Source organism: Kitasatospora sp. NPDC101235 (assembly GCF_044767505.1).
Taxonomy (GTDB): domain Bacteria; phylum Actinomycetota; class Actinomycetes; order Streptomycetales; family Streptomycetaceae; genus Kitasatospora.
The window spans coordinates 115344-164337 of record NZ_JBIWNZ010000011.1 but is presented as its reverse complement, the minus strand read 5'-3'; the positions used below and the strand labels follow the sequence as shown (position 1 = coordinate 164337).

Genomic DNA, 48994 nt, shown 5'->3' with positions numbered 1-48994 from the left:
GGCCCGGGCCGGCCCCCTCCCGGCCGGGCCGGGGGCGCGGGGGGCCCCCCGGCGGGGGGGGGGGGGGGCGGGGGGGGGGCGGGCGGGGGGGGGGGGGGGCCCCCCCCCCCCCGCCCCCCCCGCCGTGTGACGCCTGACGATACGTCAAATTCCCGCCTCTTGCAGCTTCCGTTCCGATCCGTGGCGCAGGGGTCGGCGGTCGGCGGGGCGCGGGGAGCGGAGTAGCACGTCCGGTCGGCCTCCGTACACCCAGAAAACTCGACCATCGGGTGGTAGTCGACAACTCCATTGACCGGCAGTGCACTTGGTTCCAGGGCGAACATCCTGGTCCGTAGCGTCCTCGGCATGACGCTACTGACGCAAACCCCGCCGAGCGCCGTCCGGCGGCGCGGCCTGCTGGCCTACCTGGTGCTCGCCTACGCCGGGATGTGGGCGGCCATGGCGCCGCTGCTCGCCGACGGCTACCGGCGTGCCGACGCCCGGGAGGAGGTCGGCGCCCTGGAGCAGCTCTGCATCGGGGCCGCCATGCTGGCCCCGGCGCTGGCGGCGCTGCTCGTGGTCCGTGTCGTCGAGCGCGGCGGCGGAGTGCGGGAGACGCTCGCGCTGTGCCGGCCCCGGCCCCGCGCGGTTCGCGCCTGTCTGCTGCCGCTCGGGGTGCTCGGCGGACTGACGGCCGTGACGCTGGCGCTCGGTGCGCTGATGGGCAGCTACCCGTTCGCCGGCTTCGGCTCGCTGGACCCGGGGCGGGTCGGATCGTGGGCGGTTCAGGGGTTGATCGGGATGATGCTCTCGCTGCCACTGTTCTTCGGTGAGGAGATCGGCTGGCAGGGCTTCCTCTTTCCCCGGCTGCTACAGCTCGGCGGGGGCTCCGGCGGCGCGGCCGGCGGCACGGCGGCGCTCGTCCGGGCGTACCTGCTCACGGGGACGGCCTTCGCGCTCTGGCACCTGCCGACGCTGCTGATGGGCGGCCAGTACCCGGGGCGGCCCTGGTACCTGTCGGTGCCCGCGCTGACGGTGAGCTGTGTGCTCGTCCTGCCGGTCTTCACCTGGCTGAGGCTGCGCTCGGGGTCGGTGGTCCCGGCGGTGCTGGCGCACGCCTTCACGAGCAGCATGAGCGTGTCGATGGTCCGGGAGTTCGCCGACCCGAATGCCGACCTGGACCCGCTCACCATGTCGCTGGCCGGCTGGCCCGGTTGGATCGTCCTCGGCGGGTTCGTGGCCTTCCTCGCGTTCACCGGGCGCCTGCGGCCGGGCCGGTACGGGCGGGGGTGACGGGAGGGGCGACGGACGGCGGATGACAGGTGACGGATTTCAGATGACAGATTTCATCATCTGTCATCTGAAATCTGTCGCCTGTCGCCTGTCGCCTGTCGCCTGTCGCCTGTCGCCTGTCGCCTGTCCGCCGTCACCCGCCTGTCGGCGCCAGGTCCTTGCGGATCTCGTCCAGGATCAGCCCGGCTCCCGTGTAGCCGATGCCGAGCATCCACAGGTTGTCGTCCACCCGGAACACCCGCCCGCTGCGGACGGCATCCAGGTTCTTCCAGAGTGCCCCCTCGGTGATCTTCCCCTGGTCGGACTTGCCCGCGTCCCCGTACGCCGAGTAGAAGATGACGTCGGCCGCCGCCTGGTCCACCTGCTCGGGGCTGATCTCCACCGAGAAGCCGGGCTTGTCCTGGTTGGCGGGCCGGCCGAGTCCGAGGTCCTTGAACAGCGAGCCGACGAAGGTGTCGTTCAGGTAGAGCCGGGTCGACGCACCCGCCAGGAAGCGGGCCATCTCGACCCGGGTGGCCGCAGCCCTGGCCGGACCGCCGAGCGCGGTGACCAGGTCCCGCAGCTCGGCCCGGTACGCCGCGTCCGCCGCATCGGCCTCGGCCTGGCGGCCGAGCGCCTCGGCGTGCAGCCGGACGTTCTCCTTCCAGGCAGGCCCGGTGGTCTTGGAGAGCACCGTCGGCGCGATCTTCGACAGCTCGTCGTACCGCTTGTCGTCGCGGACCTGATTGCTCAGGATGAGGTCCGGCCGCAGTGCCGCGATCGTCTCCAGACTGGGCTGGCCGATGGCCCCGACGGGCTTCGTCCCGGCCAGCCGTTCGGCGGGCAGGTACGCGGGGAAGGCGGCACCCGCGGTGACGGTCGTGGCGCCGACCGGGCTGAGGCCGAGCGTGACCACCGAGTCCAGTGCGTCGGTGTCCAGGGCCACCACCCGGCTCGCCCGCGCCGGCACGGTGGTCTCGCCGCGCGCGTGCCGGACCGTGCGGGCGCCGCCGGAGCCGGACGAGCCGAAGCCGGACGGACCGGGGCCGGACGCCGAGGAGCCCGACCCGCACGCGGCGAGCGCGAGGCCCGGGGCGAGTCCGACGGCGAGACCGAGAGCGGCACGGCGGCTGAACGGTCGGGTCATCGGTGCTACCTCCAACGTCCGGGCAGGGCGCGGGAATCCCTGCCCGCACAGCGGCCCGGCTACGCCTCGGAACCGTTCTCCCGTCGCTGGCGCAGGAGTTCGACGTACTCGACGTGCACCCGGCGGTCCATCGCGAGGGTGAACTGGGCGTCCGCGACCGTGCGCGCCAGCGGCCGCACCCGCAGGATGCGCTCGGTGAGCCGGGCCGCCTCGCCGGGCGGCAGTGGGGTGTCGGTGGTCAGCGCGCTGAGCAGGTGCTCGCTGACCACCTCGATGAAGATCTCGGCGATGGCGTCCACGTGTTCCTGGGTGCGCCGGCTGGCCTCCAGCACCGCCGAGAGCGGCACCCCCTCCGCCACCAGCTCCGTGGTGGCGTCCATCAGCCGACGGCTGACGTGGGTGATGCCGTCCTCCTCGACGGTGATGTAGCCCTGGGCGATCGACTCGGCGGTGTTCTCCTCGGTGAGCTGGTCGCCGAAGGCGGTCTTCAGCTCGTCCCAGTCCAGGCGCACCGGTGTCTCGTCGGACCACGGCGCGACGATCGCCGCCTCCAGCCCGATCAGCTCGGCGACGTCCCTCCCGCTCTCGCCGGCGCCGATCAGCTCGGCGATGCCGCCCAGGGTGTGGCCGCGTTCGAGGAGTTCGCCGATCATCCGCAGCCGGGCGAGGTGCTCCTCGCCGTACCAGGCGATGCGGCCCTCCTTGCGGGGCGGCTGAAGCAGTTTGCGCTCGCGGTAGAAGCGCAGGGTGCGGGTGGTGATGCCGGCGGCCTCGGCCAGTTCCTCCACCCGGTACTCGCGTTTTCTGTCGCCCGCAGCAGCTCTGACCTTGTCCACGGCGATCAGCATAGGACCGCAGGCCCGGAAGGTTCCCCGAACCGGAGCCGTCGTGCTTCTTCCATCCGGTGTCAGCAAGGGCTACCCTGCCAATCATGCCAGTGATTACTGGCGCGATTGGCAGGGTCCCAGAGGTGAGCCCCCGGGAGGTTCCGGGGCGCAGGCCCCCGGGAGAGCGCGACGAGCACCGTCCCACCCCCCAGGAGGTTGCCGCATGGCATCCAGCAGCAAGCGCCCCCGCTCCGGCGCGTCCGCAGCGACCGACACCACCGCTGCGCAGGAGCCCGTCCCGCACGTCCGGGTGGCGGTGATCGGCTCCGGCTTCGGCGGCCTCGGCGCCGCGGTCCGGCTGCGTCGTGCCGGGATCACCGACTTCGTGGTCCTGGAGCGGGCGGACTCCGTCGGCGGCACCTGGCGCGACAACAGCTACCCCGGCTGCGCCTGCGACGTGCCCTCGCACCTCTACTCCTTCTCCTTCGCGCCCAACCCCGACTGGCCGCGCAGCTTCTCCGGCCAGCCGGACATCCGGGCCTACCTGGAGAAGGTCGCCACCGTCTTCGGCCTTCGTCCCCACCTGCGCTTCAACACCGAAGTGCTGGAAGCCCGGTGGGAGAGCGAGCAGACCCGCTGGCGGATCACCACCTCGGCCGGCCAGTGGACCGCCGACGCCATCGTCTCCGCCGCCGGACCGCTCGCCGACCCGCAGATCCCCGACCTGCCCGGACTGAGCGACTTCCCCGGCAAGGTGTTCCACTCCTCCCGCTGGGACCACGACTTCGACCTGACCGGCAAGCGCGTCGCGATGGTCGGCACCGGAGCCTCCGCTGCCCAGATCATCCCGTCGATCCAGCCCGAGGTCGGCAAGCTGACGGTCTTCCAGCGCACCCCGGCCTGGGTGCTGCCGCGCCGCGATCGCGAGATCACCCAGCTGGAGAAGTGGCTGCACGGCCGCCTGCCGGTCACCGCGAAGATCCGCCGTGGCGCCCTGTTCGCTCTCCGGGAGATCCAGGTGGACGCGTTCGTTCGCCGCCCCGGCCTGCTGCGCCTGGTCCAGCAGCTCGCCGAACGTCACATCGCGCAGGGCGTCCCCGACCCGGCGCTGCGAGCCAGGCTCACCCCGGACTACCGGATCGGCTGCAAGCGCATCCTGCTCAGCAACACCTACTACCCGGCGCTCGCGGCGGCCAACACCGAGGTCGTCTCCTCCGGTCTGCGCGAACTGCGCGGCTCCACGCTGGTCGCGTCCGACGGCAGCGAGCACGAGGTGGACGCCATCGTCTTCGGCACCGGCTTCCACGTCACCGACATGCCCATCGGCGCCAGGGTGTTCGGCGTCAACGGCACCAGCCTGGCGGAGGAGTGGAAGGACGGCATGGAGGCGCTGCGCGGCTCGACCGTGCACGGCTTCCCGAACCTCTTCTTCGTCATCGGGCCCAACACCGGCCTCGGCAACAGCTCGATGATCCTGATGATCGAGTCCCAACTGAACTACATGATCGACGCGCTGACCACCCTCGGCTCGATCGGTGCCACCGCGATGCAGCCCACCGTGCGCGCCCAGCGGCAGTGGAACCTCGAACTTCAGCACCGGATGGACCGCACCGTCTGGACCACCGGCGGCTGCCTCAGTTGGTACCTCGACCCGAACGGCAAGAACACCGTGCTCTGGCCCGGTTCCACCACCTCGTTCCGCCGGGCCACCCGCAAGGTGGACCTCGGCGAGTACGAGCTGATCATGCGGGCCGCACCGGCTGCCGCCCGCACCGTCCAGGAGGTCTCCGCGTGAATGGCGTTCACCTGCCCGAGGAGTACGAACCTCTCGTTCCGGTGGAGGAGTTGGCCGTCCGGTCGGCGGACGGCATCCGGCTGCACGTCGAGGTGCACGGCCAGCCCGGAGCGCCCACCGTGGTGCTCGCGCACGGCTGGACCTGCTCGACCGCCTTCTGGGCGCCGGTGATCCGCAGGCTCGCCGACCGCTACCGGGTGGTGGCCTACGACCAGCGCGGCCACGGGCACAGCGAGGTCCCGCCGAGCCGGGCCCGCTACTCGACCCGGGCGCTGGCCGAGGACCTGTCCGCCGTGCTCGCGCGCACCGTTCCGGCGGGCGAGCGGGCCGTGCTGGCCGGGCACAGCATGGGCGGGATGACCATCATGGCCGCCGGTGGCCGACCGGAGGTCGCCGAGCGCACCGCCGCGGCCGTCCTGATCTCCACCGGGCCCGGCGACCTGGTGGCCGAACTCACCGTCCTGCCGCCGGCCGTGCGGTCCCGGGGCCTGCGGCGCTTCCTGCACCGGCAGCTGCTGCGCTCCCGGATGCCGCTCGGGCCGGTCTCCCCGTTCAGTCGGATGGCGCTCAAGTACGCGACCATGGGGCCGAGTTCGCCCGCCGGACAGGTCGAGGCGACGGCCCGGATCGTGCACGCCTGCCCGACGGCCGTCCGCGCCAACTGGGCCGCGGTGCTGGAGCGGCTGGACGTCCATGCCGGGCTCGCCCGGCTGGCCGCGCCCACGGCGGTGGTGGTCGGCACCGACGACCGGCTGACGCCGCCGGTGCACGCCCACCGGATCGTCGCCGAACTCCAGGACTCACAGGGGTTGTTGCTGCTGCCCGGGGTCGGCCACATGTCTCCGCTGGAGCGTCCGGCGGAGGTCGCCGCCGAGATCCACCGGATGGCCTCCGCGCACCTGACGGCCGCGCCCGCGGCCTCTCCCGCGCCCGCCAGCGCCGTTCCCGCTTCCGTCGATGAGAGGACCGCCGTCGTATGAACGCCATCCCGCCGTTGTCCGCGCAGGTCGTCGTCGTCACCGGGGCCGCGCGCGGCGTCGGCGCGTCGCTGGCCCGCAAGCTCGCCCGGTGCGGGGCCGAGGTGGCCCTGCTGGGGCTGGAGCCGGAGGAGCTGAAGGCCGTTGCCGCGCAGTGCGGCCCGTCCGCGACCAGCTGGGAAGTGGACGTCACCGACCTCGACGCGCTCGAGGACACCGCCCGGCGGATCAAGGAGCACTACGGGCGGATCGACACCGTTGTCGCCAATGCCGGGATCGCCATCGGCGGGCCGCTGACCGACAGCGACCACAAGGCGTTCAGTCGGGTCATCGAGGTCAACCTGCTCGGCAGCGTGGCCACCGCGCGGGCCTTCCTGCCGGCGCTCGCCGAGAGCCGCGGGTACCTGCTCCAGATCGCCTCGCTCGCCGCGCTGACCCCCGCGCCGCTGATGAGCGCGTACTGTGCCAGCAAGTCCGGGGTGGAGGCCTTCGCCCACTCGATCCGCGCCGAGGTCGCCTACCAGGGGATCAAGGTCGGTGTCGGGTACCTGAGTTGGACCGACACGGACATGGTGCGCGGGGCCGACCAGGACGCCGTGCTGAAGCAGATGCGTTCCAGGCTGCCGTGGCCGGCGAACAAGACGTATCCACTGGAGCCCGCGGTGAACCGGATCGTCGCGGGGATCGCCCGCCGGTCCGCCCACGTCTACGCGCAGGCCTGGCTGCGCGGGATGCAGCCGGTCCGCTGGCTGCTGCCGAGCCTGATCGCGGTGGTCGGCTCCCGGGACGTGGCCCGGGTCGCCCCTCAGCTCGCCGCCACCGCCGCGAGCCGCCTGCGCGCCGTCGGCGCCGGGGGTGCGGCGGACACGGCGGTCCGGGGGAGCCGGAACGGGGCGGGTGGCTGACGGCCGGCGGCTGACGGTTGACGGGTGACGGTCGACGGATGACGGCGAACGGACGACAGATGACAGCTGACAGATTTCGAAATCTGTCAGTTGTCATCTGTTCGCCGTCCGTCGCCACCCACCCCCTGCGCGATCCCCACCAGCGTCCCCAGCGCCCGCGCCAGCACCGGCAGCGGCGGCGACGCGAGCCCGACCCGGACGGCGGAGGGCGAGCGCCGGGGATCGACGGCGAAGGCCGCCGCAGGCGTGACCGAGATCCCGGCACGCTCCGCCTCCGCGACGAAGCTCTCCGCCCGTCGGCCCGCCGGCAGCTCCCACCACAGGTAGTACGAGCACGGGTCGGACCGCAGTCGTTGTCCCGCCAGCACCTCACGCGCCAGCAGCTGCCGGGCCGTCGCATCGGCCCGCTTCGCCGCCTCCACCGCGGCCAGCGTGCCGTCCCCGATCCAGCGCACCGCCGCCTCCAGTGCGAAGCCGCTCGGCGCCCACCCGCCCGAGCGCAACGCGCCCGCCACCCGCTCGCGCAGCGCCGCCGGGGCGACCGCGAACCCGGTGGTCAGCCCCGGGGCGAGCCGCTTGGAGAGGCTGTCCACGAGTACCGTGCGCTCCGGCGCGAGCGCGGCCAGCGGCGCCGACTCGGGCCGCAGGAAGGACCAGATGGCGTCCTCGACCACCGGCAGGTCGAGTTGCCGCAGCACCGCCACGAGCCCCGCGGCCCGATCCCCCGGCAGGCTCGCACCGAGCGGGTTCTGCAGGCGCGGCTGGACGTACACCGCGCGCAGCGGTGCGGCCCGGTGGGCAGCCGCCACGGCATCCGGCAGCAGCCCGTGCTCGTCCATGGCCAGCGGTACCAGCACGATGCCCAGCCGCTCCGCCACCGCCTTGACCACCGGATAGGTCAGCTCCTCCACGCCCAGCCGCTGGCCGGTCGGCACCAGTGCCGACAGAGCCCCGGCGATGGCCTGCCGCCCGTTGCCGGCGAACAGCAGTTCGTCCGCCCCGACCTCCCAGGAGCCGGCCGACACCAGGCCCGCGAACGCCCGCCGGGCCGCGCCCGTCCCGGCCGCGCCGACCGGCCGCAGCGCGTCGCCCAGCGCGTCCGGTCGCAGCAGCGGCGCCAGTCCGCCCGCCAGCAGCTCGGCCTGCCCGGGGACGGAGGGGTAGTTGAGTTCCAGGTCGATGAGGGCGGTGGCCGGCTCCGCGAGTGCCACCCGGGCGCCGTCCGGTGCGCGCCCGGCCCGGACGAAGGTCCCGCGTCCGACCTCCCCGACGGTCAGCCCGCGCCGGGCCAGTTCCCGGTAGACCCGTCCCGCCGTCGAGTTGGCGATTCCCCGGCTGCGGGCGAACGCGCGCTGGGTGGGCAGCTGCCGGCCGGGCCGCAGCCGCCCGTCTGCGATCTCGGCAGCGACCTGGTCGGCGATCAGTCGGTAGTCGTCCATCGGCGGTCGGCCCTCCAGAGGTCCCGCACAGCGGCCCGCGCACATTGCACCGAGTGCAAAGTCATCATTGCATCGACCTGATTGCCCGCCCTAGCCTCCTCGCATGGACGCGTTGACCTCCGCCGTGGACGGCCAGGCCGTGCTCGGGATCGCCGCCGTGGCCCTGGGTATGGTGCTGTCGCCCGGGCCCAACATGATCTACCTGGTTTCGCGTTCGATCGCGCAGGGCCGCCGCGCCGGGCTGGTCTCGCTGGTCGGGGTCGCGGCCGGCTTCCTGGTCTACCTGGTCGCGGTGACGGCGGGGGTGGCCGCTGTGTTCTCGGTGGTGCCCGCCCTCTACACCGCGATCAAGCTGGCCGGCGCCGGATACCTGCTCTGGCTGGCCTGGAAGGCGGTCAAGCCGGGCGGAACGGCGGTCTTCGCCCCGCAGCAGCTGCCGCCGGACCCGCCGCGCCGACTGTTCGCGATGGGCTTCCTGACCTGCCTGCTCAACCCCAAGATCGCCATCATGTACATCTCGCTGCTGCCCCAGTTCGTGGCTCCGGAACGCGGTCACGTCGCCGTGCAGAGCCTGTTGCTGGGCCTGATCCAGATCGTGATCGCGATCACCGTCAACGGCCTGATCGCGGTGAGCGCGGGCAGCATCGCGGCCTTCCTCAACCGTCGCCCCGGCTGGCTGCGGATCCAGCGCTACGTGATGGGCACCGTCCTCGCCGGCCTCGCGGTGCACATCGCCGCCGATCGCGCCAAGGCCGTCGCCGTCTAGGCCGTACGCCTGGCCACCCGCGGCAGGTCGTATGCGCCGCCGTCCTGAGCTGGGGCGTTCCCGTGGGTGTGGGCTCGGCTGCGGGGAGTCGGTACGGTCGGGGGCATGACCACAGCCTTGATCACCGGCGCGACCGCCGGCATCGGAGCCGCCTTCGCCCGCCGGCTCGCCCGCAGCGGCTACCAGCTCGTCCTGGTGGCCCGGGACACCGAGCGCCTGGAGCGCGCCGCCGCCGACCTGCACGGCAGGTACGGCATCGAGGCGGAGGTGCTGGCCGCCGACCTCGCGACCGACGAGGGCATCGGGGCCGTGGAGGCGCGGCTCGCCGACTCCGCCCGACCGGTGGACCTGCTGGTCAACAACGCCGGCTTCGGCAACAAGGGCGCCTTCGGGGCCGTCCCGCTCCAGGACGAGCTCGCCATGCTGAAGGTGCACATCGAGGCGATCCTGCGGCTGACCACGGCCGCCCTGCCCGGAATGCGGGAGCGTGGCCGCGGCGCGATCGTCAACGTGGCCTCGGTGGCGGCCTTCCTGCCGCGCGGCACGTACGGTGCGAGCAAGGCCTGGGTGGTCAGCTTCACGCAGGGTGTGCTGCGCGACCTCGGCGGTACGGGCGTTCGGATGATGGCGCTGTGCCCGGGCTTCACCCGGACGGAGTTCCACCAGCGGGCCGGCATGGGCACCGGCAACATCCCGTCCTGGTCCTGGCTCTCCGCGGAGCGGGTGGTGGACGAGGCGATGCGCGACCTGGCCCGCGGCCGGTCCGTGTCCGTGCCGGGCAAGCGGTACAAGGCTGCCGTGGCCATCGCCCGGGTGCTGCCCTCGGGCAAGCTGGGCGGGCTCTCCTCGAAGGCGGCGCGCACCTACCGGGCCAACTGACGGTCGGGCGGTCGGGCGGTCGGGCGGTCGGGCGCCGGGCGTCCGGCCCGGCCCGGCGCGGGGGCGGATCGGCTCCGGTGCGGACGCCGAGGAATAGAGCAACCCTCACTATTAGCTTGTCTAACTATGAGCTATCCTCGCTATGCTGAGTCGCGCTTGACCGTCCGCCCGACCGTCCCATCCAGGGAGGCCCGTCCTTGAGGCCCACCGCCATCGACTGGACCCCGCCCGAACGCGCCGAGGGCGAACCCCTCCCGCCGGCCGAGTGGCGCCGCATCCTCGGGCTCTTCCGCCCGTACCGGGGCCGCCTGACCGTTGTCGGGTTGCTGGTCGCCGCCTCCGCCGTGGTCTCGGTCGTCTCGCCGTTCCTGCTCAAGGCCGTCCTGGACACCGCCATCCCGCAGGGCCGCACCGGGCTGCTCAGCCTGCTCGCGCTCGGGATGATCCTGACCGCCGTGGTGAACAGCATCTTCAACGTCCTCCAGACGCTGATCTCCACCACCGTCGGCCAGCGCGTGATGCACGACCTGCGCACCGCCGTCTACGGCCACCTCCAGCGGCAGTCGCTGGCCTTCTTCACCCGCACCCGCACCGGTGAGGTGCAGTCCCGGATCGCCAACGACATCGGCGGCATGCAGTCCACGGTGACCTCCACCGCGACCAGCCTGGTCTCCAACCTGACCGCGGTGGTCGCCTCCGTCGTCGCCATGGCCGCCCTCGACTGGCGGCTGACCATCGTCTCGCTGCTGCTGCTCCCGCTGTTCGTCTGGATCAGCCGCCGGGTCGGCCGGGAGCGCAAGAAGATCACCACCGAGCGGCAGAAGCAGCTGGCCGCGATGAGCGCGGCGGTCCAGGAGTCGCTCTCGGTCAGCGGCATTCTGCTCGGCCGCACCATGGGCCGCTCCGGCTCGCTCGCCCGCGAGTTCACCGAGCAGTCCGACCAGCTCGCCGACCTGGAGGTGCGGTCCAGCATGGCCGGGCGCTGGCGGATGAACACCATCCAGATCGTGATGGCCGCGATGCCCGCGCTGATCTACTGGGCGGCCGGGCTGACCTCCGCCGCCGGCGCGCCGATCGTCTCGGTCGGCACCCTGGTCGCCTTCGTCACCCTCCAGCAGGGCCTCTTCCGCCCGACGGTCAGCCTGCTCTCCACCGGTGTGGACGTGCAGACCTCGCTCGCGCTCTTCCAGCGCATCTTCGAGTACCTCGACCTGCCGGTGGAGATCGACGAGCCGGCCGACCCGGTCACCCTGACCGACATCCGCGGCGAGGTCCGTTTCAAGGGCGTCGACTTCCGCTACGACCCGGCGCAGGAGCGCCCGACCCTGGCCGGCGTCGACCTCGAGGTCCCGGCCGGGAGCTCACTGGCCGTGGTCGGCGAGACGGGCTCCGGCAAGACCACCCTCAGCTACCTCGTCCCGCGGCTGTACGACGTCACCGGCGGACGGGTCACCCTGGACGGCGTGGACGTGCGCGAACTGTCCTTCGACACCCTGGCCCGCGCGGTCGGCGTGGTCTCCCAGGAGACCTACCTCTTCCACGCCTCGGTCGCCGAGAACCTGCGCTTCGCCAAGCCCGGCGCCAGCGACGCCGAACTGGTCGAGGCCGCCCGGGCCGCGCAGATCCACGACGCCATCGCCGCGCTCCCGGACGGCTACGACACCCTGGTCGGCGAGCGTGGCTACCGCTTCTCCGGCGGCGAGAAGCAGCGCCTCGCACTCGCCCGGACGATCCTGCGCAACCCGCCGGTGCTCATCCTCGACGAGGCCACCAGTGCGCTCGACAACCGCACCGAGCGCGCCGTCCAGCAGGCCGTGGACGCCCTGGCCGCCGGCCGCACCACGATCACCATCGCGCACCGGCTCTCCACCGTCCGGGCCGCCGACCAGATCGCCGTCCTGGACCACGGCGAGGTGGTCGAACTCGGCACCCACGAGGAGCTGGTGGCGCTGGACGGCCGGTACGCGGCGCTGCTGCGCCGGGAGGTGCCGGAGGTCGTCGGTCAGCCGGAACCGGCCGGGCTCGGGCACGTGTGACGGGCCGGGGCACGGTCGTCCGGTGCGCTCACGGCGCCCGCGCCACATTGCGGTCGCGCCCATCGTGCCCGCGCCCATAGTGCCCGCGCCCATCGCGGTCGTGACCATCGCGGTCGTGACCGCGCACAGGGCGGCCGCGCGGCGACGGAGCGGCGGTCAGGCCGCCTTCGGGACCTCGTTGTAGCTCTCCGCGACCTCCTGGCCGGAGAGCCGCTGGATGGCGGCCATCACCTCGTCGGTCACCTGCCGACGGGCCTTCAGCGAGCGGGCCTGCCCGTGCAGCTCGTCGAAGTGCAGGGGCTCGCCGAAGCGGACCGTCACCTTCTTCAGCCGCGGCACGCGCTTGCCCACCGGCAGGATCTGCTCCGGGCCCTCCAGCGCCACCGGGACCACCGGCACGCCCGCGGTCAGCGCGAGCCAGGCGACGCCCGTCTTGCCCCGGTAGAGCCGGCCGTCCAGCGAGCGGGTGCCCTCGGGGTAGATACCGAAGGCCTTGCCGTCCTCCAGGATCTCCAGCGCCGACTCCAGCGAGGCCTGAGCGGAACGGTAGGTGCCGCGTTCGACCGGCACCGCGCCGATCGCCTCGAAGAAGCCCTTGGAGAGCCGGCCCTTGAGCCCGGTGCCGGTGAAGTACTCGGCCTTGGCGAGGAAGTGGACCCGGCGCGGGGCGGTCAGCGGGATCACCACGCTGTCGATGAAGGACAGGTGGTTGCTGGCCAGGATCACCCCGCCCTTGCGCGGCACGTTCTCGATTCCCTCGATGACCGGCCGCCAGATCCCCCGCGAGACCGGTTTCAGCACCAACTTGGTGACGAGGTCGAGCACGATTCCCTCCCAGGATGAACGACCGCCCGGGAGGAGCCCGGGCCCGCAATCAGATCCGCAGACTACGGCACCCACCCCCGCGCCCGTCCACTCCCGGCGACCGTGGCGCGCGCCACGGCCGGGTAGGGTACGGCCGTCCGAACCGAGCAACACCCCGCAGTACCCAGGAGGGCACGATGGAGACCACCGAGGCGATCAAGGCCTTTTTCGACCGCTTCGACAAGGACGGCGACGGCAAGATCACGGCGGCCGAGTACGCCCTGGCCGCCAACGAGATGGGCGACCACGACGTCACCCTCTCGATGGCCGAGGCGCTGATCCACAGCATGGACACCAACCACGACGGCGTCCTGACCTTCGAGGAGTTCCTGGCCGCCCGCCAGCGCTGAGCCCGCGCAGACGGGGCCGGTCGCCGTACCGGCGGCACCGGCCCCGTCCGGAGGTCCGCCTCGGGGCGGGGCTCCGTACCTGTCCGGGGCCCTGCTGTGGTGCGGGGGGCTGCTGCAGCGCGGGTCCTACCGCTTCTCCACCGGGAACACCCGGCGCACCACCCGCTCCGCCGCCCCGCCGTCGTCCCAGACGCAGAACTTCTCCCGGAACCGCGCCCGCGCCGCCGGCTCGGGGTCGCCCGCCAGCAGCGCCCGCGCCAGCCCGTCCGCGTCCACCGTGACCGCGCCCGGCGGCTCCGCGAACAGGTCGAAGTAGACGCCGCGTTCCCGCTGGTACTCCTCCCAGTCCGGGGCGAAGATCACCACCGGCCGGTCCAGCACCGCGTAGTCGAACATCATCGACGAGTAGTCCGTCACCAGCGCGTCCGCCGCGAGGTAGAGGTCCTCGACGGTCGGGTGCGCCGAGACGTCCACGATCCGCGCCGATTCCGCACCGGCCCCCGTCAGGTCGCCCGGGCCGTCGGTGTGGAAGTAGTGGGTGCGCACCAGCAGCGTGAAGTCCGGGCCCAGCTGCCGGGCCAGCGCGGCCACGTCCAGCAGCGGCACGTAGCCGCCCTTGCTGCCGCGATGGGTCGGCGCGTACAGCACCGCCCGGGTGCCCGGCTGCAGCCCGAGCTGCTCTCGCATCGCCCGGACCTCGTCCGAAGTGGCGTTCGCCAGCCGGTCGTTGCGCGGGTAGCCGGTGTCCAGCATCTCGTACCGGCCGGGGAAGGCGCGGGCGAAGTGCCCGCTGGTGTGCGGGTTGGGGGAGACCAGGAAGTCCCAGCGGTCCACGGCCTCCTGGAGCAGCTCGAAGTCCATCCCCTCGGCCGCCGCCGGGTGGTCGCGCAGGTCCATGCCCATCGCCTTGAGCGGGGTGCCGTGCTGGGTCTGGACGTGCACCGTGCCCGGCCGCTTCGTCATGGTGCGGGGGAAGTTGACGTTGTTGACGAAGTACTTGGCGGTCGCCATCACCTTGAGGTAGGCGGGGGTGTTGACGATCACGTACGGCACCCCGGGCGGCAGCGTGGCGGCCTGGGCGCGGTTCTCCACCACCCACACGCCCCGGATCCGCGGGGCGAGCTCCTTGGCCTTCTCGTAGATCGCCGCGGGGCTGCACGCGTAACCCCGGTGCCAGTACGCGGCGTAGACCGCGAGGTTCGGGTCCAGCGGCAGTCGGCGGAACGCGTTGTACGCGGTGAACCGGGCGCCGCTGCGCATTCCCTTCTTCACCGCCGGTGCCACCGCCCGTGCCCCGCGCTTGAGTTCGCGCGGCAGCCGGCCGGTGCGGCGCAGCTCCGCGTACGCGATCCGGGCGCCGCGGGCGGCCAGCCGGTACTGCACGCCGCGCACCCCGCCGGGGAAGCGGTACCCGGCCGGGCGGTGGCGGTCGAAGTACCGGGCGATCCGCTGGAAGAAGTCCCTGCGCAGGTCGGTGGGGACCAGACCGGGGGTGTCGTAGACGTTCAGCGCCTGGCGGACGGTCCGGTCGAAGACCAGGGTGCGCAGCGACTCCGGGACGGGCCGGCCGGGGCGGTCAGGGCGGTCCAGGAAGGCGAAGATCGCGTCGTACTGGGCGAACACGTCGGCGTGCTTGGGGGAGGCGGTGGCCGTGATCGCGCCTTCCCGGCCGCGCCGGTAGAAGTAGCAGGGACGGTCGAGGTAGCGCAGCCGCTCGGCGGCCAGCAGCGCCGGGTAGGTGACCGAGATGTCCTCGTAGTAGCCGCGGCCGAAGGAGACGCCGAGGCCGTCCAGGAACTCGCGGCGGAACAGCTTGTTCCACACCGACATCACCGTCTGGAACAGCGCCGGGTGCTCGGCCAGGGTGCAGCCGTCGACCAGCGGGGAGCCGATCAGCACGTGGCGCCAGGGGTTCGGCTCCGTCCCGCCGTCCGGGTAGACGTGGGTGAAGCCGGTGACCAGCACGTCGGCGGGGGTCTCCCGGCGGCGCTCCTGCGCCAGCTCGTCCAGCAGTATGCCGACCGTGCCCTCGGGCACCCAGTCGTCGCTGTCCACGAACCAGACGTACTGGCCGCGGGCCTGCGGCAGGGCGGCGGTGCGGGCGCCGCCGAGGCCCTGGTTCTCGGTGAGGTGCAGCACCCGCAGGCGACTGTCTCGGGCCGCGTAGGCGTCCAGGATCGCGCCGGAGCCGTCGGGGGAGAGGTCGTCGACCGCGATCACCTCGAAGCGGGTCTCCGCGGCGGGGGTGTCGCCGAGGATCGAGTCGAGGCAGCGCGGAAGGTACCGCTCCACGCCGTGGACCGGGAGCACGATGCTGAGGAGGAGGGACACGCTGGCCGAGTGTACCGATCCACCGGGTGCGACCTGCGCGGACGTCCGGTACGGGGCCCCGGGGGCGGTTGCGGCGGGGCGGCGGCGGCCGGGGCCCGGGCGGAGCGTCCGGGCGCGGGGGCCGGGCGGGGGCTGGCCAGGGCGTGTGTGAGGGCCCCGGAACCGCCGGTGCCGGGCCCCTCGCGGGGCGGCACCGGCAGTCAGGTGGCGGTCCGGCCGACCCTCTACGGCCGACCGCCGGTCCGGGCACCGCGCGAGCCTGGCCACCGCAGCGTCGAGGCGGCCGGGCAGTGGCTCGCGGGAGCCGGAGTTCTTCATCACTCGAACACGCGCTTGAGTGCGGTGCGGGCACTGGCGCGTGCATCAGATATTGCTTGGAGGATCGACGGGAGTCAATCCCGCGAATGTGTTCACTTCCTGAAATCGGGGCGTTCGCGGTGCCGGTGGCGTCCCCGTTCGGACGGGTCCTGTCCGGCGGACGCCTTGGTGATCGCTTTGTCGATGTGACGGCTGTCCCCTATATGGAGACGCGGGCGGGATACGGGCGGATACGGGCGGGACGCGGGCGGACGCGGGTGGGGTGCGGGGCGGGGTGCCGCCGGGGCGCTGCGGCGCGCCGGGCGCGTGTCGTGCACGCGGTTGCCGCACCCGCGACCGCCGGTCCTGGTGACGGACGGCCGGTCGTGCACCATCATTGATGCCTAGTCGTGACCGGCCCGGTCGGCCCCTGGTGCTTCGTCAGTTGACGCCGCACGATACGGTGGCACAACACCAAGGACGGTTGCGCGAAGGCCGTCCGTCACGGATAGTCTTCGCCTCACGGCCCTGGCGCCTCGTAGGGGTGGGAAAACTGATGGAACACATGCAAGTGCGGACTCGGCCCCGCGTGCCGGCGATCCAGTGCGGTGTCGGCACGACCGGCCGCCGGATCGAGCGACACCTGGCCGTGCTCGGCGCGCCCGCACTCCCGGCGGTGGACACCGCCGAGGCGCTCGGGTTGATAAGGGAACTCACGCCGCGCGGCGCCGAGGCCCCGACGATCCGCCGTCGTCACACCAGGATCTCGCTGCTGACGCCGCTGCGCCGGCTGCGGCGGAGCCTCTTCGGCGGGCGCGGCTAGTCCGGCCGGCGCGGCACGGGTCCCTCCCCGCCGCCCGGCCGGGAACCGACCCGGTGGACCATCCGGCCCGCCGGGTCTTCGGTGTGTCCGGGCGGTGTCCGGCCGGGCGGCCCGGATGGCCGGGGCGCTGTGGTCTGAACCTTTCACCTTATGCGAGTTTGCCTCCCCGGCAAGGCGAGTCGGCGAGGGAGTACGCCCGGCCCGCTGACCTGGGACAGGATGGCGCCATGGCGGACAACAACCACTCCACCCAGGCCGGATCGTTCCCGGCCACCACCTTCCAGAGCGCCACCCTCGAGATCACCACCGGCAGCCGCGAGGTCGCGCTCGACATCACCGACCGCTGCGCAGCGTTCCTCGACGAACGGGCCGCCGGGCGTGACGGCCTGCTCAACGTCTTCGTGCCGCACGCCACCGCGGGGATCGCGGTACTGGAGACCGGCTCCGGCAGCGACGACGACTTCCTCGCCACCCTGCGCGACCTGCTCCCGGGCGACGACCGCTGGCGTCACCGGCACGGCAGCCCCGGCCACGGCCGGGACCACGTGGTGCCCGGCCTGGTCGCCCCGCACGCCACCCTGCCGGTGCTCGGCGGCCAACTGGCGCTCGGCGTCTGGCAGTCGGTGGTGCTGATCGACACCAACGGGGACAATCCGCGCCGGACCGTCCGGCTGTCCTTCCTCGGCTGACGCTCAAGGGCGTGCGCGGGGCCGGACGCGAGGCCCGGGCACGGCACGGCCCGGCGGCGGGCAGCCTGGTGAGCGGACCCAGCGGCCCTCGGCGGGCTCGGTGGACTCAGCGGAGTCAGCGGAGTCAGCGGAGTCAGCGGACGTGCGCGGCCACCGCGGCGAGGTAGCGCTCGATCGCCAGGTGCTGGCAGAGCAGCGCCACCGGACGGCCCAGCCTGGCGTACCAGGCGGACAACCGGGAGAACGCGGTGACCTCGAACCACACCTCGCCGTCGGCGTCCATCGACACCAGGAACGCCTCCTCGCCGCACTCCGGATGTCCGGGGAGGGTTCCGTAGCCGAACCCGATCCGGCCCGGCTCGTCCACCGTCCACACCACCCGGCAGGGGATCACCAGCCGTGGCCACCGGCCCCCCGGCAGGTTCAGTCGCAGCAGCACCGTCCCGCCGTCCCTGGCCGGGCCGGCCGGGTACACCGCGAAGCCGGTGCCCAACTGGCTGCCCCAGCCGAGCACGTAGCGGCCGGCCCGCTCCAGTACGTCCGGTCCGTGCCCCAGGTGTACCCGCCGACGCAGGTGGGCGTAGCCGTCCGGCAGTCGCCCGCCCCCGCCCCGGGTGGCGCCCACCTCGGGGTACGACGGGGTGGTGGCGTGGGCGGCGAGCAGGCGTCGGTGCAGGTCGGTGGACATGCCGGTCACGGTAGCCGCCGGGCGTGAGGGGGCGACGGGAGGGGGCGGCTGCGGGGCGGGGAGGCGGTTCTCGGTGCGGCGCGGCGGGTCGCGGTGGGCCGCGACGGACGGGTTTCAGCGGACGGACTTCGGCGAACAGATTTCAGATGACGGATTACAGCGAACGTTTTCTGAAATCTGTTCGCTGACATTTGTCCGCCGGGCTGGGTCCGGGCCGGAACGTGTTGCAGCAGAGCGGGGGTGCGGAGTAGGAAGGCGGCATGAGCGACACCGGTACGAACCAGGAAACGGGCGTCTGCGAACTCGGGCCCGACAGCGCAGCGGAGGCGGCGCTGCGGCACGACCCGGAGGCGACCGGGCCGCGCGCCGACTGCGTACTGTGCGGCGAGCCGACCGATCTGCCCGCCGACCAGCCGGGCAGCACCCTCTGCCCGGTGTGCGCCTGGCAGCAGGCACAGCGGATCGCCTGCTCAGGCTGACCCAGGGCTGATCCCGCACCGATCCCGGACTGATCCCCGCCCCGATCAGGCCGACCGGCCCTACGCGTCCTCCCGCCCGGCCAGCGCCAGGGTCGAGCCGTGCCGCCCCTTGCGGACCAGCAGCTGGGCGGGGATGCGGCTGCGAAGGTCGGCCACGTGGCTGACGATGCCGACCGCGCGGTCCCGCTCGCGCAGGCCGTCCAGGACGTCCATGACCTCCTCCAGGGCGTGCTCGTCGAGGGTGCCGAAGCCCTCGTCGATGAAGAGGGTGTCCAGCGGCATGCCGCCCGCCTCGTCGGTGACCACGTCGGCCAGGCCCAGGGCGAGGGAGAGCGAAGCGAAGAAGCTCTCGCCGCCGGAGAGGGTCGCGGTGTCCCGCTCGGTGCCCGTCCAGGCGTCGACCACCCGCAGGGCCAGGCCCGAGCGCTTGGTGCCGGTGCCCCGGCCGTCGCTGTGCACCAGCGTGTAGCGCCCGCCGGACATCCGGACCAGCCGGTCGCTGGCCGCCGCCGCGACCTGCTCCAGCCGGGCCGCCAGGACGTACGACTCCAGGCGCATCCGCAGCCTGTTCTCGGCGGAGGTGCCGGCCGCGAGCGCGGCGAGCCGGTTGATCCGCCCGTACCGGTCCAGTGCCGGAGCCAGTTCGGCGGCGAGCCCGGCCAGCTGCCGTCCGATCGCGGTCAGTGCCTCGCAGCGCTCGCGGGCCGCCGCACGGGCGGCATGCGCCCGGCCGAACCGGTCGGTGGCGGCGCCGAGCTCGGCCGCGACGGCGGGCAGGTCCACCGGCGGACGGCCCGCGGCCTCGGCCAGCTCCGGCAGCGCCAGCTCGCGGCGGACAGCGGCGGTCTCCGCGCCGTGCTGCTCCAGCCGGGCCTCCAGCCGCTCGCGCTCCTCGCGCGGCAGCAGCACCGCCAGCGCTGCCTCGGCGTCCGGGAAGCCCGCCGCGGCGGCGGCCTTGCCCAGTTCGTCCTCGGTCTCGCCGAGCCGGGCCGCCGCCTCCGCGTGCGCCCGGGCGGCGGTGGCCGCCGCAGCGACCGCCTCGGTGAGCCGGGTGAGGGCCGCGGACCGGTCGGCGACCGAGGCCGCCTCGCCCCGGGCGGCCGCCACCCGGGCGGCCAGCGTCCGCTGCTCGGTGCCGAGCGTCAGCAGCCGGTCGGAGAGGACGGCGGCGCGCTCCTTGGCCTCGTGCAGCTCTTCCACCCGGCGGGCCCGGTCCTGCGACAGCCGGGTGATCTCCTGCTCGACCCGGCCGAGCGCCTCCGCCGCGTGCCGCGCCTCGCGGTGCTCGCGTTCCAGCCCGGCGAGGGCCTGCGCGAGCGCTTGCGTACCGTCCGGCCCGGCCGCGCCGGCGGCGGTGGCCTCGCGCACCCGCAGCGCGGTGAGTGCCTGGTCGGCCTCCGTCCAGACCTGCTCGGCCGCGGCCTGAGCCCGGCGCGCCCGTTCCTCGTCCTCGGCGCCGACCCGGCTGCCGGGCGCGGCCTCGGCGGGCGCCGGGTGCTCGGGCGAGCCGCAGACCCGGCAGGCCTCGCCCGCGAGCAGCTGCTCGGCCAGTTCGGCGGCCATGCCGCTCAGCCGGCGGTCCCGCAGGTCCAGGCTGTGCTCGCGGGCGTCCAGCGCGGCGGTGCGCAGGGCAACCACCCGGGGCTTGGCCGCGGCGATCTCGGCGCGCAGGCCGTCGCGCTCCCGGGCTGCGCCCAGGCGGGCGGTCAACTCGGTGCGCTGCCCGTCCAGTTGCTCGACCCGGGCGGTCGCCGAGCGGGCCTCGGTGTGCTGCTGCTCCAGGCGGCTCAGCTCGCCCTCGAACTCGGCGAGCCAGTCCTCGGCCTCCTCGGCCAGCTCCTCGGCGGCGCGCCGGTCGTCCGTCAGGGAGCGCTGTTCGTGGGTGAGTTCGGCGCAGCGCCGCTCCTCCGTCCGGGCCGCCTCCAGCCGGACCACCTCGGCCCGCAGCCGAAGGTCGGCCTCGGCCAGCTCGGCGGCGTCCGCCCCGGCGAGCGCCCGGCCCTCGCCGCCGGAGGCGGCCAGCGCCTCGCGGTGCCGGCGCTCCGCCTGCTGCGCGCGCCGGAGCGCCTCGGCCGCGCTCTCCCGCAGCCGCAGCGCCGACTCCACCCCGACGGCCTTCTGCGCCGCGGCCAGCCGCCGCCGGTCCGCGGCCGCAGCGGGCTCGAAGCCGGCCAGTCGCTCCGCCCGGTCCAGCGCCTCGCGGTGCCGGCGCTGGCGACCGGACAGGTCCTCGGCGGCCTCGCGGTGCTCCTGGGCGGCGCGCTGGGCCGCCTCGGCGCTCGCGAGGGCGGCCTCGGCGACGGCGAGCTGCTCGGCCGCGCCGCTGCGCAGGACCGCCGCCCAGCCGAGCACCCCGGCGGTCAGACCGGCGTCGTCGTCCTCGGCGGGCACCCAGCCCGCAGCGGGTTCGGCGCCCGGACCGGCCGCCTGCTCGGCCTTGCTGGCGAGGTCCCGCAGCCGGCGCCGGCCGGCCTGGACGGCGGCCTCCTGGCCGCGGCGCTGCTCGGCCAGCCAGGCCTCCACGTGCTGGAACCGCTCGGTGTCGAACAGCCGCCGCAGCAGCTTGCCGCGCTCCTCCGAGTCGGCCTTGAGGAAACGGGCGAAGTCGCCCTGCGGAAGCAGCACCACCTGGCAGAACTGCTCCCGGTTCATGCCGATCAGCCGGTGGATCTCCTCACCGGCCTCCTGGTGTGACTTGCTGAGCCCCCGCCAGCCGGGCGTGCCGTCGCCGGCGTCGGCGGCCCACTCGCGCAGCAGGGTCTGCGCCCGCTCGACCGTGGTGCCGGTGCCGACCTTCTTCGGCCGGCGCTGCTCCGGCAGCCGGGTGATCTGGAGCCGCCGCCCGCCGAGGGTCAGTTCGAGCTCCACCGACGTCAGCTGCTTCGGGTCGGCGTGGTCGCTGCGCAGCCGGTTGGCCCGGCGCGCGCCCGGCGTCTCGCCGTACAGGGCGAAGCAGACCGCGTCCAGCACACTGGTCTTGCCCGCGCCCGTCGCGCCGCGGAGCAGGAACAGCCCGCCGGCGGCGAGCGCGTCGAAGTCCACCGTCTCGCTGCCCGCGAACGGGCCGAAGGCGGTGACGGTGAGCCGGTGCAGCCTCATCGGGGCAGGTCCGCCTTCCGGTCGGTGGTCTCCCGGACGCGCTCGAAGCCCTCGCGCAACCAGCCGAGCTCGTCCGGCTCCGGCTCGGCACCGGGGCGCACGTGCCGCAGGAAGCCCTCCGCGATCTCCAGGTCCCCGCGGCCGCTGACCCGGGCCGCGTAGGACTGCGAGGGTCCGGCGTCGCTCCGCTCGGGGTCGAACAGCAGCTGGAGGGTGTGCGGGAAGCGGCGGCGCAACCGCTCCATCGGCTCGCTCGGCCGGGCCGCGTCGGTGAGCGTGGCCTGCACCCAGGACTGCTCGTGCCCGGCGTACTTCTCCTCGGTGAGCAGCGCGTCGAGGGTGCCGCGCAGCGTCGCCAGCCGGCGCGGCTCGGGGCAGGGGACGCGCTCGGCCGTCACCGAGCCGTCGGCGGCCAGGTCGACCAGCCACATGGTCTTGCGCTGGTTCGCCTCGGAGAAGGAGTAGGCGAGCGGGGAGCCGCTGTAGCGCAGGTGCGGGGCGAGCGTCTGGCAACCGTGCAGGTGGCCGAGCGCGGCGTAGTGCACTCCGTCGAAGACCGACGCGGGTACGGAGGCGACGCCGCCGACCGCGATGTCCCGCTCGCTGTCGCTCGGCGCGCCGCCGGTGACGAAGGCGTGCGCCAGCACCACCGCCCGGGTGCCGGCCGGGCGTGCCGCGAGATCCGCCCGGACCTGGTCCATCGCGGCCCCGAGCACCGCCGCGTGCCCGCCCTTCGCCAGCCCGAACCGCTCGCGCACCAGCGTCGGCTCCAGGTACGGCAGCCCGTACACCGCCACCGGGCCGTGCTCGTCCGCCAGCAGGACGGGCTCGGCGCACTCGCCCGGGTCGGTCCGCAGGTGGATGCCGGCCCGTCCGATCAGCCCCGCCCCGACCCCGAGGCGGCGGGCCGAGTCGTGGTTGCCGCTGATGAAGACCGTCGGCACTGCTAGGCCTGCCAGCCGGTGCAGCACGTCGTCGAACATGGCGACCGCTTCCAGCCCGGGCAGTGCCCGGTCGTACACGTCACCCGCGACCAGCACGGCGTCCACGCCCTCGGACCGGACCACCTCCACCAGGTGGTCCAGGAAGGCGCGCTGGGCGTCGTGCAGGCTCTCCCGGTGGAACGAGCGCCCGAGATGCCAGTCGGAGGTATGCAGCAGTCGCATGGTCCCCGACCCTAACCCGCAGCACTGACAATCCCGCCAGGCTCTGTGGAAGCAGACGCCCCAGGGGCCGCGGTGGTCCCGGCTCCGCACGACCGGGGCCTTGCCCGCCCCTTGCGGGCGATGGGCGTCGGGCTCCGTGGGGCCGGCCGACCTGCGCGGAGCCGGCGGCCGGCGCCTGTCCCTCCCCGGTTTCCGGCAGTCCGGGCCCCGGGACGCTCTGCGGCGGCGGCCAGGGGCGGCGCTGAGCCTGTTCGATTACTTGGGGTGAATTGTCAGTGGCTCTGTGTATGTTCCTTCGCGTCGGCCACTCCCAGCCGGGGTGGTCGGCGCGATCCGGTGTCGGGCGAGCGAGAAGGAGGAGCCATGGCTGCTGTGCGGGAACTGGTGTGCGGGGTGCTGGGCGCTGCGGCGGGGCGGCCGTCGCGGGGGCGTCGGCGGGTGTCGGTGCTGGCCGGGCGGAGGCCGGGTGAGGGCGCCGGCGGGGCGCCGGTCGGCGGGCCCGGAGGTGCGGTGCCGCCCGGGGGCGGACGGCCGCCGGGTGCTCGGGCGGGAGGAGGCGGTGCGCGGGCGGCCGGGCGCGGCGGGCGGGTCCGGGGCGCGCCGCCGCCCCAGCCGGTGGCGGTGGCGCTGGCCGTCGACGCCGGGGACTTCGCAGGTCTGGCGCAGTACGGGCTGTTCGGCGGGCTCGGGCACCAGGCGTACCTGCGGCGGGCCGAGGAGCAGCTGACGGCCCTGCACCGGCAGGGGCTGGAGGTGCACCTGCGGGTCCTGGAGGCGGCCGACTTCGAGGACTACTGCGAGGCGCTCGGCCTCGATCCCTGGATGCCCGCCGCCCGGGTCGCGTACGCGGGTGATCCGGAGCTGGCCGGGGAGCCCTTCGTCTACGCGGGGGAGCGGCTGGCCGAGCTGGTCCCGGTGCTGCTGGACGACCACCGGGCGCGGGTGCGGATGTCCGTGGCCTGCGCGGCCCTGCTGGGCGCCGTCGGCGACGACCCGGCCGGGCAGTTCCGGATGGCGGCCGTGATGCGGTACGTGACCTCGGTCTACCTGGCGCTGGCCGAGGGCGCGGGGGAGGGGTGCCACCTGCTGACGCTGCGCTGCCACGGGCCCGAGGACGGCGAGGAGCTCACCTCGGCGGTGGACGTCTGCGTGGAGGAGGGGCAGCTGTACCCCGCCGGGCGGGACGCCGAGGCGTTCTGCGTCACGCTCGCGGCGGGCGTCGCACTGGGCGGGGCGGGGGCGCTACTGCTGCACGGCGATCCGTCGGTGGGCGTACGGGCCGACGGCCGGACCGAAGACGGGTCCGCCCCGGCGGGCGGTCCCCCCGACTCCCCGGCCACCGAGGCCCGGCCCCGGCCGCCGGTGCGCGGCTGGGCGCTGACCGGCGGGCGGCTGCGGCCGATGACCGCGCACGAGGTGTTCGACGAGCTGGCCGACGACGCCGCGCGCGGGCTGCCCTTCCCGCCCGGGGTGGAGCCGTTGCCCGGGTTCCCGCTGCCCGGCTTCCGGGGTCACGGGGAAGGGGGTGGGCCGCTGGGGTGATCACCACGTTCACCGTCTCCGCATCCACCATGCGGCGCTGGGGGCTGTTCATCGACCGCCTGTTCGGGGAAGATTCGGAGAAGATCAACAGCAGGAGCGTGCGGTGCCCCACGCCGTCGTTCCGGCCGCTCCGCCCCGTACCGCGCCATGCAGGTCCTCCTCGCGCACCGCCGGTCCGGCGAAGCCCGACAGCGAGAGGGGGACGGATGAGCGAGCGGAGCGAGCTCGGCGCCAGGGGGTGCGCGTGGGTGAGCGCCCCCGCCGAGCGCCGCGGGGCGAGAGCATGAGCCCGATCGAGTACAGCCCGGAGATCGCCGAGCTGCTCGGGAAGGTGCGGCGGCGCCCCACGGCGGGCTGGCCGTGGCGGCCGGGCGAGCAGGTGCCGGAGGGGCTGCCGGTCAAGCAGTCCTGGGGGTGGCTGTTCGTGCCGGACGGGCGGGTGCTGACGCTGGTGAACCCGAGGGACGGGATCTGCTCACTACCCGGCGGCTCGCTGGAGCCGGAGGACGACGGGGACCCGTCGGCCGCCCTGGCCCGGGAGTCGGCGGAGGAGGCGCAGGCCTTGATCGGCCGGCCGTACTACCTCGGCTACCTCTACGACCGGGTCGGATCGGCTAACGGCGGGCACGAGTGCGCGCGGGTCCGGATGGCGGCGGCGCTGCGAGCGGTCGGTCCGAGCGCGGCCGACCCGGCCTCGGGTCGGCACTACCGGCGGCTACTGGTCGCGCCGGGCCTCGCCGTCGAACTGCTCGGCTGGGGCGCGCCCGGGCTGCGCCAGGCCCGGGCGGCTGTCGCCACCGCCGCCCGCTGGCTCGGTGTGCCCGCGGCCGCGAACGAGGCGATCGAGGAGCTGCCGGTCGAGGGCTGCACGGTCTCCCCGGGCATCGTGTACCAGGGCGCCGTGCACCACCCCGGTGGTGGCCGCCCACGCGCGCAGGGCTGACCGGGCGCGGCGCCGTACTCCCGAGCGACGCCCCGGCAGGCTGCCCCAGCACGTCGTCCTGACGGCCGGTCGCGCCTGTCGCGCGGTGCGACCGGCCGCGGCGGTGAATTCCGGCGGTGCCGTTGATGCCCCCTTTTGGCCCACCTTCCGACGTGCCTTGAGGTGCATCACCCGCCCCCCCCCTGCACCCGTTGACACTCCTTTCGAATCCGACCCGGCGATGGCCGGGCGGCAATTCCCCGGCTCGCCCTGCATGGAGTTTCCGCAAGTTGCCGGTCTACGCGCGCTGCGCTACGCGCGTCACGATGCACCCGCTCTGACCAGCGTGAAATCACGGATTGTCGGCGGCAGTTCATCTCTGAGCTATCAGACGCACCGTCAATATCATTGGCATGACTCCTTCCAGGTTCGGCTACCGCCTGGTATCACTTCTGTGACCCGCGCCACGCCGTTCCCCTGGAGGCATGATGATCCGCCCCGTCCGCGCTCTGTCCATCGCTGCCATAGCGGCAGGTCTCACCATGACGACGCTCTTCGCTGCCTCGTCCGCGAATGCGGCCGGCGTCAACTACGTGGCCCTCGGCGACTCGTACTCCTCCGGTGTCGGTGCCGGCAGTTACCTGAGCGACAGCGGCAGCTGCAAGCGCAGCACCAACGCGTACCCGTACCTGTGGAAGAACGCGCACGCGCCGTCCTCCTTCAAGTTCGTCGCCTGTTCGGGCGCCAAGACCGGCGACATCCTGAACAACCAGATCTCCGCCCTCGACGCCAGCACCACGCTGGTCAGCATCTCGGTCGGCGGCAACGACGCCGGTTTCGCCGACACCATGCAGACCTGTGTCCTCGACGGGGACCAGGAGTGCATCAACGCCGTCAACGTGGCCAAGAACTACGCCACCACCACCCTGCCCGCCCAGCTGGACAAGGTGTACTCGGCGATCAAGGCCAAGGCCCCGAACGCCCACGTCGTGGTGCTGGGTTACCCGCACATCTACAAGGTGGGCGGCAGCTGCATCTTCGGCATCGGTGACACCAAGCGCGCCGCCATCAACGGTGCCGCCGACACCCTGGACAGCGTCCTCGCCAAGCGGGCCGCCAACGCCGGCTTCGCCTTCGGCGACGTCCGCAGCATCTTCAACGAGCACGAGATCTGCGGCTCGCTGACCACCTGGCTGAACAGCACCACCCTGCCGGTCGACGAGAGCTACCACCCGAAGGCGTCCGGCCACTCCGGCGGCTACCTGCCGGTGTTCTCGGCGCTGTAAGACTGCCGCAACGGACTGCCTCCTCGCAGGACGTGCCGTGCCGCCGTCCCCTCCCGCACCTCGGGAGGGGGCGGCGGCAACGTCGTTTCAGCCGCGGCCCGGCGTGGGCCCACTCGATGCCGATCCGTTCCGCGCAGACCCGTTCCGCGCAGACCCGTTCCGCGCAGGCCCGTTCGGCGTGGATCCGTTCCGCGCAGGCCCGTTCGGCACGGGCCGGGTCGGCGGGAAGGGGATGTCGGCGAGGACGGGCAGCAGTTCCGCCTCCTCGAAGTCGAGGTGTGCCTCCAGCTCGGCGGACATCCGGTCCAGCTCCGTCCGGAGCCGCTCCGGCTCGGTGACCGCGATCCCGGCCAGCAGGGCCACCAGCTCCTCCTTGATCCGCCCGATGGCCAGGTGCTGCTCGCCGAGCCGGGCCAGGGCGTCGGCCAGCTCCGGATGACTGCGCGCGAGGGCGGGGAAGACCGCGGCGTCCTCACCGGTGTGATGATGCGTCAGCCCGTCACAGAAGGCCAGGCAGTGCTGGCGCAGCTGCAGCCCGAGTGTGGCCGGTCGGCCCGGGAGGTGGGCGTGCGCCTCCTCCCGTACGTGGCGCAGCTGCGTGCGCAGCCAGGTGTGCGACTCCAGCAGCTTGTCGGCGAGGCTGCGCGCCACCGGGGCCGGGCTGCCGGAGGGCGGGTCGGGCCGTTCCAGGACGACCACCGGCAACTCGCGGTCGGTGTGCGCCTGGTAGTCGCCATAGCCAGGGGCCTCCCGGACGGCGGCGGCGAACAGGCGCTCCCGGCGGGCGCCTTCGGCGGGCACGGCGACGGTGTCGAAGGCCTCGGTTCCGAGCTCGACCCGGACCACAGGGTGAGCGAGGAGGTTGCGGTACCACTGGGGGTGCTCCGGTGCCCCGGCGGCCGAGGCGACGACCAGGAGCAGCCCCTCCGCCCGGACGTACCCGAGCGGCACGGTGTGCGGCCGCCCGGAGCGCGCCCCGGTGGTGGTCAGCAACAGCAGGTCGCCGCCCTCGAACGGGCCGCCGACCCGGCCGCCGTTGGCGCGGAACTCCTGGATGACGTTCAGATTGAAAGACATGGGCATGCGTGTGTGGTGGATCTCCTGAGAGGAAAGGGGAGTTGCGGCCACACGCGGTGCCGGTGCCGGAGCCGGTGGTACGACTGGTCGCGCGTCCGACGGCGTTCGTCGCGGGATGCGCCTCGCGCACGCGGGCACCGCGGTGACCGCCTGGCGTCAGATCAGGGAAGCGGAGAGAGTGCTCATCGCGCATCGTCCCTTCGGAAAGGTGCTCGCTCGGCTGCCGGCCGGCCCACTGCTCAGTGGCCGACGCCGCGCTGCACGCCCCCATTAGAGCCAGGCCGCGGACGCGCTGTCAACGAGCACGACCGCCGCCCGAGGAGAGCCGGAACCGCCGTGGAACACGTGTTGGACCTCGACGACGCCGCCGCGCAGATCGCCGCCCGGGCCCCGGCGGCGCCCGCACCGAACGGCGACGCGCCGCCGCTCCCCCTGGAGGCGGCGGCGCGTCGGGTCCGGGCGGTCTCCGTCAGCGCAGGTGGTCGACCAGGCCGGCCGGCTTGAGCCCGGCGGCGTCGGCGGCGGCCAGGGCGCGCTGGAGGTCGCCTGCGAGGGTGTCGGTCCAGTGCATCAGCACGACGTCGCCCGGCTGCAGCAGGCCCGGGTGCCAGATGTTGGTGGCGCCCCAGCTGAAGTCCGCGTCGGCGGTGAGCACGGTGCGGATGCCGCAGTTGGCGGCGGCCTGCAGGGTGTCGGCGTTCCAGGCGAAGTACGGCGGGCGGAAGAAGGTCGGCGCGGTGCCGAAGAGGCGGGTCATGGCGTCACGGGCGTCGCAGATCTCGACCTGCTGCCGGTCCAGCGGGAGCTTGCTGAGGTCGGCGTGGGAGACGCTGTGGTCCTGGACCGAGGAGCCGGGCACGGCGGTGACCCGCCTGAAGAAGGCCGGATCGGCGGCGGCCGGCATCGGCAGCGGGAAGGCGGTGATCGGCAGCCGGTGGTCGGCGATGAACTGCTCCGCCTCGGGGGTGCGCTGCCAGCCGTCGTCCACAGTGAAGAAGACGACCTTGTCATTGGTCGGGACGGAGCCCGCGGCGACGGCCGGGGTGGGTGCGGGGCCGTCCACCCGGACGTCGTCCACGGAGAAGGGGCCCTGCTGGTACCAGCCGTGCACGTACAGCCGGATGGTGCGCGCGTTCGGGCCGGTGGTGAACCGGGTGCTCAGCCGCTGCCAGCCGCCCCCGGTGGTCTGCGTCCAGGCGGGGGCGACGTCCTTGCCGGTGCCGGTGGCGCCCAGGTAGACGAACTTGCCGCGCACCCACGCGGAGGCCGTGTAGGTGGTGTCGGGCTGGACCGCGACGGTCTGCGCGCACTCGCCGGTGGACTCGGCGTTCGCCGGGGTGGCGGTGAGCGCGGAGGTGCCGGCGTGCGGGGCGGTGGTGGTGACGGCCGCTTCGGCCGGGCCGCCGGTGCAGTTCCAGCCGGGGACGCTGCCCCAGTCGGCGAGGTCGGGGGAGGGCACCTCGAAGCCGGGGTTGGTGGCGAGGTTGACGATGGGGGGAGCGTCGGCGGAGGCCACCGGTGCGGCGAGACCGGTGAGCAGTGCGACCGAGGCGGCCAGCGCGGACAGGCGCGTGGACATCGACACGTGAGGACTCCAGCAGGTGGGGGCACGCCCGTGGGGAGGGTGTGAGCGGAATCGGACCGTGGGCTCTGAGCCGTGGACTCTGAGCCGCTGAGCCATGGAACTCTGAGCCGTGGAACTCCGGATCGTCGCAACAATGGACTAGACCAATGGGGTCGTCAAGGGAACGGTGGATGAACCCCGCGGCCATCACGCGGCCGTCGCGCGTGCGACACAAGGAAAAAGACGGCACATCAGGGACCAGGCGGACGGGCCCGGTTCAGGACAGGTACAGCTCCTCGATGTCCGTCGCGTAGTGGTCCGCGATCGCCGTCCGCCGCAGCTTGAGCGAGGGGGTCAACAGTCCCTGCTCCTGGCTGAACTCCCTCGGCAGCAGCCGGAAGGCGCGGATCGACTCGGCCCGTGAGACCGCGGTGTTCGCGGCCGCCACCGCACGCTGGATCTCCACGTGCAGCTCCTCGTCCGCGAGCACCGTCCACGGGTCCGGCTGCTCCCGCCCGCGGGTCCTCAACCAGTGCGCCAGCGCCGCCGGTTCGAGCGTGATCAGTGCGGCCACGTACGGGCGGTCGTCGCCCACCACCAGGCACTGGGAGACCAGCGGGTGTGCCTCGACCCGCTCCTCCAGGGCCGCCGGGGCCAGGTTCTTGCCGCTGCTGGTGACGATCAGGTCCTTCTTGCGGCCGGTGATCGTGAGGTAGCCGTCCTCGTCCAGCCGGCCCAGGTCGCCGGTCGCGAACCAGCCGTCGACCAGGGACTCGGCGGTGCACCGCGGATGGTTGAGGTAGCCGCCGAAGACCGAGCCGCCGCGCACCCACACCTCGCCGTCGTCGGCGATCGCCACCGAGGCGCCCGGCACCGGCTGCCCGACCGTGCCGAGCTTCTGCCGTCCGGGCGGGTTGGCGGTGATCGCGGCGGTGGTCTCGGTCAGCCCGTAGCCCTCGTACAGCTGGAGGCCGGCGCCGGTGAAGAACAGGCCCAGCTCGCGCCGGAGCGTGGAGCCGCCGCACATCACGCTGCGCACCCGGCCGCCGAGCACCGCCCGCAGCCTCGGGTAGACGGTCCGCTCGTACGCGAGGTGGCGCAGCCGCAGGGCCGCGCCCGGGCCGGGACCGCGGCCGAAGGCCTTCTGCTCCCGGGCGGCGGCCCAGTCGACGGCCACCTGCCGGGCCTGTTCGAAGAGTTCGCCGCGGCCGGCGTCCTCGGCGGCCCGCCGGGCCTGCTGGAAGATCTTCTCGAAGACGTACGGGACGGCGTGCAGGAAGGTCGGGCGGAAGGTTTCCAGTGCGGGCAGCAGCGCGTCGGTGGAGACCTCGGGGATGTGGCCGATCCGGAAGCCGCCCCGGATCGCCGCGATCTGCACCGCCCGCCCGTAGACGTGCGCGAGCGGCAGGAACAGCAGGGTGGCGGGGTGGCCGCCGGCGGTGTCGCGCAGGGCGTCCCCCCAGCCGGCGAGCAGGGCGTCGGCCTCGGCGGCCAGATTGGCGTGGGTGATCAGGCAGCCCTTGGGGCGGCCGGTGGTGCCCGAGGTGTAGACGACCGTGGCGATGTTCTCGGCGGCGACGCCGAGGCGCTGGCGGTGCACCAGGGAGTCGGGCACGCCGAGGCCGTCCTCGGTGATCGCGGCGACGCAGTCGCGGTCCAGCTGCCAGATGCCGGTGAGGTCGGGCAGCGCGTCACAGACCGCGCCGACCGTCATCGCGGCGTCCTCGTCCTCGACCAGGCAGGCCACCGCCTGGGTCTCGGCGAGGATCCAGCGCACCTGTTCGGCGGCGGCGGTGGGGTAGACCGGGACGGTGATCGCGCCGATCGACCAGAGTGCGTAGTCGAACAGCGTCCACTCGTAGCGGGTGCGGGACATCAGGGCGACCCGGTCGCCGTAGCGCACGCCGTGGGTGAGCAGGCCCTTGGCCAGGGCGAGCACCTGGTCCCGGAACTTCCGGGCGGTGACGTCCCGCCACTGCCCGTCCTCGGCCCGCCAGGACAGCTGGACCAGGTCGGGGGCGCGCTCGGCGGTGTCGTAGAGGGAGTCGGCGAGTCCTCCGGTGGCCTCGGGCGCTGCCGGGGCGGGGGTGGTGAACTCGCGCACGGTCCTCCCCAGTTCGGTGCCGGTAGTACGGGGTGGGCCGAAACTATCGGATCGCCCTGTCACTGCCCAGGGTTGTGGCGGTGACACGACGGGATCGGCACGGGCCCCCTCCGGTGGTGTCGCGCCCGGGGAGGAGCGAGGGAGGCGCGGGGGAGGCGCGGAGGAGGAACCACGGAGGCTGTGGGGGTCTCATGTCGACCCGTCGTTCCGGGCATGTGTGAACGATTCGGGCGCGAAACGGAGGCGAGGGCGACCGGTTTCTGACGTGTGCGGGACGAGACCGGTCAGTGGACTGCTTCGCCCCTCGAACGAGTGGTGAGGGCGTAGTAGAGTCTCGCAGACCTGTGGCCGGGAGCCCCTCCCCGACGTGTCCCCCGGCACCCTCCACGCCGCCCCCGTGCCACCCCGAACCGCCCCGACCTCGACACCGTTCCTCCACCGCCCCCGTCGCTCCCCGTCCGCGCCTGGCACTTCCCGACCGAGGACTCCATGCGTCTGCGCAGCAGCTCGATCCGCGCGAAGATCATCGCGCTGCTCCTGGTGCCCATCGTCGCGCTCACCGCCCTGTGGGCGTACGCGACGGTCGCCACCACCGGGGACGTCTGGAACCAGCTCGGGATCAGCCGTACGTACAAGGAGTTCGCGGGCCCGGTCGACCAGTACACCGGCGACCTGCAGAACGAGCGCCGCGCCGCCGTCCAGCGGCTGGCCGACCCGCGCTCGCCGGCCGCCAGGGAGGCCTACGAGCGGGCCAAGGCCGCCACCGACCGCAGCCTGGAGGCGCTGCGGCAGAAGAAGGACAGCTCCGCCGGCAAGCTCTCCGCCCCCCAGCGCGGCCGCTTCGTGCAGATCATCGCCGCCGCCGACCAGATCGGACCGCTGCGCGCCCAGGTCGGCCGCTCCGCGCTGAACTGGGAGTTCGCGCTGGACCAGTACAGCGACCTGGTCAAGCCGGTGTTCGGCTTCCGGTCCGCCTACGTCGCCCGGCAGAGCGGGCAGCTCCCGCGCCAGGGCACCATCCTGATCGAGCTGGTGCGCGCCCGCGAGTACCTGTCGCAGGAGGACGCGGCGATGGAGGGCCTGCGCACCGGCGCCACCAAGCCCACCGCCGAGCAGTACCAGGTCGCGCTGGACGCCCTGCACAACCAGCAGGCGCTGTTCACCGTCTACATCGCCGAACTCGAACCCACCGACCAGTCCGACTACATCGCGCTGCGCGGCGGCGAGGCCTGGGGCGCGCTGGCCCGCGCCGAGGCGGACTTCGTCGGTGCCGGCGGCCCCGACCGGGTGGTCCAGGCGCTCAACAGCGACTCCTGGCGGGAGACCGCCGACCGGGCGCTCGGCGACCTCGCCTCGATCAACAGCCGGATCTCCGGCGGGCTGGACGAGCGCGCGCGGTCCGCCGCGGTGGGACTGCTGTGGCGCGGCGGCATCGCCGGTGCGGTCGGCCTGGTCGCGGTCGTGCTGTCGATCATGATCTCGTTCCGGATCGGCCGTGGCCTCGCCCGCGAGCTGATCGGCCTGCGCAACGCGGCCGACGAACTGGCCGGGACCAGGCTGCCGTCCGTCATGCTGCGGCTGCGCCGCGGCGAACCGGTGGACGTGGCCACCGAGGCCCCCGAGCTGCACTTCGGGGACGCCGAGATCGGCCAGGTCGGCCAGGCGTTCAACGCGGTGCAGCGGGCCGCCGTCGAGGCCGCCGTCGAACAGGCCGAACTGCGGCGCGGGGTCTCGGCGGTGTTCGTCAACCTGGCCCGGCGCAGCCAGGTGCTGCTGCACCGCCAGCTCACCCTGCTGGACACGATGGAGCGCCGCACCGAGGACCCGGCGGAGCTGGAAGACCTCTTCAAGGTCGACCACCTCACCACCCGCATGCGCCGGCACGCCGAGGGCCTGATCATCCTGGCCGGCGGCTCGCCCGGACGCGCCTGGCGCAAGCCGGTCCGGATGGTGGACGTGGTCCGGGCGGCGGTCGGCGAGGTCGAGGACTACGCCCGGGTGATCGTCCGGCCGTTCCCCGGCACCGGCCTGCTCGGCAGTGCCGTCGCGGACGTCACCCACCTGGTCGCCGAGCTCGTCGAGAACGCCGCGGTGTTCTCCCCGCCGAACACCCAGGTCACCGTCCAGGGCGAGGTGGTGGCGCACGGCTTCGCCCTGGAGATCGACGACCGCGGCCTCGGGCTGAGCGAGCAGCTGCTCGCCGAGATCAACGAACGCCTCGCCGTGGAGCAGGAGTTCGACCTCGCCGACACCGACCGGCTGGGCCTTTTCGTGGTCAGCCGACTGGCCCGGCGACACGGCATCCGGGTGCACCTGCGGCCGTCCCCGTACGGCGGGACGACGGCGGTGGTGCTGATCCCGCGCGAGCTGCTCGCGGAGGCGCCGGACGGGATGCCGGAGCCGGGCCCGGCCGGGCAGCGGCCGGTGGCGGGCGGCCGGCGCGGACAGCGGGACCTGGTCGCGGTGCCCGGGTCGGGGGGCGCCGCCGCGCCGGCGTCCGGGGCCGGCTCCGCCGGTGCCGGTACGAGGGCCGGTGGTGCGGGAGCCGGCACCGGTGGTGGGTCGGGAGGCCGGCACCGCGGGACGACGGGCGGGCCGAGGCCCTCCACGCCGGAGGCGGGCCGTACGGTGGGCGGGCTGCCGCGCCGGGCCTCGCGGAACAAGGGCGGGCCGGTGCTGGTTCCGGCGCCCGCGGCGGAGACCGAGGACACGCCGGGGACGGGGCGGCACCGGCGGGAGGACGTCGTGGTGGCTGCGGCCGAGGCGGCCGTCGCGGCTGCCGGGGCTGCCGGGGCCGCTGAAGCCGTCGGGCTGACCGACCCGGCTGCGGTTCCGCCCGCGGGCGCCGCGCCCCGGACGGCGGGCGGCCTGCCCCGGCGGGTCCGGCAGGCGAACCTGGCGCCGCAGCTCAGGGAACAGCTCACCGAGCAGCTGAAGGAACGGTTCCGCAACGGGGCCGGGGTCGGGGCCGTCGAGGCCGGGGGAGAACCGGCCGGAAGCGCCCAGGACGGCCGGGGCTCCCGCGACGGCGGGGAGAGCCGGGAGGCCCGGGAGCGCTCGCCCGAGGAAGCCCGGGCCACCTTCGCCTCGTTCCAGCGCGGCTTCACCCGGGGGCGCGGTGCCACGGTTCCGGCGGACCGTACGGGCGCGTCCTCGGACCGCACCGGTGCTCCGTTGACGGATCGTCCCGGCACGCCCGACGATCGTGTCGTGCGGGGGAACGGACGGTCCACCGCCGTACCGGCCTGGCAGCCGCCGGACCGGTCCCGGCGGGCGATCGGCCCGGCGCCCGCCCCGGCGGCGCTGCCCGCGCCGCAGGACACCGGCCGGGCACCGCTCGTCCGTCGGGTGCCGCCCGGGCAGCCGGTCCGCCGGAGCCCGGACACCCGTGCGCCCGCACCGCCCGCCGTACCCGAACCACCCGTCGTACCCGCTCCACCCGCACCACCCGCTCCAGCGGAAGGAACTGATTCATGACCACGTCGATGCAGTCGTCCGGGGACCTCAACTGGCTCCTGGACGACCTGGTGGGGCGCGTCGCGGCCCTCCGGCACGCGGTGATCCTCTCCAACGACGGCCTGGCCACCGGTGCCTCCCGCGACCTCGACCGCGAGGACGCCGAGCACCTGGCCGCCGTCGCCGCCGGGTTCCACAGCCTCGCGAAGGGCGCCGGCGGGCACTTCAAGGTCGGCGGCGTCCGGCAGACCATGGTGGAGCTGGACGAGGCCTTCCTGTTCATCACGGCCGCCGGCGACGGCAGCTGCCTGGCCGTCCTGAGCGAGGCCGAGGCGGACATCGGCCAGATCGCGTACGAGATGGCGCTGCTGGTCAAGCGGGTCGGCGAGCACATGGCCGCCGAGCCGCGCACCGAAACCGCCCCGCCGGTGAGATGAGCGGTCCGATGGCGGATCCGAAGGCGGATGTGCCGGACGGCCCGGAGACGCCGGACGGCCCCCAGGTGCCGGTGGGCAAGGCCGGGCCGTCCGGCCTCGACGGCTCGGACGGCTCGGACGGCTCGGACCGCCCGGAGGCGTCGGCGGAGGACGGGCGGGCGGACCCGGACGGGCCCGAGGTCGACCTGTTCCGGCCGCGAACCCCGGTCGACGACCGCTGGTTCGACGACGAGGCCGGCCCCGTGGTGCGGCTCTACTCGATGACCCGCGGCCGCACCCGGCCGGTCGAGGAGGGGCTGTTCGACCTGATCTCGCTGATCACCGCCGTCGATCCCGGGCCGGTCGCCGAGGCCGTGCCCGCGCACGTCCTCGACCCGGAGCACCAGACGCTGCTCACCCTGTGCCGCAGCGAGCCGCTCTCCGTCGCCGAGCTCGGCTCCTACACCGACCTGCCGGTCAGCGTGGTGCGGGTGCTGCTCGGCGACCTCTACGACGCCGAGCTGATCAGCGTCACCCGACCCGTTCCGCTCGCCGAGCTGCCGGACGAGCGCCTGCTGCGAGACGTGATCAATGGACTCCGTGCGCTCTGACCCCCACCCCCGCCCGGACGGCACCGGGCCGCACCGGGACGGCACCGCGCCCCACCCGGCGAACGCCAACGACCCGCGCTGGCGCGGCGGTCCGGCCGTCGCCGTGAAGATCCTGGTCGCGGGCGGCTTCGGCGCGGGCAAGACCACCCTGGTCGGCTCGGTCAGCGAGATCCGGCCGCTGCGCACCGAGGAGGAACTCAGCGAACTGGGCCGCCCGGTGGACGACACCTCGGGGGTGGAGGCGAAGCGCACCACCACCGTCGCGATGGACTTCGGCCGGATCGACCTGCGGCCGGGCCTCGCGCTCTACCTGTTCGGCACGCCCGGGCAGGACCGGTTCTGGTTCGTCTGGGACGAGCTGGCCCGCGGTGCGCTCGGCGCCCTGGTGCTCGCGGACACCCGGCGACTGGCCGACTGCTTCCCGTCGGTCGACTTCTTCGAGCAGCGCGGCATCCCGTTCGTGGTCGCGGTGAACTGCTTCGAGGGCACCGAGCGGTTCGCGCCGGACGAGGTCCGCGAGGCGCTCGACCTCGACCCGGACATCCCGGTGCTGCTCTGCGACGCGCGGCTGCGGCAGGACGGCAAGGACCTGCTCGTCGCGCTGGTCGAGCACGCCGCCGCCCACCGGCACCGCCGCACCCCGGTCGGCGCCTGAGGACGGCTCGGCTCCGGCCCGACGCCGTCTCCGCCGTGGCCGGTCGGGAGCGGACAAGGCGGGGCCGAGGCGGGGCCGAGGCCGGGACGCGGCCGGGACGCGGCCGGATGACAACCGCGACGCCGGTCGGACGGCGTTCGTGTGACGGCTCGGCAGGTGGGCGCGCCGACCTGCCCGTTCCGACCGATGTCTCATTCGGCCGTCCGCATCCCGGACGATCACTGCGCCGAAGGTTGCCTGGACCGGCCCGGCCGTGGAAGGCTCTGTGGGCGAAGGCCGCCCGGCCATGCTGTCGGGAGCGCCGGAAACGCCCCGTTCACACGGGCGTTGCGACCGGCGGACGGCCTTCGGCGAACCGGCGAGGCATCGTCGGCGGGCACCGGCAGCGGTGCGCCGCCGTGTGGAGAACGAGGGGGAGGGCAGCAGGGTGAGCGTCGGCCGACGACACATCATCACCGCGGTGCCCGGCTCCCCGGTGCCCGGTGTCCTCATGCCCGGCGCTGCCGTGCCCGGTGCCGCCGATCCGGCGCTCACCGTCCGCCGCTACATCGACCACGCGCTGATCTGCAGCGCGTGTTGTCGCTGACCGGCCTGACCTTCCCGGTACGTCCTCCGGCACTTCCGGCCCACCCGGCCCACCGCCCGACGCACCGCCGAAACCCGTCGACCAGGCCGTAGCGGACCGCCCGTCCGGCGTGCCCGCGGCCGACCAACCGGACCCGCCCAGCGGAGAGACCACCAGTGAACATCGTCTGCCCCAGCACCGCCCCCGGCATCGCCGGCCGTACCCGAACGACCGGGACGGCCCCCGCGGTGCGCACGGGCGGACGGACCGGACGGTGGAACCGGTGCGGGAGCCGCGCCGTGGACAGCCGGCGGGATCGTCTCGACCTCGAGCCGTTCTGGCCGTCCCGGCAGCCGCACCTGTTCGATCAGACGTGTCCCGGCTCGCCCAGCGCGTCCCGGCCCTGCGCCCGCTGACCCTGTCCGGTCCAGCTCAGGCAGTACGCCCGGTCGACGCGCAGACGACTCCACCCCGTCCGTCACGCGCGAAATGAGCGGCACACCATGTCTTCTTCTTCCACGGCCACCCTTCCCCTGTCCGTCGCGACCCCGCACCTGCGCGCGGTCCGCTCCGTCCCGCCGGTCTCCTCCGTCCCCGCCACCGTGCCGGTCGGTCCCGGCACGTCCGGGGCCGCGGGACCGTCCGTCCCCCCGGTGTCGATGTCCGACCGATGGCCCGGGGCGGCGGCCCGTCCGCCCCACGCCGGGCCGGCCCGCCCGGCGGCCGTCCCCGCGCCCGCCGTCCCGCAGCCGGGCGCGACGGTCCCGCAGGTGCCCCCGTCGCTGCTCGCCGCGCTGCCGGAGGGAGCGGCCGTCGTCGCCACCCTGCCGCAGGGCGTGCTGCCGCAGGGGCTGCTCGCCCAGTACGGCACGCAGTTCGGCGGCCTGAACGGCAGCCCGATGGTCGGGTACCTGGTGCTGGTGCCGGCCGAGAGCCCGGCGTCGGGGGCCGGCGGCCTGTCCGGGGTTCCGGTCGGTGTCGGGGCCGGCGACTCCGCGGCGGCCCACGCCGTCCCCGGTGCGCAGCCGGCGACCGCCGGGCCCGGCGCCCAGACCGTGGCGGGGGTCCGTTCGGCCCGCCCGGCCGCGCGCGGCATCTCCGTCGACACCGAGCGGCGCAACGCCTACGTCGACGGGCGGTTGCTCGACCTCACCTACCTGGAGTTCGAGCTGCTGGCCCACCTCACCGAGCACCCGCAGCGGGTGCACACCCGGGACCACCTGGTCTCCGCGGTCTGGGGCTACGGCCACGTCGGGGACGGGCGGACGGTCGACGTGCACGTCGCCCGGCTGCGCCGCAAGCTCGGGACGGCCTACCGGGACACCATCGTGACGGTCCGCCGGGTCGGCTACAAGTACACCCCGGCCACGGTCTGACGGCTGGTGTGGCGGCCGGTCCGAAGGCAGATCCGACAGCCGGCCCGACTTCGGTCCGAAGGCCGGTCGCCGACGGTCGGTCGAAGCAGCGGGCCACTCGTCCTGACGTGGACGGGCGGCCCGCTGCTCCGGCGTGATCCGGTGGACCGTCAGGAGCGCTGGTCCGGCGGAAGCAGGAGGACGGCGAGGGCGTCGGCGCAGCTGCGGGCGTGGCCGAGGAACCGGTCCAGCCGGTCGTCGGTGAGGTGCGCGGGCGTCGAGCGGACCGCCAGGGCGAACCGGGCCTGCCCGGCGCCGTCCAGGACGGGCACGGCCACCGTCCGCACCCCGGCGGCCGACTCGCCGTCGTTGAGGGCGTACCCGGCCGCCCGGACCTTCGCCAACTCCTCCTCCAGGAGGGATGGTTCGGTGATCGTGCGGTCGGTGAACGACGTCAGCGGGCCGAGCGCAGACGGTGCCGTCGCGCCCGGGCGGGGCCAGGCCAGCAGGACCTTGCCGAGCGCGGTGGAGTGCAGTGGGCGGCGCAGGCCCAGTCCGGTGTCCGGGCGGACCGAGCCGCCGACCAGGATCACCGCGTGCGCCCCGCTGCGGATCGCCAGATCGGCCGTCGCCTTGGTGCGCCGGGACAGCAGCTCAAGCTCGGGCCCGGCGAGGTGCAGCCCGCGCTGGTGGAAGGTGAGCTGGCCGAGTTCGGCGACGGCCGGACCGAGGCGGTAGCGCGCGGTCTGTTCGTCCTGCTCCAGGAACCCGGCGCTGACCAGCGTGCGGGCCAGCCGGTGCGCGGTGGAGACCGACAGGCCCATCCGGCGGGCCAGGTCCGAGGCGCTCAGGTCAGGGCCGTTGTCGTGGAAGCAGTGCAGCAGTCCGAGCGCGCGCTGGACGGCCTGCGCACCGGCCGGCGGACTCTGGACGGCGGTGGCGGCCTCGGCCATGGCACCTCGCGTTTCGGTTCGGGACTCCGGACGGGCGGCCGGAGGCGGTCTCAGCGTAGGACAGCCGGTGCTGCGGGAATGTGTCGGCGACGTTGCAATGGAATGGCTTTGATGAACAACTGATCCCACCATGTGGCAAAGGCTTGCCCCCGGCTCGCCTGCCGTGGAACGCTCCTTGCACCGCGCCGGACGGCCACTCGGCCCAGGCGGCGCCTGCCCCGACTCCACGGAAGGAGATGCACCGTGACGTTCCACCGGTGTCTCCCCTCCCGTGCGTGTTGTCGCTGACCGAACGTCTCCCGCGCCGCCTGCCCCTTTCCTGCATCGTGGCGTACAACTCCCTTGCACGCCAGGCCCCGTGGGCCACGGTGCGGGCAATCGACCCCTAGCTTCTCCGGCTGCCGTCGGAGCCCCGTGGAGGACCGACTCCGTTGTCCAGTCGCACCCGGAACGCTTCCGCGCTTCCCGACACCCTCTGGTTCACCCGCTGCCCGGTGCCCACCGCGACCGGGATCGCCGCCGACCAGGGGTGGCTCGCCCGCGAGTTCGCCGCCGAGGGCATCGCGGTCCGCTCGTTGCAGGACGCTCCGCCCGAGGTGGCCGCGGACCACCACTACACCCACGCGCTGACGGGCCTGTTCCGGGAGGGCGGCAACGTCCCCGCGCTGTGGGCCCGTTCGCGCGGTGAGGCGACCAGGCTGATCGGCCTCACCTGGATCGAGGAGCGCCAGGCGGTGCTGGTGCGGGCCGGGAGCGGCATCACCGAACCCGGGCAGCTGCGTGGACTGCGGCTGGCGATCCCCCGTCATGACATCGGCATCGACTTCTGGCGGGCGATGGCGCTGGCCGGCTTCCGCGGCGCCCTCGGGCTCGCGGGCCTCACCCTGGCGGACGCCGAACCGGTGGACGTCCCCGGCGCCCCGGGCGGCGGGCAGTGGTCCGCCGAGCTGGCCGCGCTGCGGCACGGCACGGTGGACGCGGTGTACGTGAAGGGGGCGCTCGCCGTCGAGGCGGCCCGCCGGATCGGCGCGGAGGTGGCCGTGGAACTGGACGCGGCGCCGGACCGCAGGGCCCGGGTCAACAACGGCACGCCCCGGCCGATCACCGTCCACCAGAGGCTGCTTGACGAGCAGCCCGAGCTGGTCGCCCGCTTCCTCGCCGTGCTGCTGGAGGCCGCCGACTGGGCGGCGGAGCACCCGGAGGAGGTGGTCCGGATCCTGCAGGCCGAGACCGGTGCCGGCGCCGAGGGCGTCGCGGGGGCCTACGCGCCGGGCAGCCACCGCACCCTGCACCTGGACCTGTCGGTGGAGCGGCTGGAGTTGCTGGCGCTGCAGGAACGATTCCTCGGGCGGCAGGGCTTCCTCGCCGCGCCGGTGGACGTCCAGGCGTGGGCCGACCCGGAGCCGCTCCGTGCGGCCCGCGAGCTGCTGCGCGAGCGGCGTGCGGGCGCCGGTGCCGGTGCCGAGGCGGTTGCCGGAGCCGGTGCCGGCGCTGTTCGAATCACAGACTTCGGATAACAGCCTTCAGCTAACAGATTTCGAAAGTTGTCAGCTGTCATCTGTCACTCGTTTGGAGAGCCCGTGAAGACCCCCCGCCTCGCCCTCGCCGCGACCGCGCTGCTCGCCTCCACTGCCCTGGCCGCCTGCGGCTCGTCCGCCGACGGGGCCAAGGCCTCCGCCGGAGACGGGGCCGGTGGCAAGGCTGACGTGGTGCTCCGGCTGCCCGACCCCGGCAACAACGGCTTCCTCGCCCGCGGCAAGAAGGACGGCTCGTTGGACCGGGCCCTGGCCGCCGTCCACGCCAAGGCCGCCTGGACCGGCAGTGCCGGCCCCTTCGCCCCCGCCGCCCAGGCCCTCTCCGCCGACCAGCTGGACGTCGCCCAGGGCTCGATCACCTCGGCCGTCGCCGCGCTGGCCCAGAAGCCCGGCTTCAAGCTGTTCGCCCAGACCGCGCCCGACGGCGTCGGCGAGGGAATCCTGGTGAAGAACGACTCGCCCATCAAGTCCGTCCAGGACCTCGTCGGCCGGAAGGTCGCCGTCTCCCAGGGCGGGACCAGCGAGTACCTGCTGCTCAAAGCGCTGGCGAAGAACGGTGTCCCGGCCGACAAGGTGGAGCGGGTCTACCTGCGTGCCGACCAGACCTCCGGGATCTTCAACTCCGGGCAGGTGGACGCCTGGGCGACCTGGAACACCTTCTCGACGCCCGCCATCGCCAACGCCGGTGCGCACTTCCTGGTCAACGGCCAGGAGGTCGGCTCCGACAACTACGCCGTCTGGGCAGTGCGCAACGGCTTCGCCGACAAGCACCCTGAGGTGGTCAAGGCCTTCTACACCTACCTGCGGGAGAGCGGCGAGAAGGAGAAGGCCGACCCGGCAGGCTACCTCAACGTGTTCACCGACGCCGGCCCGACCGCCGTCACCCCCGCCGAGAAGGACGTCGCAGTGAACGTCAGCAGGCAGGGCGCCCCGGCCGGCGCCATCTCCGACGCCGACATCGCCCGCTTCGGGACGGTCGCCCGGTTCTTCGCCGACCAGAAGGTCACCAAGCAGCCGGTGGACGTCAAGCCGTACCTGATCGACGTCAACAAGCTCGGGGACGGTGCCAAGTGACAACCGCAACCGAGGAGTTCGCGCCCGCCGACACCCGGACGGCGCTGGACGCCGGTCTGGTCGCCCCGCAGAGCCGGCGGCGCCGGCCACGCCCCCGCGCGCTCGCCGTGACCCTGCGGACCATCGGTCCGCTCGCCCTGCTCGGCGGCTGGGCCATCGCCTCCGCCACCGGCGCACTGACCCAGGACGTGCTCGCCTCGCCCACCCAGGTCGCCCAGGCCGTCGGGGAGTTGTGGGGAAACGGCCAGTTGACCGACGCCCTGTCCGTCTCCCTCACCCGCGCCGGGCTCGGCCTGTTCTTCGGTGCGACCACCGGACTGGTGCTCGGCGTGGTCACCGGATTCACCCGCCTCGGCGAGGAGTTGCTCGACTCCGCGATCCAGGTCCTGCGCACCGTACCGTTCCTGGCCCTCGTCCCGCTGTTCATGGTGTGGTTCGGCATCACCGAGACCGCGAAGGTCGCCCTGATCGGGGTCGCCACCAGCTTTCCGATGTACGTGTCCGCCTCCGGCGGGGTCCGCAGCACCGACCGCAAGCTGGTCGAGGCGATGCGCAGCTTCGGCCTCGGCCGCTGGGCGATCGTGCGCACGGTCGTGCTGCCCGGCGCGCTGCCCTCGCTGCTGTCCGGACTGCGCCTGTCGATGACGCTCAGCGTGATCGCCCTGATCGCCGCCGAGGAGATCAACTCGACCGAGGGCATCGGGTACTTGATGGCCCAGGCGCAGAACTACTCGCGCACCGACGTCCTCGCCGTCTGCATCCTGATCTACGGGTTGCTCGGCCTCGGCGCGGACGGCATCGTCCGAGTCCTGGAGCGCGTGCTGATGCCGTGGCGCCAGGCCGTCCAGGGAGCGGCCCGATGACCGCCGACACCTCCACCACCGCCACGCTCTCCCCCTCCTCGCTCCCTTCCCCCTCGGTGCCCGAGGAGGCGGTCCCGGCCGTCCATCTGCGCGGTCTGCGCCGGGTGTTCGGCACCCGGGCCGTGCTCGACGGAGTCGACCTCTCCATCGCCCGCGGCGAGTTCGTCGCCCTGCTGGGCGCCAGCGGGACCGGCAAGACCACGCTGCTGCGGATCCTCGGGGCGCTCGACCGGGCGGACGAGGGCACCGTGCTCGTCCCGCCGGTCCGTACCGTGGTGTTCCAGGAGCCCCGGCTGGTGCCGTCCAAGCGGGTGCTGGCCAACGTCACGGTCGGCCTGCCGTGGGGCGTCGCGACCCGGGAGACCGGGCTGAAGGCGCTCGCCGAGGTCGGCCTGGAGCGGCACGCCGAGGCTTGGCCGGCCACCCTCTCGGGTGGCGAGGCGCAGCGCGTCTCGCTCGCCCGGGCGCTCGTTCGGGAGCCTCAACTCCTTCTGCTCGACGAACCGTTCGCGGCGCTGGACGCACTCACCCGGCTGCGCATGCAGGACCTCGTCGACGACCTGGTGCGCCGCCACCGCCCGGCGGTGCTGCTGGTCACCCACGACGTGGACGAGGCCGTACGGCTCGCCGACCGGGTCGTGGTGCTGCGCGAGGGCCTGCTCGCCCGGGACGAAGCCGTCACCGTCCAGCGCCCGCGCGACCCGGCCGATCCCGCGTTCGCCGACCTGCGGCGCCGCCTGCTCGCCGACCTCGGCGTCCACTGACGTCCGTGATCCCCCTGAATGCTCCGGCATTCCCCCGATTCCCCTGACTTCCGACAAACCGAGCCCGCACCACCGGAGTTGACCAGATGACCGTCACCCTCGGCGTCCACGCCAGCAACCCCTCGCTCTACTACCTCGCCCGACTCCCGTACCTGGACGAGGAGCTGGCCCCGCTCGGCGAGACCGGCGCTTTCCACCACTACGCGGACGGCACCCGCACCGGCACGCTGCTCGCCGAGGGCGTCATCGACTTCGGCGGCACCGGCTCCACCCCGCCGATCACCGCCCACGCGGCCGGTCACGACCTGGTCTACGCGGCGGTCTCGGCACCCCGCCCAGACCACGGCGCCCTGCTGGTGTCGGACTCCGGCCCGGTGCGGACGGTCGCGGACCTCAAGGGCGCCACCGTCGTGCTCGCCGTGGGCTCCTGGCAGACCCACCTGCTCGCCAAGGCCCTGCACGCGCAGGGGCTTTCGTACGGTGACGACGTCACCCCGGCGCGCCCGGCGGCCGGTGAGGACCAGGCCCGGCGGCTGCGCGACGGCGAGATCGCCGGCTGGATCGCCCAGGGCGCCGAACTCGCCGCCGCCCGCCGCAGCGGGGATTTCCGGGAGCTGATCCGCACCGGCGACGTCATCACCGACCGCTCGGTGTTCTTCACCCGCCGGGACTTCGCGACCGAGCGCCCCGAGGCGGTTGCCGCGATCGTGACCGCACTGCGCCGGGCGGATGCCTGGGCGGCCGCCAACCCGGCCGAGGCCGCCGCGATCGCCGCCGAGGAGCTGGGCGGCACGGCCGCCGAGTGGCAGTCCGCGCTGGGCGCGCTGCCCTGGCAGCTGGAGCCCGCCACCGCCGGGTTCGTCGCCGAGCAGCAGGAGGCCGCGGACATCTTCCACGGTGTGGGCTTCATCGACCGGGCGCTGACCGTCTCCGATGCCCACCTCCCCGCGCTGGAGGCCCCGGTGGCCGCCGCGCTCGCGAAGGCGGTCTGACCCGTGGCCTCCGAAGTCCTCTGGTACATCGTCCCGCGCGAGGGGCACTACCCCTGGGAACCGGCCGGACGCCGCCCGGTGGACCTCCGCTACCTCCAGCAACTGGCCGGCAGTGTCGAGCGGTTGGGCTACACCGGCGCCCTGCTCGCGACCGACCTGCACGACGTCTGGACGCTCGGCAGCGCGCTCGCGGCCGCCACCACCCCGGCCTTCAAACCGCTGCTGGCCGTCCACCCGGGGCTGGTCTCGCCCACCCTGCTGGCCAAGATGGCGCTCAGCTTCGACGACCTGCACGGCGGCCGGCTGCGCTTCAACGTGGTCAACGGCTCGACCGCGCAGCTGCGCGAGTACGGACTGGACGTCGAGCACGACGACCGCTACCGGCTCAGCGGCGAGTACTGGTCGATCGTGAAGCGCCTCACGGCGGGCGAAGTCTTCGACCACAAGGGCGAGTTCTACGAGCTGAGGAACGCGGGTGCGAGTCTGCGCGACCTCACCCCGGTGCAGCCCGGCGGCATCCCGCTCTGGTTCGGCGGCAGCTCGGCGGCCGGCATCGAGATGGCGGCCCGGCACGTGGACGTCTACCTGACCTGGGGTGAGCCGCCGCACCTGCTCAAGGAGAAGCTGGACCTGGTCCGCGAGCGCGCCGTCGCCCACGGGCGGACCCTGCGGATCGGGCTGCGGCTGCACCTGATCGTCCGGGACACCGAGGACGAGGCCTGGGCGGCCGCCGACCGACTGCTGGACGTCACCAGCGAGGCGACCTACGCGCGCCGGCTGGGCGAGACGAAGGGGGAGGACGGGGTCGGCTGGCAGCGGCAGTTCCGCCAGCACGGCGGCAGGGTGCCGGTGCGGGCCCGGGAGCTGGAAGTCCACCCCAACCTCTGGCCGGGGATGAGCCTGTTCCGTCCCGGCCCGGGGACGGCGGTGGTCGGCTCGACGGCCCAGGTGGTCGAGCGCCTGCAGGAGTTCGAGGCGCTGGGCGTCGACACCTTCATCCTCTCGGGCAACCCGCTGCTGGAGGAGGCTCACCGGGTTGCAGAAACGGTTCTGCCCGCCCTGGGCATCAAGCGACCCTGACGGGCCGGTGGGCGGGCGGTGTCCGGTGTCCGGCCGCCGCCGGACGGCAGATGGGCGGGCTGGCAGCTGACAGGCAACGGATAACAGATGACAGCTGACAGATTTCGAAATCTGTCAGCTGTTACCTGTCATCCGTCGGCTGTCATCCGTCAGCCGTCAACCCGTCGGCTGTCGCCCCGCCCCCTCAGCGGCTCAGCCGGTCGATCTCCGCCAGCTCCTCCGCCGTCAGCGGCCCTCCCGCCAGCGCGTCGAGGTTCTGGTCCAGCTGGGCCACGCTGCTCGCGCCGATGATCACCGAGACCACCCGCGGATCCCGCAGCACCCAGCACAGCGCCAGCTGTGCCAGCGTCTGCCCGCGTCCCTCGGCGACCTTGGCCAGTGCCCGCAGCTGCTCCAACTTCGGCCCGGTCAGTGCCTCCTCGGTGAGGAACTTCCCGACCGACATCCGCGAGCCCGCCGGCACCTCGCCGGACAGGTAGCGGTCGGTCAGCAGCCCCTGGGCCAGCGGCGAGTAGGCGATCAGGCTGGTCTGGGTGTCGCCCACCGCGTCCAGCACACCGCCGTCCTCCACGTACCGGTTGAGGATCGAGTACGCCGACTGGTTCAGCAGCACGGGCGTCCCCAGCTCGCGCAGGATCGCCACCGCCTCCCGGTGCTGCTCCGCGGGGTAGTTGGAGATCGCCGCGTACAGCGCCTTGCCCGAGCGCACCGCACTGTCCAGCGCCCCCATCGTCTCCTCGATCGGGGTGTCCGGGTCGTACCGGTGCGAGTAGAAGACGTCCACGTAGTCCAGCCCCATCCGGTCCAGCGACTGGTCGAGGCTGGCCAGCAGGTACTTGCGGCTGCCGCCGTTGCCGTACGGGCCGGGCCACATGTCCCAGCCGGCCTTGGTGGCGATGAACAGCTCGTCCCGGTACGGCCGGAAGTCCTGGGCGAACAGGTAGCCGAAGTTGCGCTCGGCACTGCCGTACGGCGGGCCGTAGTTGTTCGCCAGGTCGAAGTGGGTGACGCCCCGGTCGAAGGCCCGGCGCAGCACCGCCCGCTGCACCTCCAGCGGCTGGGCGTCACCGAAGTTGTGCCAGAGCCCGAGCGAGACGGCGGGCAGCTGGACGCCGCTGCGGCCGGCTTTCCGATAGGTCATCGAGTCATAGCGGTCATCCGCGGCGAGGTAGCTCATGCCGGACATCTTGCCACCCGGCCACGGCGGCTCAACCCCTTGCCCCCGCTTCCGGCCGGTGCCTGTCCTCGCGGAGGATCGTGTGTGAGCGAGGCGAGGGGGAGGCGAAATGGCAGTCCGGACCGTGACCGCCGTCGCAGCCCGCTGTTGTTGTCGCCACCGCCGCAGCACCGACCGCTGACACCACCCGAGCGACCTGCCGCCCGAGCGGCCCGCCGCCCGCCCCGTCAGCCATGTCCGCCGGTGCCGCCCGTGAGAGCGCAGCGCCGGTTCACCGCCCCGGTTCCCCGCGCTCCGCGCTCCGCGCGGCTCACCGAGCCCCGGGACTCCACCCGGACCCTGCCGATCGTGTTCCGGGACCACCCCGAGCCCCTCCCGAGCACCCAAGGAGACCGCCGTGCGGTTCACCGTCTCGTCCCTCGTCGCCAACGCCCCGGACCCGGTCACCGGCGTCCGGCGCACCCCGCAGCAGAAGCTGCACAGCGTCATCGACCAGGCGCTCCTCGCCGAGCAACTCGGCTACGACGGCTTCGGCGTGGGGGAGCGGCACGGTGAGCCGTTCCTCTCCCCGGCACCGCCCCTGCTGCTCAGCGCCATCGCCGCCCGCACCTCCACCATCCGGCTGTTCACCACGGTGACGGTGCTCAGCGTCCTCGACCCGGTCCGGCTCGCCGAGGACTATGCAATGCTGGACCAACTCTCGGTCGGTCGCCTGGAGTTGATCGTCGGCAAGGGCAACGACCCGCGCCACTTCGGGCTGTTCGGCCTCCCCGAGGAGCGGCAGTGGGAGGCGCTCGCCGAGAACTACGGTCTGCTGCGCAGGCTCTGGCGCGAGGAGAAGGTGACCTGGGAGGGCTCGGCCCGCCCGCCGCTGAAGGACGCCACCGTCTGGCCGCGCCCGCTCCAGGACCCGATCCCGGTGTGGCACGGCAGCGCGACCAGCACGCAGTCCACCGACCTCGCCGCCCGCCACGGCGACCCGCTCTTCTCCGCCAACTCCTTCCACCCGCTGGAGAAGTACCGGGCGCTGGTCGAGCACTACCGCGAGCGCTGGGAGCACTGCGGGCACGACCCGGAGCAGGCCCGGGTGGGTGCGAGCTTCGGTGGACTGTATGTCGCCAAGCGCTCGCAGGACGCCGTCGAGGGCTTCCGCCCGTACTGGAACGCGCTGTTCGACTCGGCTGCTGGCCGGCACAACAACTCGCCGTTCCGGTCCTTGGAGGACGCGCTGGAGCGCGGTTCGGCGCTGGTCGGCAGTCCGCAGCAGGTGATCGAGAAGATCCACCGGTACCACGAGGCCTTCGGCAACGAGGTAGTCGGCATCGGGGTGGACGCGCTCACCGAAGGGGCGCAGCGCGAGCAACTGGAGCTGTTCGCGAGCGAGGTGGCCCCGGAGATCCGCCGCGCGCTGCCGTAGCCGCCCGGGTCCGCCGCCCGCCCGCGCAGTGCGCCGCGCACCCCCTACGCGGCGTGACGCCGGCCACCCTCCGTGACGTGACGCGCGCCACCAGGCGCGCCGGAATGCCGTTCGGCGGTGCGGGGGATGACGAACGGTCGAGGGGCCGTGGCCGCCGGGGGGCGGCGCACGGTCCTCGATCGTTCCGGCCGGCGGGGGATCCTCCGAGAGCTCGGGCGGAGTCCGCACTGGCCCTCTGTACCTACTGGTATGTACAGTGATCCGCATGAGCACCCAGGACCGCCTCATCGAGAGCACCCAGGCCCTCCTCTGGGAGCGCGGCTACGTCGGCACCAGCCCCAAGGCCATCCAGCAGCGCTCCGGGGTCGGCCAGGGCAGCATGTACCACCACTTCACCGGCAAGCCCGACCTCGCGGCCGCCGCCCTGCGCCGCAGCGCCGAGCAGATGCGGGGCGTCGCCGAGGCCGACCTCGCCGCCCCCGGCACCGCCTACGACCGGATCGCCGCCTACCTGCACCGCGACCGCGACGTCCTGCGCGGCTGCCGGATCGGCCGGATGGCCCAGGACCCGGACGTGGTCTCCGACCCGCACCTGCGCGCGCCCGTCGAGGAGACCTTCGACTGGCTGCGCGGACGCATCGCCGGACTGATCGCCGAAGGCCAGGCGGACGGCGAGTTCGCCCCCGGCCTGGACCCGGCCGACACCGCCGCCGCCGTGGTCGCCGTCGTCCAGGGCGGCTATGTCCTGGCCCGCGCCGCCGACAGCGCCGAGCCGTTC

At 73.8% G+C, this 48994-nt stretch carries 41 protein-coding genes (1 of these 41 running past the window's edge); 28 read left to right on the top strand and 13 right to left on the bottom strand.

Going from position 1 to position 48994, the window contains the following annotated elements; all coding sequences use genetic code 11:
* The first annotated feature begins 345 nt into the window (after nucleotides 1-345).
* Entirely contained in the window at nucleotides 346-1272 is a 927-nt protein-coding gene (locus tag ACIRRH_RS20185; protein ID WP_403068935.1) for a CPBP family intramembrane glutamic endopeptidase, read from the top strand.
* Nucleotides 1273-1405: 133 nt separating this feature from the next.
* Here ACIRRH_RS20185 and ACIRRH_RS20180 read toward each other — a convergent pair whose 3' ends face one another.
* Together ACIRRH_RS20180 and ACIRRH_RS20175 are read right to left on the bottom strand one after the other, a co-directional pair.
* A complete protein-coding gene (locus ACIRRH_RS20180) occupies nucleotides 1406-2398 on the bottom strand; it encodes an ABC transporter substrate-binding protein (protein WP_403068932.1) in 993 nt (330 codons plus the stop codon).
* Nucleotides 2399-2457: 59 nt separating this feature from the next.
* A complete protein-coding gene (locus tag ACIRRH_RS20175; RefSeq protein WP_403068929.1) occupies nucleotides 2458-3234 on the bottom strand; it encodes a MerR family transcriptional regulator in 777 nt (258 codons plus the stop codon).
* A 214-nt stretch (nucleotides 3235-3448) separates the two neighbouring features.
* Here ACIRRH_RS20175 and ACIRRH_RS20170 point away from each other — a divergent pair, with 214 nt between their 5' ends.
* Genes ACIRRH_RS20170 through ACIRRH_RS20160 form a run of 3 tightly spaced genes read left to right on the top strand, consistent with a single transcriptional unit; the run spans nucleotide 3449 to nucleotide 6902 of the window.
* Nucleotides 3449-5020, top strand: a complete 1572-nt coding sequence (locus tag ACIRRH_RS20170; RefSeq protein ID WP_403068926.1) for a flavin-containing monooxygenase — start codon at nucleotides 3449-3451, stop codon at nucleotides 5018-5020.
* Complete coding sequence (locus tag ACIRRH_RS20165; protein WP_403068923.1) at nucleotides 5017-6000, top strand: alpha/beta fold hydrolase; 984 nt, start codon at nucleotides 5017-5019, stop codon at nucleotides 5998-6000. The genes ACIRRH_RS20170 and ACIRRH_RS20165 overlap by 4 nt, the downstream gene beginning before the upstream one ends.
* The gene (locus ACIRRH_RS20160; RefSeq protein WP_403068920.1) at nucleotides 5997-6902 is read left to right on the top strand and encodes an SDR family oxidoreductase; all 906 of its coding nucleotides are present in this window, start codon (nucleotides 5997-5999) and stop codon (nucleotides 6900-6902) included. The genes ACIRRH_RS20165 and ACIRRH_RS20160 overlap by 4 nt, the downstream gene beginning before the upstream one ends.
* 86 nt (nucleotides 6903-6988) lie before the next feature.
* On the opposite strand, the gene ACIRRH_RS20155 is transcribed toward ACIRRH_RS20160, so the two are convergent.
* The gene (locus ACIRRH_RS20155; RefSeq protein ID WP_403068917.1) at nucleotides 6989-8341 is read right to left on the bottom strand and encodes a PLP-dependent aminotransferase family protein; all 1353 of its coding nucleotides are present in this window, start codon (nucleotides 8339-8341) and stop codon (nucleotides 6989-6991) included.
* Nucleotides 8342-8444: 103 nt separating this feature from the next.
* On the opposite strand from ACIRRH_RS20155, the gene ACIRRH_RS20150 reads away from it, so the two are divergent.
* From ACIRRH_RS20150 to ACIRRH_RS20140, 3 genes are all read left to right on the top strand, one after another.
* Nucleotides 8445-9107 (top strand): LysE family translocator, encoded by a 663-nt coding sequence (locus ACIRRH_RS20150; protein ID WP_403068914.1) that lies wholly within the window; start codon nucleotides 8445-8447, stop codon nucleotides 9105-9107.
* 105 nt (nucleotides 9108-9212) lie between these two features.
* Nucleotides 9213-9986, top strand: coding sequence for an SDR family NAD(P)-dependent oxidoreductase (locus ACIRRH_RS20145; RefSeq protein WP_403068911.1), 774 nt, complete (start codon nucleotides 9213-9215; stop codon nucleotides 9984-9986).
* Nucleotides 9987-10183: 197 nt separating this feature from the next.
* Entirely contained in the window at nucleotides 10184-12022 is a 1839-nt protein-coding gene (locus tag ACIRRH_RS20140) for an ABC transporter ATP-binding protein (protein WP_403068908.1), read from the top strand.
* Between the two features lie 156 nt (nucleotides 12023-12178).
* On the opposite strand, the gene ACIRRH_RS20135 is transcribed toward ACIRRH_RS20140, so the two are convergent.
* On the bottom strand, nucleotides 12179-12847 hold the full coding sequence (locus tag ACIRRH_RS20135) for a 1-acyl-sn-glycerol-3-phosphate acyltransferase (RefSeq protein WP_224282187.1): 669 nt from the start codon (nucleotides 12845-12847) through the stop codon (nucleotides 12179-12181).
* 176 nt (nucleotides 12848-13023) lie between these two features.
* On the opposite strand from ACIRRH_RS20135, the gene ACIRRH_RS20130 reads away from it, so the two are divergent.
* On the top strand, nucleotides 13024-13236 hold the full coding sequence (locus ACIRRH_RS20130; protein ID WP_224282188.1) for an EF-hand domain-containing protein: 213 nt from the start codon (nucleotides 13024-13026) through the stop codon (nucleotides 13234-13236).
* A 126-nt stretch (nucleotides 13237-13362) separates the two neighbouring features.
* Here ACIRRH_RS20130 and ACIRRH_RS20125 read toward each other — a convergent pair whose 3' ends face one another.
* A complete protein-coding gene (locus ACIRRH_RS20125; protein WP_403068904.1) occupies nucleotides 13363-15567 on the bottom strand; it encodes a CDP-glycerol glycerophosphotransferase family protein in 2205 nt (734 codons plus the stop codon).
* An 853-nt stretch (nucleotides 15568-16420) separates the two neighbouring features.
* Here ACIRRH_RS20125 and ACIRRH_RS20120 point away from each other — a divergent pair.
* Nucleotides 16421-16687 (top strand): hypothetical protein, encoded by a 267-nt coding sequence (locus ACIRRH_RS20120; protein WP_224282190.1) that lies wholly within the window; start codon nucleotides 16421-16423, stop codon nucleotides 16685-16687.
* A gap of 227 nt (nucleotides 16688-16914) precedes the next feature.
* Nucleotides 16915-17376 carry a YjbQ family protein gene (locus ACIRRH_RS20115; protein WP_403068902.1) on the top strand — a complete coding sequence of 154 codons (462 nt, stop codon included), beginning with the start codon at nucleotides 16915-16917 and terminating at the stop codon, nucleotides 17374-17376.
* Between the two features lie 133 nt (nucleotides 17377-17509).
* Here the strand turns inward: ACIRRH_RS20115 and ACIRRH_RS20110 are convergent, their stop codons facing one another.
* Nucleotides 17510-18064 (bottom strand): DUF1990 family protein, encoded by a 555-nt coding sequence (locus tag ACIRRH_RS20110; RefSeq protein ID WP_403068899.1) that lies wholly within the window; start codon nucleotides 18062-18064, stop codon nucleotides 17510-17512.
* Between the two features lie 260 nt (nucleotides 18065-18324).
* On the opposite strand from ACIRRH_RS20110, the gene ACIRRH_RS20105 reads away from it, so the two are divergent.
* Entirely contained in the window at nucleotides 18325-18543 is a 219-nt protein-coding gene (locus ACIRRH_RS20105; protein ID WP_403068896.1) for a hypothetical protein, read from the top strand.
* A gap of 60 nt (nucleotides 18544-18603) precedes the next feature.
* Here ACIRRH_RS20105 and ACIRRH_RS20100 read toward each other — a convergent pair whose 3' ends face one another.
* Both ACIRRH_RS20100 and ACIRRH_RS20095 read right to left on the bottom strand, forming a co-directional pair.
* The gene (locus ACIRRH_RS20100) at nucleotides 18604-21642 is read right to left on the bottom strand and encodes an AAA family ATPase (RefSeq protein WP_403068893.1); all 3039 of its coding nucleotides are present in this window, start codon (nucleotides 21640-21642) and stop codon (nucleotides 18604-18606) included.
* On the bottom strand, nucleotides 21639-22808 hold the full coding sequence (locus ACIRRH_RS20095) for an exonuclease SbcCD subunit D (RefSeq protein ID WP_403068890.1): 1170 nt from the start codon (nucleotides 22806-22808) through the stop codon (nucleotides 21639-21641). Before ACIRRH_RS20095 ends, ACIRRH_RS20100 begins: the two co-directional genes overlap by 4 nt.
* 363 nt (nucleotides 22809-23171) lie before the next feature.
* On the opposite strand from ACIRRH_RS20095, the gene ACIRRH_RS20090 reads away from it, so the two are divergent.
* The 3 genes from ACIRRH_RS20090 (at nucleotide 23172) to ACIRRH_RS20080 (ending at nucleotide 26558) form a co-directional block, all read left to right on the top strand.
* Nucleotides 23172-24350, top strand: a complete 1179-nt coding sequence (locus ACIRRH_RS20090) for a hypothetical protein (RefSeq protein ID WP_403068887.1) — start codon at nucleotides 23172-23174, stop codon at nucleotides 24348-24350.
* A gap of 283 nt (nucleotides 24351-24633) precedes the next feature.
* Complete coding sequence (locus ACIRRH_RS20085) at nucleotides 24634-25293, top strand: hypothetical protein (RefSeq protein WP_403068885.1); 660 nt, start codon at nucleotides 24634-24636, stop codon at nucleotides 25291-25293.
* A 521-nt stretch (nucleotides 25294-25814) separates the two neighbouring features.
* A complete protein-coding gene (locus ACIRRH_RS20080; RefSeq protein WP_403068882.1) occupies nucleotides 25815-26558 on the top strand; it encodes an SGNH/GDSL hydrolase family protein in 744 nt (247 codons plus the stop codon).
* A gap of 87 nt (nucleotides 26559-26645) precedes the next feature.
* Here the strand turns inward: ACIRRH_RS20080 and ACIRRH_RS20075 are convergent, their stop codons facing one another.
* The 3 genes from ACIRRH_RS20075 to ACIRRH_RS20065 form a co-directional block, all read right to left on the bottom strand.
* On the bottom strand, nucleotides 26646-27641 hold the full coding sequence (locus ACIRRH_RS20075) for a nitroreductase/quinone reductase family protein (RefSeq protein WP_403068879.1): 996 nt from the start codon (nucleotides 27639-27641) through the stop codon (nucleotides 26646-26648).
* A gap of 463 nt (nucleotides 27642-28104) precedes the next feature.
* Nucleotides 28105-29214 (bottom strand): polysaccharide deacetylase family protein, encoded by a 1110-nt coding sequence (locus ACIRRH_RS20070; RefSeq protein ID WP_403069193.1) that lies wholly within the window; start codon nucleotides 29212-29214, stop codon nucleotides 28105-28107.
* Nucleotides 29215-29476: 262 nt separating this feature from the next.
* Nucleotides 29477-31303: an AMP-dependent synthetase/ligase gene (locus tag ACIRRH_RS20065; protein WP_403068876.1), complete on the bottom strand. Its 1827-nt coding sequence runs from the start codon at nucleotides 31301-31303 to the stop codon at nucleotides 29477-29479.
* A gap of 489 nt (nucleotides 31304-31792) precedes the next feature.
* Here ACIRRH_RS20065 and ACIRRH_RS20060 point away from each other — a divergent pair, with 489 nt between their 5' ends.
* From ACIRRH_RS20060 to ACIRRH_RS20035, 6 genes are all read left to right on the top strand, one after another.
* The gene (locus ACIRRH_RS20060; RefSeq protein WP_403068874.1) at nucleotides 31793-34780 is read left to right on the top strand and encodes a nitrate- and nitrite sensing domain-containing protein; all 2988 of its coding nucleotides are present in this window, start codon (nucleotides 31793-31795) and stop codon (nucleotides 34778-34780) included.
* On the top strand, nucleotides 34777-35196 hold the full coding sequence (locus ACIRRH_RS20055; RefSeq protein WP_049652175.1) for a roadblock/LC7 domain-containing protein: 420 nt from the start codon (nucleotides 34777-34779) through the stop codon (nucleotides 35194-35196). The genes ACIRRH_RS20060 and ACIRRH_RS20055 overlap by 4 nt, the downstream gene beginning before the upstream one ends.
* A gap of 185 nt (nucleotides 35197-35381) precedes the next feature.
* Nucleotides 35382-35786 (top strand): DUF742 domain-containing protein, encoded by a 405-nt coding sequence (locus ACIRRH_RS20050; protein WP_403069191.1) that lies wholly within the window; start codon nucleotides 35382-35384, stop codon nucleotides 35784-35786.
* A gap of 103 nt (nucleotides 35787-35889) precedes the next feature.
* Entirely contained in the window at nucleotides 35890-36441 is a 552-nt protein-coding gene (locus ACIRRH_RS20045) for a GTP-binding protein (RefSeq protein ID WP_403069188.1), read from the top strand.
* Between the two features lie 400 nt (nucleotides 36442-36841).
* A complete protein-coding gene (locus tag ACIRRH_RS20040) occupies nucleotides 36842-37027 on the top strand; it encodes a hypothetical protein (RefSeq protein ID WP_403068871.1) in 186 nt (61 codons plus the stop codon).
* A gap of 638 nt (nucleotides 37028-37665) precedes the next feature.
* Nucleotides 37666-38382 carry a winged helix-turn-helix domain-containing protein gene (locus ACIRRH_RS20035; RefSeq protein WP_403069185.1) on the top strand — a complete coding sequence of 239 codons (717 nt, stop codon included), beginning with the start codon at nucleotides 37666-37668 and terminating at the stop codon, nucleotides 38380-38382.
* Nucleotides 38383-38531: 149 nt separating this feature from the next.
* Here ACIRRH_RS20035 and ACIRRH_RS20030 read toward each other — a convergent pair whose 3' ends face one another.
* Nucleotides 38532-39314, bottom strand: a complete 783-nt coding sequence (locus ACIRRH_RS20030) for an IclR family transcriptional regulator (protein ID WP_403068869.1) — start codon at nucleotides 39312-39314, stop codon at nucleotides 38532-38534.
* A 431-nt stretch (nucleotides 39315-39745) separates the two neighbouring features.
* Here ACIRRH_RS20030 and ACIRRH_RS20025 point away from each other — a divergent pair, with 431 nt between their 5' ends.
* The 6 genes from ACIRRH_RS20025 (at nucleotide 39746) to ACIRRH_RS20000 (ending at nucleotide 45622) form a co-directional block, all read left to right on the top strand.
* A complete protein-coding gene (locus ACIRRH_RS20025; RefSeq protein ID WP_403068866.1) occupies nucleotides 39746-40831 on the top strand; it encodes an ABC transporter substrate-binding protein in 1086 nt (361 codons plus the stop codon).
* 63 nt (nucleotides 40832-40894) lie between these two features.
* Nucleotides 40895-41923, top strand: coding sequence for an ABC transporter substrate-binding protein (locus ACIRRH_RS20020; protein ID WP_403068863.1), 1029 nt, complete (start codon nucleotides 40895-40897; stop codon nucleotides 41921-41923).
* Nucleotides 41920-42786 carry an ABC transporter permease gene (locus tag ACIRRH_RS20015; protein ID WP_403068860.1) on the top strand — a complete coding sequence of 289 codons (867 nt, stop codon included), beginning with the start codon at nucleotides 41920-41922 and terminating at the stop codon, nucleotides 42784-42786. The genes ACIRRH_RS20020 and ACIRRH_RS20015 overlap by 4 nt, the downstream gene beginning before the upstream one ends.
* Nucleotides 42783-43550 (top strand): ABC transporter ATP-binding protein, encoded by a 768-nt coding sequence (locus ACIRRH_RS20010; RefSeq protein WP_403068857.1) that lies wholly within the window; start codon nucleotides 42783-42785, stop codon nucleotides 43548-43550. Before ACIRRH_RS20015 ends, ACIRRH_RS20010 begins: the two co-directional genes overlap by 4 nt.
* A gap of 86 nt (nucleotides 43551-43636) precedes the next feature.
* On the top strand, nucleotides 43637-44542 hold the full coding sequence (locus ACIRRH_RS20005) for an ABC transporter substrate-binding protein (RefSeq protein ID WP_403068854.1): 906 nt from the start codon (nucleotides 43637-43639) through the stop codon (nucleotides 44540-44542).
* Between the two features lie 3 nt (nucleotides 44543-44545).
* Nucleotides 44546-45622, top strand: coding sequence for an LLM class flavin-dependent oxidoreductase (locus tag ACIRRH_RS20000; RefSeq protein ID WP_403068851.1), 1077 nt, complete (start codon nucleotides 44546-44548; stop codon nucleotides 45620-45622).
* A gap of 184 nt (nucleotides 45623-45806) precedes the next feature.
* Here ACIRRH_RS20000 and ACIRRH_RS19995 read toward each other — a convergent pair whose 3' ends face one another.
* On the bottom strand, nucleotides 45807-46799 hold the full coding sequence (locus tag ACIRRH_RS19995) for an aldo/keto reductase (protein WP_363384436.1): 993 nt from the start codon (nucleotides 46797-46799) through the stop codon (nucleotides 45807-45809).
* Nucleotides 46800-47196: 397 nt separating this feature from the next.
* Between ACIRRH_RS19995 and ACIRRH_RS19990 the strand changes: the two genes are divergently transcribed.
* Nucleotides 47197-48216: an LLM class flavin-dependent oxidoreductase gene (locus tag ACIRRH_RS19990; protein WP_403068848.1), complete on the top strand. Its 1020-nt coding sequence runs from the start codon at nucleotides 47197-47199 to the stop codon at nucleotides 48214-48216.
* 265 nt (nucleotides 48217-48481) lie between these two features.
* Nucleotides 48482-48994 carry the 5' portion of a TetR/AcrR family transcriptional regulator gene (locus tag ACIRRH_RS19985; protein ID WP_403068845.1) on the top strand. It continues 54 nt past the right edge of the window, so the window shows 513 of its 567 coding nt (coding positions 1-513); its start codon is at nucleotides 48482-48484; its stop codon lies beyond the right edge, outside the window.

Bases quoted from the DNA above. Each gene is read 5' to 3' on its own strand.
- ACIRRH_RS20185 (WP_403068935.1), top strand. From the start codon at position 346: ATGACGCTACTGACGCAAACCCCGCCGAGCGCCGTCCGGCGGCGCGGC.
- ACIRRH_RS20180 (WP_403068932.1), bottom strand. From the start codon at position 2,398: ATGACCCGACCGTTCAGCCGCCGTGCCGCTCTCGGTCTCGCCGTCGGA.
- ACIRRH_RS20170 (WP_403068926.1), top strand. From the start codon at position 3,449: ATGGCATCCAGCAGCAAGCGCCCCCGCTCCGGCGCGTCCGCAGCGACC.
- ACIRRH_RS20160 (WP_403068920.1), top strand. From the start codon at position 5,997: ATGAACGCCATCCCGCCGTTGTCCGCGCAGGTCGTCGTCGTCACCGGG.
- ACIRRH_RS20155 (WP_403068917.1), bottom strand. From the start codon at position 8,341: ATGGACGACTACCGACTGATCGCCGACCAGGTCGCTGCCGAGATCGCA.
- ACIRRH_RS20150 (WP_403068914.1), top strand. From the start codon at position 8,445: ATGGACGCGTTGACCTCCGCCGTGGACGGCCAGGCCGTGCTCGGGATC.
- ACIRRH_RS20145 (WP_403068911.1), top strand. From the start codon at position 9,213: ATGACCACAGCCTTGATCACCGGCGCGACCGCCGGCATCGGAGCCGCC.
- ACIRRH_RS20130 (WP_224282188.1), top strand. From the start codon at position 13,024: ATGGAGACCACCGAGGCGATCAAGGCCTTTTTCGACCGCTTCGACAAG.
- ACIRRH_RS20120 (WP_224282190.1), top strand. From the start codon at position 16,421: ATGGAACACATGCAAGTGCGGACTCGGCCCCGCGTGCCGGCGATCCAG.
- ACIRRH_RS20115 (WP_403068902.1), top strand. From the start codon at position 16,915: ATGGCGGACAACAACCACTCCACCCAGGCCGGATCGTTCCCGGCCACC.
- ACIRRH_RS20110 (WP_403068899.1), bottom strand. From the start codon at position 18,064: ATGTCCACCGACCTGCACCGACGCCTGCTCGCCGCCCACGCCACCACC.
- ACIRRH_RS20105 (WP_403068896.1), top strand. From the start codon at position 18,325: ATGAGCGACACCGGTACGAACCAGGAAACGGGCGTCTGCGAACTCGGG.
- ACIRRH_RS20100 (WP_403068893.1), bottom strand. From the start codon at position 21,642: ATGAGGCTGCACCGGCTCACCGTCACCGCCTTCGGCCCGTTCGCGGGC.
- ACIRRH_RS20095 (WP_403068890.1), bottom strand. From the start codon at position 22,808: ATGCGACTGCTGCATACCTCCGACTGGCATCTCGGGCGCTCGTTCCAC.
- ACIRRH_RS20090 (WP_403068887.1), top strand. From the start codon at position 23,172: ATGGCTGCTGTGCGGGAACTGGTGTGCGGGGTGCTGGGCGCTGCGGCG.
- ACIRRH_RS20085 (WP_403068885.1), top strand. From the start codon at position 24,634: ATGAGCCCGATCGAGTACAGCCCGGAGATCGCCGAGCTGCTCGGGAAG.
- ACIRRH_RS20080 (WP_403068882.1), top strand. From the start codon at position 25,815: ATGACGACGCTCTTCGCTGCCTCGTCCGCGAATGCGGCCGGCGTCAAC.
- ACIRRH_RS20075 (WP_403068879.1), bottom strand. From the start codon at position 27,641: ATGCCCATGTCTTTCAATCTGAACGTCATCCAGGAGTTCCGCGCCAAC.
- ACIRRH_RS20070 (WP_403069193.1), bottom strand. From the start codon at position 29,214: ATGTCCACGCGCCTGTCCGCGCTGGCCGCCTCGGTCGCACTGCTCACC.
- ACIRRH_RS20060 (WP_403068874.1), top strand. From the start codon at position 31,793: ATGCGTCTGCGCAGCAGCTCGATCCGCGCGAAGATCATCGCGCTGCTC.
- ACIRRH_RS20055 (WP_049652175.1), top strand. From the start codon at position 34,777: ATGACCACGTCGATGCAGTCGTCCGGGGACCTCAACTGGCTCCTGGAC.
- ACIRRH_RS20035 (WP_403069185.1), top strand. From the start codon at position 37,666: ATGTCCGACCGATGGCCCGGGGCGGCGGCCCGTCCGCCCCACGCCGGG.
- ACIRRH_RS20030 (WP_403068869.1), bottom strand. From the start codon at position 39,314: ATGGCCGAGGCCGCCACCGCCGTCCAGAGTCCGCCGGCCGGTGCGCAG.
- ACIRRH_RS20010 (WP_403068857.1), top strand. From the start codon at position 42,783: ATGACCGCCGACACCTCCACCACCGCCACGCTCTCCCCCTCCTCGCTC.
- ACIRRH_RS20005 (WP_403068854.1), top strand. From the start codon at position 43,637: ATGACCGTCACCCTCGGCGTCCACGCCAGCAACCCCTCGCTCTACTAC.
- ACIRRH_RS19995 (WP_363384436.1), bottom strand. From the start codon at position 46,799: ATGAGCTACCTCGCCGCGGATGACCGCTATGACTCGATGACCTATCGG.